The sequence below is a fragment of the Streptomyces sp. NPDC025833 genome, from assembly GCF_055558055.1.
Genome location: NZ_JBVHNF010000001.1, coordinates 112,859 through 168,779 on the forward strand (window position 1 = coordinate 112,859; position 55,921 = coordinate 168,779).

At 75.2% G+C, this 55,921-nt stretch carries 48 protein-coding genes (2 of these 48 cut by a window edge); 28 read left to right on the forward strand and 20 right to left on the reverse strand.

Translation table 11 applies throughout. From position 1 onward, the window contains the following. Both ACZ4K2_RS00530 and ACZ4K2_RS00535 read right to left on the reverse strand, forming a co-directional pair. Positions 1 to 1,875, reverse strand: the 5' portion of a protein-coding gene (locus ACZ4K2_RS00530) for a pyruvate carboxylase (protein ID WP_467477676.1). It extends 1,500 nt beyond the left edge of the window; only the first 1,875 of its 3,375 coding nucleotides appear in the window; its start codon is at positions 1,873 to 1,875; its stop codon lies beyond the left edge, outside the window. 201 nt (positions 1,876 to 2,076) lie between these two features. After that, positions 2,077 to 2,556: a MarR family winged helix-turn-helix transcriptional regulator gene (locus ACZ4K2_RS00535; protein ID WP_467477679.1), complete on the reverse strand. Its 480-nt coding sequence runs from the start codon at positions 2,554 to 2,556 to the stop codon at positions 2,077 to 2,079. A 94-nt stretch (positions 2,557 to 2,650) separates the two neighbouring features. Between ACZ4K2_RS00535 and ACZ4K2_RS00540 the strand changes: the two genes are divergently transcribed. Continuing rightward, on the forward strand, positions 2,651 to 4,771 hold the full coding sequence (locus ACZ4K2_RS00540; RefSeq protein ID WP_467477681.1) for an MMPL family transporter: 2,121 nt from the start codon (positions 2,651 to 2,653) through the stop codon (positions 4,769 to 4,771). 649 nt (positions 4,772 to 5,420) lie between these two features. Here the strand turns inward: ACZ4K2_RS00540 and ACZ4K2_RS00545 are convergent. Next, complete coding sequence (locus ACZ4K2_RS00545) at positions 5,421 to 6,290, reverse strand: hypothetical protein (RefSeq protein ID WP_467477684.1); 870 nt, start codon at positions 6,288 to 6,290, stop codon at positions 5,421 to 5,423. Positions 6,291 to 6,697: 407 nt separating this feature from the next. On the opposite strand from ACZ4K2_RS00545, the gene ACZ4K2_RS00550 reads away from it, so the two are divergent. The 8 genes from ACZ4K2_RS00550 to ACZ4K2_RS00585 all read left to right on the forward strand — a co-directional run bounded on the left by ACZ4K2_RS00550 (position 6,698) and on the right by ACZ4K2_RS00585 (position 15,207). After that, entirely contained in the window at positions 6,698 to 8,491 is a 1,794-nt protein-coding gene (locus ACZ4K2_RS00550; RefSeq protein WP_467477687.1) for a sensor histidine kinase, read from the forward strand. Then, on the forward strand, positions 8,488 to 8,895 hold the full coding sequence (locus ACZ4K2_RS00555; protein WP_467477690.1) for a roadblock/LC7 domain-containing protein: 408 nt from the start codon (positions 8,488 to 8,490) through the stop codon (positions 8,893 to 8,895). Before ACZ4K2_RS00550 ends, ACZ4K2_RS00555 begins: the two co-directional genes overlap by 4 nt. An 11-nt stretch (positions 8,896 to 8,906) precedes the next feature. After that, positions 8,907 to 9,254 carry a DUF742 domain-containing protein gene (locus ACZ4K2_RS00560; protein WP_467477693.1) on the forward strand — a complete coding sequence of 116 codons (348 nt, stop codon included), beginning with the start codon at positions 8,907 to 8,909 and terminating at the stop codon, positions 9,252 to 9,254. Then, complete coding sequence (locus ACZ4K2_RS00565; RefSeq protein ID WP_467477695.1) at positions 9,235 to 9,861, forward strand: GTP-binding protein; 627 nt, start codon at positions 9,235 to 9,237, stop codon at positions 9,859 to 9,861. Before ACZ4K2_RS00560 ends, ACZ4K2_RS00565 begins: the two co-directional genes overlap by 20 nt. Beyond that, entirely contained in the window at positions 9,858 to 11,069 is a 1,212-nt protein-coding gene (locus ACZ4K2_RS00570) for a cytochrome P450 (RefSeq protein ID WP_467477697.1), read from the forward strand. The genes ACZ4K2_RS00565 and ACZ4K2_RS00570 overlap by 4 nt, the downstream gene beginning before the upstream one ends. Before the next feature lie 100 nt (positions 11,070 to 11,169). After that, positions 11,170 to 12,396, forward strand: a complete 1,227-nt coding sequence (locus ACZ4K2_RS00575; RefSeq protein WP_467477699.1) for a cytochrome P450 family protein — start codon at positions 11,170 to 11,172, stop codon at positions 12,394 to 12,396. Between the two features lie 185 nt (positions 12,397 to 12,581). Then, complete coding sequence (locus ACZ4K2_RS00580; protein ID WP_467477700.1) at positions 12,582 to 13,571, forward strand: aldo/keto reductase; 990 nt, start codon at positions 12,582 to 12,584, stop codon at positions 13,569 to 13,571. Between the two features lie 391 nt (positions 13,572 to 13,962). Further along, the gene (locus ACZ4K2_RS00585; protein ID WP_467477839.1) at positions 13,963 to 15,207 is read left to right on the forward strand and encodes an MFS transporter; all 1,245 of its coding nucleotides are present in this window, start codon (positions 13,963 to 13,965) and stop codon (positions 15,205 to 15,207) included. A gap of 145 nt (positions 15,208 to 15,352) precedes the next feature. Here ACZ4K2_RS00585 and ACZ4K2_RS00590 read toward each other — a convergent pair whose 3' ends face one another. From ACZ4K2_RS00590 to ACZ4K2_RS00605, 4 genes are all read right to left on the reverse strand, one after another. Next, entirely contained in the window at positions 15,353 to 16,084 is a 732-nt protein-coding gene (locus ACZ4K2_RS00590) for a metallophosphoesterase family protein (RefSeq protein ID WP_467477703.1), read from the reverse strand. Beyond that, on the reverse strand, positions 16,081 to 16,359 hold the full coding sequence (locus tag ACZ4K2_RS00595; RefSeq protein ID WP_467477705.1) for a BON domain-containing protein: 279 nt from the start codon (positions 16,357 to 16,359) through the stop codon (positions 16,081 to 16,083). Before ACZ4K2_RS00595 ends, ACZ4K2_RS00590 begins: the two co-directional genes overlap by 4 nt. Beyond that, positions 16,356 to 17,045 (reverse strand): hypothetical protein, encoded by a 690-nt coding sequence (locus tag ACZ4K2_RS00600; protein WP_467477707.1) that lies wholly within the window; start codon positions 17,043 to 17,045, stop codon positions 16,356 to 16,358. Before ACZ4K2_RS00600 ends, ACZ4K2_RS00595 begins: the two co-directional genes overlap by 4 nt. A gap of 123 nt (positions 17,046 to 17,168) precedes the next feature. Further along, a complete protein-coding gene (locus tag ACZ4K2_RS00605; RefSeq protein ID WP_467477710.1) occupies positions 17,169 to 18,719 on the reverse strand; it encodes an APC family permease in 1,551 nt (516 codons plus the stop codon). Between the two features lie 282 nt (positions 18,720 to 19,001). Here ACZ4K2_RS00605 and ACZ4K2_RS00610 point away from each other — a divergent pair, with 282 nt between their 5' ends. Next, positions 19,002 to 20,162, forward strand: a complete 1,161-nt coding sequence (locus tag ACZ4K2_RS00610; RefSeq protein WP_467477712.1) for a PP2C family protein-serine/threonine phosphatase — start codon at positions 19,002 to 19,004, stop codon at positions 20,160 to 20,162. 244 nt (positions 20,163 to 20,406) lie between these two features. Here ACZ4K2_RS00610 and ACZ4K2_RS00615 read toward each other — a convergent pair whose 3' ends face one another. After that, positions 20,407 to 21,282 (reverse strand): helix-turn-helix domain-containing protein, encoded by an 876-nt coding sequence (locus ACZ4K2_RS00615; protein WP_467477714.1) that lies wholly within the window; start codon positions 21,280 to 21,282, stop codon positions 20,407 to 20,409. A gap of 984 nt (positions 21,283 to 22,266) precedes the next feature. Here ACZ4K2_RS00615 and ACZ4K2_RS00620 point away from each other — a divergent pair. Together ACZ4K2_RS00620 and ACZ4K2_RS00625 are read left to right on the forward strand one after the other, a co-directional pair. Further along, positions 22,267 to 22,923, forward strand: coding sequence for a GNAT family N-acetyltransferase (locus tag ACZ4K2_RS00620; RefSeq protein ID WP_467477718.1), 657 nt, complete (start codon positions 22,267 to 22,269; stop codon positions 22,921 to 22,923). A gap of 204 nt (positions 22,924 to 23,127) precedes the next feature. Next, positions 23,128 to 23,682 (forward strand): GNAT family N-acetyltransferase, encoded by a 555-nt coding sequence (locus tag ACZ4K2_RS00625; protein ID WP_467477721.1) that lies wholly within the window; start codon positions 23,128 to 23,130, stop codon positions 23,680 to 23,682. A 181-nt stretch (positions 23,683 to 23,863) separates the two neighbouring features. Here ACZ4K2_RS00625 and ACZ4K2_RS00630 read toward each other — a convergent pair whose 3' ends face one another. Beyond that, positions 23,864 to 24,322, reverse strand: a complete 459-nt coding sequence (locus ACZ4K2_RS00630) for a flavodoxin family protein (protein ID WP_467477724.1) — start codon at positions 24,320 to 24,322, stop codon at positions 23,864 to 23,866. Positions 24,323 to 24,432: 110 nt separating this feature from the next. Between ACZ4K2_RS00630 and ACZ4K2_RS00635 the strand changes: the two genes are divergently transcribed. The 5 genes from ACZ4K2_RS00635 to ACZ4K2_RS00655 all read left to right on the forward strand — a co-directional run bounded on the left by ACZ4K2_RS00635 (position 24,433) and on the right by ACZ4K2_RS00655 (position 29,940). Then, the gene (locus tag ACZ4K2_RS00635) at positions 24,433 to 25,074 is read left to right on the forward strand and encodes a class I SAM-dependent methyltransferase (RefSeq protein WP_467477726.1); all 642 of its coding nucleotides are present in this window, start codon (positions 24,433 to 24,435) and stop codon (positions 25,072 to 25,074) included. 129 nt (positions 25,075 to 25,203) lie between these two features. After that, on the forward strand, positions 25,204 to 25,938 hold the full coding sequence (locus ACZ4K2_RS00640) for a lipoprotein (RefSeq protein WP_467477728.1): 735 nt from the start codon (positions 25,204 to 25,206) through the stop codon (positions 25,936 to 25,938). Positions 25,939 to 26,142: 204 nt separating this feature from the next. Beyond that, the gene (locus ACZ4K2_RS00645) at positions 26,143 to 27,507 is read left to right on the forward strand and encodes an FAD-dependent oxidoreductase (protein ID WP_467477731.1); all 1,365 of its coding nucleotides are present in this window, start codon (positions 26,143 to 26,145) and stop codon (positions 27,505 to 27,507) included. 802 nt (positions 27,508 to 28,309) lie between these two features. Then, positions 28,310 to 29,620 (forward strand): hypothetical protein, encoded by a 1,311-nt coding sequence (locus ACZ4K2_RS00650; protein ID WP_467477733.1) that lies wholly within the window; start codon positions 28,310 to 28,312, stop codon positions 29,618 to 29,620. Positions 29,621 to 29,652: 32 nt separating this feature from the next. Then, positions 29,653 to 29,940 carry a DUF1232 domain-containing protein gene (locus tag ACZ4K2_RS00655; RefSeq protein WP_467477736.1) on the forward strand — a complete coding sequence of 96 codons (288 nt, stop codon included), beginning with the start codon at positions 29,653 to 29,655 and terminating at the stop codon, positions 29,938 to 29,940. A gap of 132 nt (positions 29,941 to 30,072) precedes the next feature. Here ACZ4K2_RS00655 and ACZ4K2_RS00660 read toward each other — a convergent pair whose 3' ends face one another. Beyond that, entirely contained in the window at positions 30,073 to 31,248 is a 1,176-nt protein-coding gene (locus ACZ4K2_RS00660) for a hypothetical protein (protein WP_467477739.1), read from the reverse strand. A gap of 379 nt (positions 31,249 to 31,627) precedes the next feature. Between ACZ4K2_RS00660 and ACZ4K2_RS00665 the strand changes: the two genes are divergently transcribed. Then, positions 31,628 to 34,366 carry a SpoIIE family protein phosphatase gene (locus tag ACZ4K2_RS00665; RefSeq protein WP_467477741.1) on the forward strand — a complete coding sequence of 913 codons (2,739 nt, stop codon included), beginning with the start codon at positions 31,628 to 31,630 and terminating at the stop codon, positions 34,364 to 34,366. 157 nt (positions 34,367 to 34,523) lie between these two features. Here the strand turns inward: ACZ4K2_RS00665 and ACZ4K2_RS00670 are convergent, their stop codons facing one another. After that, a complete protein-coding gene (locus tag ACZ4K2_RS00670; protein WP_467477744.1) occupies positions 34,524 to 34,760 on the reverse strand; it encodes a hypothetical protein in 237 nt (78 codons plus the stop codon). Positions 34,761 to 34,886: 126 nt separating this feature from the next. Further along, entirely contained in the window at positions 34,887 to 36,722 is a 1,836-nt protein-coding gene (locus tag ACZ4K2_RS00675; RefSeq protein ID WP_467477746.1) for a glycoside hydrolase family 15 protein, read from the reverse strand. Positions 36,723 to 37,017: 295 nt separating this feature from the next. Here ACZ4K2_RS00675 and ACZ4K2_RS00680 point away from each other — a divergent pair, with 295 nt between their 5' ends. Further along, positions 37,018 to 37,218 (forward strand): hypothetical protein, encoded by a 201-nt coding sequence (locus ACZ4K2_RS00680; RefSeq protein ID WP_467477750.1) that lies wholly within the window; start codon positions 37,018 to 37,020, stop codon positions 37,216 to 37,218. Between the two features lie 152 nt (positions 37,219 to 37,370). Here the strand turns inward: ACZ4K2_RS00680 and ACZ4K2_RS00685 are convergent, their stop codons facing one another. The 3 genes from ACZ4K2_RS00685 to ACZ4K2_RS00695 form a co-directional block, all read right to left on the reverse strand. Further along, the gene (locus ACZ4K2_RS00685; protein WP_467477754.1) at positions 37,371 to 37,844 is read right to left on the reverse strand and encodes a DUF5709 domain-containing protein; all 474 of its coding nucleotides are present in this window, start codon (positions 37,842 to 37,844) and stop codon (positions 37,371 to 37,373) included. 274 nt (positions 37,845 to 38,118) lie between these two features. Next, positions 38,119 to 38,466, reverse strand: a complete 348-nt coding sequence (locus ACZ4K2_RS00690; protein ID WP_467477841.1) for a DUF1330 domain-containing protein — start codon at positions 38,464 to 38,466, stop codon at positions 38,119 to 38,121. 99 nt (positions 38,467 to 38,565) lie between these two features. Next, a complete protein-coding gene (locus tag ACZ4K2_RS00695) occupies positions 38,566 to 39,513 on the reverse strand; it encodes a lysylphosphatidylglycerol synthase domain-containing protein (protein WP_467477757.1) in 948 nt (315 codons plus the stop codon). Between the two features lie 561 nt (positions 39,514 to 40,074). On the opposite strand from ACZ4K2_RS00695, the gene ACZ4K2_RS00700 reads away from it, so the two are divergent. Next, the gene (locus tag ACZ4K2_RS00700; protein WP_467477759.1) at positions 40,075 to 40,458 is read left to right on the forward strand and encodes a BlaI/MecI/CopY family transcriptional regulator; all 384 of its coding nucleotides are present in this window, start codon (positions 40,075 to 40,077) and stop codon (positions 40,456 to 40,458) included. 54 nt (positions 40,459 to 40,512) lie between these two features. On the opposite strand, the gene ACZ4K2_RS00705 is transcribed toward ACZ4K2_RS00700, so the two are convergent. Further along, the gene (locus tag ACZ4K2_RS00705) at positions 40,513 to 42,867 is read right to left on the reverse strand and encodes a glycoside hydrolase family 65 protein (protein ID WP_467477761.1); all 2,355 of its coding nucleotides are present in this window, start codon (positions 42,865 to 42,867) and stop codon (positions 40,513 to 40,515) included. Beyond that, a complete protein-coding gene (locus tag ACZ4K2_RS00710; protein ID WP_467477764.1) occupies positions 42,864 to 43,601 on the reverse strand; it encodes an HAD family hydrolase in 738 nt (245 codons plus the stop codon). Before ACZ4K2_RS00710 ends, ACZ4K2_RS00705 begins: the two co-directional genes overlap by 4 nt. Before the next feature lie 105 nt (positions 43,602 to 43,706). On the opposite strand from ACZ4K2_RS00710, the gene ACZ4K2_RS00715 reads away from it, so the two are divergent. The 4 genes from ACZ4K2_RS00715 to ACZ4K2_RS00730 all read left to right on the forward strand — a co-directional run bounded on the left by ACZ4K2_RS00715 (position 43,707) and on the right by ACZ4K2_RS00730 (position 49,018). Then, on the forward strand, positions 43,707 to 44,354 hold the full coding sequence (locus tag ACZ4K2_RS00715; RefSeq protein ID WP_467477768.1) for a nucleoside/nucleotide kinase family protein: 648 nt from the start codon (positions 43,707 to 43,709) through the stop codon (positions 44,352 to 44,354). Positions 44,355 to 44,659: 305 nt separating this feature from the next. After that, complete coding sequence (locus ACZ4K2_RS00720; RefSeq protein ID WP_467477770.1) at positions 44,660 to 45,577, forward strand: MurR/RpiR family transcriptional regulator; 918 nt, start codon at positions 44,660 to 44,662, stop codon at positions 45,575 to 45,577. A 438-nt stretch (positions 45,578 to 46,015) separates the two neighbouring features. Continuing rightward, positions 46,016 to 46,396, forward strand: a complete 381-nt coding sequence (locus tag ACZ4K2_RS00725) for a hypothetical protein (protein ID WP_467477773.1) — start codon at positions 46,016 to 46,018, stop codon at positions 46,394 to 46,396. 237 nt (positions 46,397 to 46,633) lie between these two features. Continuing rightward, positions 46,634 to 49,018, forward strand: coding sequence for a SpoIIE family protein phosphatase (locus tag ACZ4K2_RS00730; RefSeq protein ID WP_467477844.1), 2,385 nt, complete (start codon positions 46,634 to 46,636; stop codon positions 49,016 to 49,018). Between the two features lie 88 nt (positions 49,019 to 49,106). On the opposite strand, the gene ACZ4K2_RS00735 is transcribed toward ACZ4K2_RS00730, so the two are convergent. Both ACZ4K2_RS00735 and ACZ4K2_RS00740 read right to left on the reverse strand, forming a co-directional pair. Beyond that, entirely contained in the window at positions 49,107 to 49,556 is a 450-nt protein-coding gene (locus tag ACZ4K2_RS00735; protein WP_467477846.1) for a flavin reductase family protein, read from the reverse strand. Between the two features lie 314 nt (positions 49,557 to 49,870). After that, a complete protein-coding gene (locus ACZ4K2_RS00740) occupies positions 49,871 to 50,719 on the reverse strand; it encodes an ATP-grasp domain-containing protein (protein ID WP_467477774.1) in 849 nt (282 codons plus the stop codon). A 232-nt stretch (positions 50,720 to 50,951) separates the two neighbouring features. Here ACZ4K2_RS00740 and ACZ4K2_RS00745 point away from each other — a divergent pair, with 232 nt between their 5' ends. From ACZ4K2_RS00745 to ACZ4K2_RS00755, 3 genes are all read left to right on the forward strand, one after another. Then, a complete protein-coding gene (locus ACZ4K2_RS00745; protein WP_467477776.1) occupies positions 50,952 to 51,692 on the forward strand; it encodes a TetR family transcriptional regulator in 741 nt (246 codons plus the stop codon). A 230-nt stretch (positions 51,693 to 51,922) separates the two neighbouring features. Next, positions 51,923 to 52,315 carry a Zn-ribbon domain-containing OB-fold protein gene (locus ACZ4K2_RS00750; RefSeq protein WP_467477849.1) on the forward strand — a complete coding sequence of 131 codons (393 nt, stop codon included), beginning with the start codon at positions 51,923 to 51,925 and terminating at the stop codon, positions 52,313 to 52,315. 388 nt (positions 52,316 to 52,703) lie between these two features. Continuing rightward, the gene (locus tag ACZ4K2_RS00755; RefSeq protein WP_467477778.1) at positions 52,704 to 55,259 is read left to right on the forward strand and encodes a hypothetical protein; all 2,556 of its coding nucleotides are present in this window, start codon (positions 52,704 to 52,706) and stop codon (positions 55,257 to 55,259) included. 21 nt (positions 55,260 to 55,280) lie between these two features. On the opposite strand, the gene ACZ4K2_RS00760 is transcribed toward ACZ4K2_RS00755, so the two are convergent. After that, a complete protein-coding gene (locus ACZ4K2_RS00760; protein WP_467477781.1) occupies positions 55,281 to 55,667 on the reverse strand; it encodes a PPOX class F420-dependent oxidoreductase in 387 nt (128 codons plus the stop codon). A 194-nt stretch (positions 55,668 to 55,861) separates the two neighbouring features. On the opposite strand from ACZ4K2_RS00760, the gene ACZ4K2_RS00765 reads away from it, so the two are divergent. Next, positions 55,862 to 55,921 carry the start of an SAM-dependent methyltransferase gene (locus ACZ4K2_RS00765; RefSeq protein ID WP_467477782.1) on the forward strand. It continues 771 nt past the right edge of the window, so only the first 60 of its 831 coding nucleotides appear in the window; it begins with the start codon at positions 55,862 to 55,864; the stop codon falls past the right edge of the window.

Genomic DNA, 55,921 nt, shown 5'->3' on the forward strand with positions numbered 1-55,921 from the left:
CTGCACGAACGCGTCGGTGACCTCGGTGGGGTACGGCGTGTAGCCGACGGTGTTGCGGCCGCGCAGCAGCATCTGGAGGCAGATGTTGGGCACCGCCTCGCGCAGGGCTGCCAGCCGCTCCCAGGGGTCCTCGGCGAGGAAGCGCAGCGCGACGTCGTAGGTGGCGCCGCCCCAGCACTCCAGGGACAGCAGCTCGGGCAGGGTGCGGGCGACGACCGGGGCGACGGCCAGCAGGTCCTTGGTGCGCACCCGGGTGGCGAGCAGGGACTGGTGCGCGTCGCGGAAGGTGGTGTCGGTGACGCCGATGGTGGGCGAGCGGCGCAGGTGATGGGCGAAGCCCTCGGGGCCGAGGTCGACCAGGAGCCGGCGGGACCCGGCGGGCGGCTCGCCCGCGGGCAGCGGCGGCAGCTTGGTCAGCGGGTCCAGCAGCCCGGGCCGTTCGCCGTGCGGCTTGTTGACGGTGACGTCGGCGAGGTAGGTGAGCAGCTTGGTGCCGCGGTCGGCGGAGTGGCGGGCGGTGAGCAGGTGCGGGCGCTGCTCGATGAAGGAGGTGGTGACCCGGCCCGCCTGGAAGTCGGGGTCGTCCAGGACGGCCTGGAGGAACGGGATGTTGGTGGCGACGCCGCGGATGCGGAACTCGGCGACCGCGCGCCGGGCCCGGCCGATCGCGGCCTGGAAGTCGCGGCCCCGGCAGGTGAGCTTGACCAGCATGGAGTCGAAGTGGGCGCTGATCTCCGTACCGGCGTGGGTGGTGCCGCCGTCGAGCCGGATGCCCGAGCCGCCCGGGGAGCGGTAGGCGCTGATCCGGCCGGTGTCCGGGCGGAAGCCGTTGGCGGGGTCCTCGGTGGTGATGCGGCACTGGAGGGCGGCGCCGCGCAGGGTGATCGTCTCCTGGGCGAGGCCGAGGTCGGCGAGGGTCTCGCCGGAGGCGATCCGCAGCTGGGCCTGGACCAGGTCGACGTCGGTGACCTCCTCGGTCACGGTGTGCTCGACCTGGATGCGCGGGTTCATCTCGATGAAGACGTGGTTGCCTTCGCGGTCGAGCAGGAACTCGACGGTGCCGGCGTTGCGGTAACCGATCTCGCGGGCGAAGCGGACGGCGTCGGCGCAGATCCGGTCGCGCAGGGCCGGGTCCAGGTTGGGCGCCGGGGCCATCTCGACGACCTTCTGGTGGCGGCGCTGGAGCGAGCAGTCCCGCTCGAAGAGGTGGATGACGCCGCCCGCGCCGTCGGCGAGGATCTGCACCTCGATGTGGCGGGGCTCCACCACGGCCTTCTCCAGGAAGACGGTCGGGTCGCCGAACGCGGCGTCGGCCTCGCGGGAGGCGGCCTCGATGGACTCGCGGAGCTGGGCCGGCTCCTCCACCCGGCGCATGCCGCGCCCGCCGCCGCCCGCGACCGCCTTGACGAAGACGGGGAAGCCGATCTCCTCCGCGGCGCGCAGCAGTTCCTCGACGTCGGTGGAGGGTGCGGAGGAGCCGAGGACCGGTACGCCGGCCGCGCGGGCGGCGGCGACCGCGCGGGCCTTGTTGCCGGTCAGCTCCAGGGTGGCCGCGCTGGGGCCGACGAAGGTGATGCCGGCGTCCTCGCAGGCGCGGGCCAGTTCGGGGTTCTCGGACAGGAAGCCGTACCCCGGGTAGACGGCGTCGGCGCCCGCCCGGCGGGCGGCGCCCACGATCTCCTCGACGGAGAGGTAGGCCCGCACCGGATGCCCCGGCTGCCCGATCTCGTACGCCTCGTCGGCCTTCAGCCGGTGCAGTGAGTTGCGGTCCTCGTGCGGGAACACGGCGACGGTGCGCGCGCCGAGTTCGTAGCCCGCCCGGAACGCGCGAATGGCGATCTCTCCACGGTTGGCGACCAGCACCTTGCGGAACATCCTTGATTCCCTCCAGCTGCCTGCCGGTGACGAACACCCGGGTGTGAGCCACGTCCTGCCGTATCTCGCGGCCACCCTAGGGGGTGGGCGCGCGGGTCGACGTGCGAAAACCATCACACCGACGGGGTGTGCGACGCCACAGTGGCGCGCCGGTGCGCGCGGTCGCGCCGCCGGGTCCGGGGCCGCGGCCGGGCCGCGGTCTCAGCGTTCCTGTGCCAGTTCGCGGTTGAGCGCGCGGAGGAACTCCGCAACCGTTTCGAGCTGCTCGGGGGTGAACTGCCCGCGGGCGGCCTCGGTGCTGCGGGCGAGCGGGCGGAAGTAGCTGCGTGCGAGCGCGCGGGCCGCGGGGTTGTAGTGCAGGTGCACCACCCGGCGGTCCGCGGCGTCCCGGGTGCGGGTGATGTGGCCCGCGCGCTCCAGCCGGTCGAGGCAGGCCGTGACGGCCCCCGAGGTGAGGTCGAGGCGCTCCCGCAGCCGCGAGGGGGTCATGGGCCGTCCGTCGGTCGCCGAGGCGTCCATGATGGCGGCCAGCGCGTGGACGTCCGTGGCGTGCAGCCGGTTGGCCTGGGCAAACGTATGGGCGATGCGGTTGAACTCGCTGTTCAGCGTGCGCAGGAGGACGGCGTAGGCGTGGAGGTCGCTCGCGGCGCCCTCCGGACTCTGCGTGCTGTGGTGCTGCATGCCCCAAGGATATTACCTCTCGATCATTGAGATACTTTATTTTCAAGGTAATGGCCTCCGTCCGCCCGTGCTCGACGAGGAGTGAACGATCACCATGCGACGACGACCCGTCCGATGGCTGCTCCCCCTTGCCCTCCTGATCGTCTGGCTCGGCCTCGGCGGGGCGTTCGGCCCCTACGCGGGCAAGCTGGGCGAGGTCTCCACCAACGACCAGGCCGCCTTCCTGCCGCGCAGCGCCGAGTCGACCCGGGTCATCGAGCAGCAGAAGGCCTTCGACCAGCGCGAGACCCTGCCCGCCGTCGTCGTCTGGACGGCGGCGTCGGGCGGCCGGGTCACCGGGGCGCAGCAGGCCGACGCGACCCGGGCGCTGCGGTCCCTCGCGGGCACCGAGGGCGTGGTGGGCAGCCCCTCGCCGGCGCTGCGTTCGCCGGACGGGGAGGCACTGGAGGGCGTGGTGCCCCTGCGCCCCGACCTCGGGGAGCGGCTGTCCGAGGTGCTGGCCGCGGTGGAGCGCGCCGGCGGCGAGGTGGCCGGCACCCGCGTGTGGCTCGCCGGCCCCGCGGCCAGCCGGGGAGATCTGGCGGACGCGTTCGCGGGCATCGACGGGATCCTGCTGGGCGCGGCCCTGGCCACGGTGCTGGTCATCCTGCTGCTGGTCTACCGCAGCGTGCTGCTGCCGCTCGTGATCATCCTCGGGGCCGTGCTCGCGCTCGGCGTCGCCTGCGCCGTCGTCTACGTGCTGGCCGGCCACGACATCGTGCGTGTCGACGGCCAGGTGCAGGGCATCCTCTCCATCCTCGTGATCGGCGCGGCCACGGACTACGCCCTGCTGCTGACCGCCCGCTTCCGCGAGGAGCTCGCCCGCGGCGCCGACCGCTTCGGCGCGTCCCGGGCGGCGCTGCGCGGTTCCCTGGGCGCGATCACGGCCAGCGCCGCGACCGTCGCCCTGGGGCTGCTCGCCCTGCTGCTCAGCGACCTCACCAACAACCGGGCGCTGGGACCGGTCGGCGCGATCGGCATCGCCTGCGCCGTGCTGACGACGCTCACCTTCCTGCCCGCCGTGCTCGCCCTGCTGGGCCGGGCGGCCTTCTGGCCGGCCAGGCCCCGGCCGGCCGACGCGGCCGCGGGGGGACAGGGGATCTGGCGGCACGTCGCCCGCCGGGTCGGCGCGCGCCCCCGGCGGCTGTGGCTGGGCGCCCTCGTACCGCTGCTGGCGGGCGCGGCCCTCTTCCCCGCCCTGCGCTCCGAGGGCGTGCCCCTGGACGAGCTGTTCGTCGGCGGCGCCCCGTCCGTCGCCGCGCAGCGCACCCTCGGCGAGCACTTCCCCGGCGGCTCCGGACAGCCGGTGGTGATCATCGCGGACGCGGGTGCGCGGGCCCGGGTGACGAAGGCGGCGGCCGCGACAGCGGGCGTGGCGGACGCGCGGGCGGTGGGCGCCTCGGGCCGGCCGGGCGGCCCGGCGCTGGTCGTGCGGGACCGGGTGCGCATCGACGCCGTCCTCACCGACGCACCGGACAGCGACCGGGCGAAGCGGACGGTGCAGCGGCTGCGCGACCGGCTCCGCGCGGCCGACCCGGGCGTGCTGGTGGGCGGCTACACCGCGCAGCAGTACGACACCCAGCGGACGGCGGAGCACGACCGGGCGCTGATCGAGCCCGTCGTCCTGGTGATCATCCTGGCCGTCCTGGTCGTGCTGCTGCGCTCCCTGCTGCTGCCCGTCCTGCTGGTCGCGACCGTCGCGCTCAACTATCTGGCGACCCTGGGCGTCGCCGGGCTGGTCTTCCGGCACGGCTTCGGGTTCTCCGGCACGGACGCCTCGGTCCCGCTGTACGGGTTCGTGTTCCTGGTCGCGCTGGGCGTCGACTACAACATCTTCCTGATGTCCCGCGTCCGCGAGGAGACTCTGCGGGTCGGCACCCGGGAGGGCGTGCTGCGCGGGCTGACCGCCACCGGCGGTGTCATCACCTCGGCGGGCGTCGTCCTGGCGGCGACCTTCGCGGCGCTCGTCGTCATCCCCCTGGCGTTCCTCGCCCAGATCGCGTTCATCGTCGCCTTCGGCGTGCTGCTCGACACGATCGTCGTCCGGTCCCTGCTGGTGCCCGCCCTGGTGCACGACATCGGCCCGGCCGTCTGGTGGCCCGGCCGCCCGGGCCGCGCGGCCGGGGACGACCGACCGGCACCGGGACGACCGCCGGCCCGGGAGCCCGTCGGGTAGGGGGCGCGGGGCCTGTCCACCGGTGCGGGAGCACGGGCACCGGCGCGCGTTCCGCGCGGGGTGCGGAGGGCGCCGGTGCCGGGGTTGCGCGGCACCCTCGCGGACACGGCCGAGGCGCGCGCGGCGCCGGGAAAGCGGGGAACGGTGCACACGCGGGTGCCATACGTTCCCCTCCCCGGCGGGTCGGCGGGTCGGGAGTCAGTCGCGTAGGAGCGCGGGCCCTGTCCGCCTGCGGGCCCTGTCCGCCTGCGGGCACGGGCACCGGCGCGCGTTCCGCGCGGGGTGCGGAGGGCGCCGGTGCGGGGGCCACATGCGGCACGCCCGGAGCCACGGCAGAAGCGCGCCCGAGAGGCGCGCAGCGGTGCACACGCGGGGAGCCGCGCCTCCCCGCCTCGGGAGCCCGGTACGTAGGAGCGCGGCCCCTTTTTCCCAAGGGCCCGCGGCCCGGGCGCGGCACGCCGCCACGGCAGAAGCGCGCGGCGCCCGGGGAGCGGGCAAGGGTGAAGACGCGGGCGCCGCGCCTCCTCCGGCCCGGTGGGGCCCCGGGGGTGGGCGCCGGTCGTGGCTGGCGGGGTGATCGCCGGGCCCGCGCCGGCGGTGGCCGCCGCCGTGCCGTCCGGCTCCGGGCGGGTGTCTCCGGGGGCGGGGTTCAGCCTTCGCGGGAGGCCGTCATGACCCGGGGCTCGACGGCGCCTCCGAGGGCGCAGGGGGGCACCGCCCTGGCCGGGGCGGCGCACACCGGCGGGGGAAGCGGTACGGGGGACACGGGCGCGCGCCCGGCGGTCGGTACGGGCAGCCGGCGCCGCAGGAAGGCGCGTACCCGCCCCCCGCGCCCGTGCAGCAGCCCGAGGACGATCGCCGTGCCCACCGCGACGAGGTGCTCGCGGCCGGCCAGGTTGGGCACGGCGATCGACTCCCACACCATCGAGCCGCCGGTCAGCAGGAACACCACGGGCGCGCGCCGGATCACCGCGAGGTAGGTGAAGAGTCCCACGACGGCCGCGGAGGGCCCGGTGTCGAGCACCCCCGCGGCCTCGGCCGGCAGTCCGAGGCCCCACCAGCCGGGCCCGAGCGCGATCATCAGGCGGGCGGTGAGGGTGCCGGCCAGGGTGGCCGCGTAGGCGACCACCAGGGTGCGGGCCCGGCCCAGGGCCAGGTCGGCCAGGGCGAAGGCGAGGAACACCTGGGTGATGCCGGCCCACACCGGCAGGTCCAGCGCGGGGACGTACAGCGACACGGGGGTGCGCAGCAGGGAGAGCCACAGCGGCAGGTCCGCCTGGACGCCGCCGAGCCGCCGTACCCACGTCGCCCCGGTGGGGTGCTGGGCGATGTCGTGGAAGAAGACGACAGCGGCCGCGGCGAGGAGCCCCAGCAGCAGCCCGGGCAGCCCGCGCCGGACGAGGCGCCGCACGGGCACGAGGACGACGGCGTGCCACTCGGCCCGCAGCGTGCGCCAGGTGAAGCGGGCGAGCCGCGCGAGGAGCGACCGGACGCGTCCGGCCCGGCCGTCGGCGGTCATGGGGCGACGCGGCCCGTCGGCTCCCCCGTCACGCACGTCTCCCCCAGTCCTCGCTGCCCGCGCCCGCTCCGGCGATCCCGTACCCGAGGACGCGGCCGGGTGGGCGCGGGTTGCCTCCCGGGTCCGTCCGCCGGGCGGGGAGCCGATGGGTCCTCGCGGTCGGCACCGCCCCCGGGCCCGCGCCCGCCTCCACGTCCGGAACAACCGGATCACCCCTTTCACGAGGAACGCGGTGAACACTCCGATATGGACTGCCCGTTGCAGAAAGCGGCACGGAACCTTTCGGTTTTGATCACGAACTCTCGTATAGTGACCGCCAGTTCCCCACCGAGTGTCACGACTCACTACCCGAACGTTTCCGTGCGTACCACCCTGCCCGTCTCTGCCGCGAGGACCAGACCGGACCGATGACCGCGCCCACGCATCCCGGCGACCGACCTTCCCCCCGTACGTTCGTCTCCGTCTTCGCCGTCACCGGTGTGCTGTCGGCGCTCGCGGTCTTCGCGGCCGTGGCGGCGGCACCGGGCACGGCACGCACCGCGCTCGCCTGGGACGGTGCCGCCGCGGCGGTCGTGCTCAGCGCGGCGGTGGCCACGGCCGCCCACGCCCGGCGCACCGCGCGCGACACCCGGCGCCGGCTGGAGGCGGCCACCCAGGACGTCGGACGACTACTCCAGCAGCAGTCCCGTGCGGCCGAGGGGGCGCGCCAGGAGCAGCAGCGGCTGATCGACGAACTCGCCCGGCAGCGGCGCGAGTCCGCGGAGGCGTCGGCCGCCGAGCGGGCCCGCGTGGTGCAGGAGGGCGCGTGGGAGCTGGACCGGCTCCGGCAGGAGAACGCGCGCCTGTCGCGCGAGATGGAGACGGCCCGGCGCGAGCGGGCCGCGGCCATCTCCGCCACGTCCAACGCCGCCGCCCGGATGCAGGCCCTCGCCACGGCCACGCTCGCCGACCTGCGGGCGATGGAGGACCGGCACACCGACGAGGACGTGCTGGCCGACCTGCTCCACCTCGACCACCGCACCGCCCAGGCCGGCCGGCTCGCGGACTCCATCGCCGTGCTCACCGGGGCGCGTTCGGGACGCCGCTGGGCCCGCCCGATCGCGATGGAGTCGATCCTGCGCGGCGCCATGGGCCGGATCGCCGGCTACCGGCGGGTGCGGGTGCACTCGGTCAGCGAGACCGCCGTCGCCGGGCACGCGGCCGAGGGCGTGATGCACGCGCTGGCCGAACTCCTCGACAACGCGGCGAACTTCTCGCCGCCGACCGCCGAGGTCCACGTCTACGTGGAGGAGGTCCCGGCCGGGGTCATCGTCTCGGTGGAGGACAGCGGCCTGGTCATGGGCGAGGTGCAGCTTCGCCGCGCCGAGCGGGCGGTCGCCGGTGACATCACCGAGCTGGGCGGCCTGACCGGCACCCGGCTCGGGCTCCCCGTGGTCGGCCGGCTGGCCCGCAAGCACGGACTCAAGGTGTCGTTCCGGCCGTCGGCGCGCGGGGGTACGGGCGTGCTGATGCTCATCCCGCAGGACATCCTGTCCGGTTCGGCCCCGGCCGGGCCCGCCGTCGCGGCGCCGCGCCCGGCGGACGCCCCGCCCGCCCCGGTGCCGGCCGCCGTCGGCCCCGCGCCGGCGCACGAGCCCGCCGCGCAGCCCGAGCCGGACCCGGCCGAGCGGGGCGCGGCCGAGGAGGGCCCGGCCGGGCTGCCCAAGCGGCGCCGGGGCCGTACGCTCGCCGAGGCCGAGCGCGGCCGGTCCGCACCGGGTACCGCGCCGCGCACCGCGTCGGCCGCCGACGAGGGCAGGACCCGCGCCGCCCGCTTCAGCAGCTTCCGCCAGGCCGTCCGCCCCTCCACCCGGCAGCACGCCCCGGGCCCGGACGACCCGGCACCGGCCCGCACGGCCGGCACCCCGGACCCCGCGGCGGCCGGCACCGCGCACCCGGCGGACGCCTCCCCCGGCAGCCGCGCCGGCGCCGCCCACGGGTCCGTCCCGGACGGACCCGGCCCGGACGGGCGGAGCGGCACCGGCCCGCGGCACACCGCGACCGGCGACCGCACCGCCGTACCCCCGCCGGACGGCGCGGCACCGCACACCGCGCCGGACGACCGGCCGGCCGGCCACCCCGCGTCCGGCGCCGGCGAGCACGACTCCCCCACCGCTTCCTCTCACCCGTACGCGCACCCGGAAGGCGACACCACTCCATGACCGGCCCGACCACCGCCGACGACAAGCTCACCTGGCTCCTGGAGGGCCTGCTGGAGAGGACCCCGGGCGCCCGGCACGCGCTCGTGCTGTCCCGGGACGGGCTGAAGCTGTGCCGGACACCGGAGCTGAGCGTCGACCAGGCCGACCAGCTGGCCGCCATCGCGGCCGGCATCCAGTCGCTGTCCCACGGGGCGTCCGTGGAGTTCGGCGACGGGAGCGGCGGCGTGCGCTCGGCCATGGCGGAGTTCTACGGCGGTGTGCTGTTCATCGTGGAGGCGGGCGCCGGCGCCCACCTCGCCGTGATCACCACCGAGGACGCGGACGCGGGCGTCGTCGGGCACAACATGAGCGAACTGGTCGAGCAGCTCGGCACGTACCTGACCGCTCCGCCCCGCACGTCATGAGCGGGCCGGGCATGCATCGTCCCGGCCGGGACGACGCCCCGCACCGGCTGTACACCATCACCCAGGGCCGTAGCCGCACCGACCCCGACCACCCCTTCGACCTGGTCACGCTCGTCGTCGCCGAGTCGGGGCCGGCGTCCGGCATGCAGTCGGAGCACGTGGCGATCCTGGAACTGACCCGGTTCCCCGCCTCGGTGGCGGAGATCGCCGCCGAACTGCGGCTGCCCGTCAGCATCACCAAGGTGCTGCTGTGCGACCTGCTGGCGACGGGCCGCGTCAGCGCCCGCCACCCGAGCCGGCCGGCCATAACCGATCCCGACATCCTGGAGCAGGTGCTCGTTGGACTCCGCAACCTCTGACGCGCGCACCCCGTTGGGTGCCTCCGCCGACCAAGGTTTCAAGATCGTGGTCGTGGGCGGCTTCGGCGTCGGCAAGACCACGCTGGTCCGCTCGGTCAGCGAGATCCGTCCCCTCAACACCGAGGAGACGATGACGCAGGCCGGTGAGACGGTCGACGACATCCGCCAGGTGCGCGGCAAGGAAGCCACCACGGTCGCCTTCGACTTCGGCCGGATCAGCCTGGACGCGCGCAACGTGCTGTACCTGTTCGGCGCGCCGGGCCAGGAGCGGTTCTGGTTCCTGTGGGACCGGCTGTTCTCCGGCACGCTCGGCGCGGTCGTGCTGGTCGACACCCGGCGGATCGACGACTCCTGGTACGCCATCGACCGGCTGGAGCACCACGGCACCCCGTTCATCGTGGTCTGCAACGACTTCGGCGGCCCGGTGCACGCCGGCACGGACGTCCGCGAGGCCCTCGACCTGGACTCGCACGTGCCGCTGCTCGACTGCGACGCCCGCTCCCGGGAGTCCGCCAAGCAGGTGCTCATCACCCTGGTGCAGCACGTGAAGAACCGGTACGCCGACCCGTCCGCGCGGGCGGTCCTGCCCCGACAGGAGTACGTGTGACCACCCCCGACGCCGTCCCGCTCGGCGGCCCCCGGTTCCAGACCGATCCCGCCCGGCTGTACCGGGAGATGCGGCGCGACCACGGCTCCGTGGTGCCGGTGCTGCTCGACGGCGACGTACCCGCCTGGCTGGTGCTCGGCTACCGGGAACTGCACCAGGTCACCGGCGATCCCGCGCTGTTCAGCCGGGACTCCGAGCTGTGGAACCAGTGGCCGGACATCCCCGCGGACTGGCCGCTGCTGCCGATGATCGGGCACCGCCAGCCGTCGATCCTCTACACCGTCGGCGAGCGGCACCGGCAGCGCGCGACGATGGTCAGCAACGCGCTGGAGTCGGTGGACCCCTTCGAACTGCGGGGGCACGCCGAGCGGTTCGCCGACGAACTGATCGACGCGCTGTGCTCGGCGGGCGAGGCCGATCTGGTCGCCCAGTACGCGATGCTGCTCCCGGTGCGGGTCCTGGCCCGGCTCTTCGGCGTCGCGGACGAGGACGGCCCGGCACTGGTCACCGCCCTGAACGACATGATCGACGGCCGGGAGCGCGCCCTGGCCGGGCAGGCCCATCTGGCCGGTTCCACGGAGCGGTTGGTCGCGGACCGCCGCAAGGAGCCCGCGGACGACGTGGTCTCCCGGATGCTCGCCGACGACAGCGGGTTCAGCGACGAGGAGATCGCCCAGGACCTGATGGTGATGATGGCGGCCGGGCACCAGCCGACCGCCGACTGGATCGGCAACTCGCTGCGGCTGATGCTGACCGACGACCGGTTCGCCGCCTCCCTGTTCGGTGGCCGCAACAGTGTCGCGGAGGCGATGAACGAGGTGCTGTGGGAGGACACCCCCACACAGAACGTCGCGGGCCGCTGGGCCGCCCGCGACACGCACCTCGGCGGCCGCCGGATCCGGGCCGGCGACCTGCTGCTGCTCGGCCTCCAGGGCGCCAACTCCGATCCGCAGGTGCGCACCGACGGCTCCGCGCTGACCGGCGGCAACAACGCGCACTTCTCCTTCGGCCACGGCGAGCACCGCTGCCCGTTCCCCGCGCAGGAGATCGCCGAGGTGATCGCGCGGACCGGTATCGAGGTGGTGCTGGACCGGCTGCCGGACATCGACCTGGCCGTGCCCGCCGGGTCCCTCGCCCGGCGGCCCTCGCCGTGGCTGCGGGGGCTGACCCGGCTGCCCGTCCGGTTCACCCCCGTACCCGCCCGCTGACCGCACCGCCTCGGCCGACCGCTCTTCCGCCGGGATCCGGGGGCGTCCCCGTGTCCCCCGGGCATGCCCAGTACTCCGACCACCTTGGAGGCACGTCACCATGACGACCGGTACCGAAGCTCCCCGCATCGCCCTGGACCCCTTCGTCGGCGACCTGGACGCCGAGAGCGCGGCGCTGCGCGCGGCCGGCCCGCTCGCCGCCGTCGAACTGCCGGGCGGGGTCCCGGTGTGGGCGGTGACCCGTCACGCGGAGGCCAAGGCGCTGCTCACCGACCCCCGGCTGGTGAAGGACATCGAGGCGTGGGGCGCCTGGCGGCGCGGTGAGATCCCGGCGGACTGGCCGCTGATCGGCCTGGCCAACCCCGGCCGCTCCATGCTGACGGTGGACGGCGCCGACCACCGCCGGCTGCGCACCCTGGTCGCGCAGGCGCTCACCCCGCGCCGGGTGGAGCGGATGCGGGAGCGGATCGAGGAGCTGACCCGGGGCCTGCTGGACGCGCTGCCGGCGGACGGCGGGACCGTGGACCTGAAGGCGGCCTTCGCCTATCCGCTGCCCATGTACGTCGTGGCCGACCTCATGGGCATCGAGGAGGCCCGGCTGCCCCGGCTGAAGGTGCTGTTCGAGAAGTTCTTCTCCACGCAGACCCCGCCCGCGGAGGTGGTGGCCACCCTCACCGAACTCGCGCAGATCATGGCCGAGACGGTGGCGGCGAAGCGGGCCGAGCCGGGCGACGACCTGACCAGTGCGCTGGTCCTCGCCTCCGCGGACGGCGACCACCTCACCGACCAGGAGATCGTCTCCACGCTCCAGCTCATGGTGGCGGCGGGCCACGAGACGACGATCTCCCTGATCGTCAACGCCGTCGTCAATCTCTCCACCCACCCCGAGCAGCGCGCCCTGGTGCTGTCGGGCGAGGCCGACTGGTCGGCGGTGATCGAGGAGACGCTGCGCTTCTCCACCCCGACCTCGCACGTGCTGATCCGGTTCGCCACCGAGGACGTGCCGGTCGGCGACAAGGTGATCCCGGCCGGGGACGCGCTCATCGTGTCGTACGGGGCGATCGGCCGGGACGAGTACGCGCACGGGCCGACCGCCGGGGAGTTCGACATCACGCGCGAGAGCGGCAACCGGCACATCTCCTTCGGTCACGGTCCGCACGTCTGCCCGGGCGCCGCCCTGTCCCGCCTGGAGGCGGGCGTCGCCCTGCCCGCGCTGTACGCCCGCTTCCCCGGCCTCGACCTCGCGGTGCCGGCCGCGGAACTGCGCAACAAGCCGGTGGTCACGCAGAACGACCTGTTCGAGCTGCCGGTGCGGCTGAACCCGTAGGGTCCCTCGTCCGGGTGCGCGGCTTGACTTCGAGCGCGCTCCAACTCGTAGCGTCGTCGACAGCACGCGGGGCCCTCGCGCCCGGCCTTCCGCACGGGATGCCGGGCGCCGTGATCCGTCGCTGAACGGAAGAAGGCCCTCGCGTCCCGGAGAACGACGAACGAGCGTGTACGAAAGGACCTGCCATGCAGCAGCGCAGCCTGCGGGATCTCCAGGTGTCGGCCATCGGCCTCGGATGCATGGGGATGTCCGCCTTCTACGGCTCCGCCGACCGGGACGAGGGCATCTCGACGATCCGCCGCGCCCTCGACCTCGGCGTCGACTTCCTCGACACCGCGCAGATGTACGGCCCGCTCACCAACGAGTCGCTGGTCGGCGAGGCGATCCGGGGGCACCGCGACGAGTACGTCATCGCCACCAAGTTCAACTACCGCATGGACGACGCGGTCCCCGGCGACATGAGCACGATCGGCCGGCAGGACGGCTCGGCGGAGCACGTGCGCGGTTCCGTGCACGGCTCGCTGGAGCGCCTGGGCACCGACCACATCGACCTGTACTACCAGCACCGCGTCGACCCGGAGGTGCCCATCGAGGAGACGGTGGGTGCGCTGGGCGAGCTGGTCGCCGAGGGCAAGGTGCGGTACATCGGGCTGAGCGAGGCGAGCGCGGACACCATCCGGCGCGCCCACGCCGTCCACCCGATCACCGCGGTGCAGAGCGAGTACTCGCTGTGGACGCGGGACGTGGAGGCCGAGGTGCTGCCCGCCTGCCGGGAACTCGGCATCGGCTTCGTGCCGTACTCGCCGCTCGGCCGCGGTTTCCTCGCGGGGCGCTTCAGCTCGCCCGACGAGCTGGACGAGAACGACTTCCGCCGCGGCAACCCCCGTTTCGCCGAGGCCAACCTGCGGGCGAACCGGCGGCTGGCGGAGAAGGTGAAGGAGATCGCCGCCGAGAAGGACGTGACCCCGGCGCAGCTGGCCATCGCCTGGGTGCTGGCCCAGGGCGAGGACGTGGTGCCGATCCCGGGCACCAAGCGGCGCTCCTACCTGGAGCAGAACGCCGCCGCGGTCGGCATCGAGCTGACCGCGGACGACCTGGCCCGCATCGACGCCGAACTCCCCGAGGCGGCGGGCGAGCGGTACGACGAGGCGGGGATGCGGTCGGTCAACCGGTAACCGGTCGCGGGGACCGGCCGGCGGCGGGGGCGCGGCCCGGAGAGCCTGTGCCTGTCCTCTGCCTATGCCTGTCCTCTGCCTGTGCCTGTGCCTGTGAGGAAGCACACGGCGACCGGCAAGGACCGGGCGCGCGGCGGGCGTTGGCACCGGGTGCGGCGGCGCGGCCGGGCGGCCGGCGGCGGCCCCGCCGTCCCGTCTGCCACCATGGTCGGCGCCCTGACCAGGCGGCCCGGCCGTGCGACGCAGCCGGACCGACGGGACCCGCCGGTCTGTCCCGTCTCTCCCGGTTGTCGAGTGTTCCGCCGTGCCCTCTTCCTCCCCCCTGCCCTCGTCCGTGCCCACCAGCGGCCCGGCCGCACGATCGCCGTGGCGGTCCCTGCGGCACCGGAGCATGCGCTGGTGGTCGGCCGCGAACTTCGTCTCCAACGCCGGTACGTGGATGCAGCTCACCGTGCAGAACCTGCTCGTGCTGCACATCACGGGCTCGGCGGCGGCGACCGGCCTGTCCATGTCGGTCCAGGCGGCTCCCGCGCTGTTCGTGAGCCTCCTCGGCGGCGCGGCCGTGGACCGCTGGCCCCGCAGGGCGACGGTCGCCGTCAGCCAGGTCCTGCTCGGCGCGGTGGCCTTCACGACGGCACTGCTCGTGGCACTGGACCGGGTCGACATGACCGCGCTCCTGGTGCTGGCCGCCGTGACCGGCGTCATCGCCACCGTCGACGGCCCGGCCTGCGCCCTGCTCGGCAACGACCTCGTGCCCGTGACCGACGTGCCGTCCGCGATCGGGGTGGGCGCCCTCGTGCACAGCTCGGGCCGGCTCGCCGGGACGGCCCTGGCCGGCGTGACCGTCGGCTTCCTCGGCACATCGGCCGCCTACGCCGCCAACGGCCTGTCGTTCCTGTTCGTGGCGTCGGTGGTGCCGTTCCTGCGGCCCGCGCCCGGGGCCGGGCGGGAACCCGCGGCCCCCCGCCCGGTCCCGGTGCGCGCGACGACGAGCATGCGGGAGGGCCTGTCCTTCTTCGCGCGCAGGCCGCGCCTGGTCGCCCTCGCGGGCATCACCGGGATCAGCTCCGTCTTCGGCCGCAACTACGGCCTGACCCTCGCCGTCCTCGTCACCGGGCCGCTGGCCGGGGGCGCCGGGGCGTTCGGCACGGTCTCCACCGTGCTGGCCGTCGGCGGCATCCTCGGCGCGGTGCTCGGGGCCCGGCTGCGCAGGCCGTCGGTGCGGACCGTGGGACTGCTCGCGGCGGCCGGCGCCCTGCTCCAGGCGGTGGCGGGCCTGTCGCCGTCGCCGGCCGTGCTGCTGGTGCTGGTGCTGCCGATGGCGATCGTGGAGTCCGCCTCCGACACCGCCGGCACGGCCGTCCTCCAGACCGACCCGCCGCCACACCTGCGGGGCCGGGTGCTCGGCGTGTGGAGCAGCGTCGGCACGGTCTGGGGCCTGGGCGGCCCGCCCGCGCTGGGTCTGCTCATGGAGTGGGCGGGGGCCCGTGGTGCCCTGGTCGCGGGCGGGCTGCTCATCGCCGGGTCGATCGGCGCGGGCCTGCTGGTGCGCCGCCGCCGCGGCCCGGTACCGCTGGCGCTGGCCCGGAGGGACGGCGACGTGGCGGGCCGCGAGGCCCTGGGCACGGCGGCCTGACACTCCCTCCCCCGGCGGCCTGGCATCGCGACATCGCGCCGTACGCCGGACGGCCGGGAGCCGTTCCGCGTCGGGTCAGGCTTCCCGGCCGCACCGGCGGCGCGCCGGGATCCGCCCGTACCCGTCCGGCACCGGCCGCCGTGCGTCAGTCGCGGCGGTCCGGCAGGTGGTAGACGTGGAACGCCTGTCCGATGACCGGCTGGGCCACGTTGCGCACGCGGACCCCGCCGCTGGTCATGCCGTGCTCCGTGCCGGCGTGCGCGTGGCCGTGCACCGCCAGGTCCGCGCCGCCCGTGTCGATCGCCTCCGCGAGCAGGTAGCTGCCGAGGAACGGATAGATCTCCGGCGGCTCACCGGCCAGCGTGTCGGGCACGGGCGAGAAGTGCGTCAGCGCGATCCGGGCGCCGCAGTCCTGCTCCGCCAGCTCCTCCAGGGCGCTGTGCAGGCCGTCGGCGCACCGCCGGGAGTAGCGGACGAACTCCTTCATCAGCGGTTCGCCGAACTCCCCGGCGCAGCGTCCGACGAAGCCGCCGCCGAAGCCCTTGGTCCCGGCGACACCGATCCGGGTGCCGTCGGCGTCGACCACGGTGGCCTGCCCTTCGAGGACGTGCGCCCCCGCGTCCCGGAGGATGGCGGAGACCTCCTCGGGGCGTTCGCCGTGGTGGTCGTGGTTGCCCAGCACGGCGACGACGGGCACCCCGATGTCCTTGATCTCCCGGGCGACGACCGCGGCCTCCTCCGGCGTCCCGTGCCGGGTCAGGTCGCCGGCGAGCAGCAGCACGTCGGCGCACCGCGGCAGCGTCTCGAAGGAGGGGCGGAGCGTGCCCTGGCTCTCGGGTCCCATGTGGATGTCCCCGACGGCCGCGACGCGGATCATGTCAGGTCCTCTCCGTGATCGGGCGAGGAGGTCCCGGCGATGAGCAGGTCACTGTGGACCGAGTGCCCCGCCAGTCCCTCACGGGCCATGTGCAGGATGTCGTCGCGGCACTGCGTGGACGGCACGGTGCCGGTGAGCAGGACGGCGTCGCCGCGCATCTCGAGTCGTACGCCGAGTTCTCCGAGGTCCCCGGCGGCGAGGCGTTCGGCGAGGTGGGCGACGAGGTAGTCCAGGTTCCCCGCCGCCTGCCGGGGCGGTGGGCCGGTGTCGGTCATGAGTGTTCCTCCTGGGCGTCGATCACGTTCAGCCGTTCGAGGAGGAAGAGGAAGGCGGCGGGCATGGGCTGGTCGCCGCAGGCCGCGCGGACCACGTCCCAGTCGACCTTCTCGCGGACGGCGCGTGCCACCGGCAGGACCGATCCGAAGTCGCAGTAGTGCTCGGAGAAGGCACTGATCAGGCTGTGGATCAGATCGGTCGGGCACAGGACGGGCATCAGCACCGAGTCGACGGGCAGGACGTGGGCCCGCTCCAGCATCTCCCGGGTGACCGGCTGGTGTGCCAGGGCGAAGATGATGTCGACGTTCTGCCCGTGGCAGGTGGTCTTCAGCAGCCAGTCCTCCGGCGGGACGCGCACGTCGAGCCCTGCCTCGCGCAGGGTGGCCGCCACCGCCTCGGCGTCTTCGGGCAGGATGGCGAAGTCGGCGTCGTGCTGGAGGTAGCGGCTGCCGCCGTGGGAGTAGACGGCCACGCTTCCGGCCAGCGCGAACGGGTGGTCCGCGCGTTTGAGGATGGCCCCGATGCGTTTGGCGGCCTCCAGAATGGCCTGGCTGCGGTCCTGCGGCAGTTCCGCCGGTTCCGCGCCGGGCGCGGACGGCAGACAGCACGGCCCCTCCGAGGCGAGGTGGAGTCCGGTGGTCTCCGGTCGCCGGAGGGGCGTGGTTTCCTCCCCGTTCTGCGTCATGACCTCTCCATTCGGCACCCTGAACCTCCCGTCGGCCGCCGGTCGGCCGCGGGAGTCGTACGGGTACCCGGCGCGTCGCCCCCGACACAGCGCGCACGGAGGGGTTCGGTCGCGCGGAGGGGGTCAGTCCTCCACGACGAGCGCCGGGGTGCCGGCGGTGAGGATCTCCCCGCGGAAGAAGGCGGGGCTGCGGCGCCGCATCACCAGCATGATCACCAGGCCGAGGAGCAGCAGGCCGACGCCGATCACGAACACGGAGCCGACGCCGAGGACGGCGGAACCGCTGCCGTAGGCCGGGTTCCACATGTCGTAGAGCGTCTTGCCGAACACGGCGGTGAGCAGCAGGCCGCCGAGGACCGGGAAGACGCCCTTGAAGAGGGCCTCGCGGGGGGAGCGGGTGAGGTCGCGGCGGAAGAACCAGGCGCAGGCGAACGCGGTGAGCGCGTAGTAGAAGCAGATCATCAGGCCGAGGGCGTAGATGGTGTCGACCAGGACGTGCTCGCTGAGCAGGGACATGACCGTGTAGAAGACGCCGGTGGCGACTCCGGCGGTGACGGTGGCCCGGCCGGGGGTGCGGAACCGCTCGTGCACGCGGGCGTAGGAAGCGGGCAGGGCCTGGTACGTCGACATGGCGAGCACCGTGCGGGCGACCGGGATGAAGGTGGTCTGGAGGCTGGCGGCGGCCGACGCGAGGACCGCGGCGAACAGCAGGATGCCGAGGCCGTGGCCCATGACCGGGCCGGCCAGGGCGGCGAAGACGTTGTCGGAGGTCGCCGGGTTGGCGAGGCCGAGGCCCGAGGTGCCGGAGCCGACGGCCAGCTGCGCGGCGACGGCGGTGGTGAGGTAGGAGCCGACCAGGACGACCATGGCGATCAGCGCGGCCCGGCCGGGCGTCTTCTCGCTGCCCACGGTCTCCTCGTTGGCGGTCAGGCAGGTGTCCCAGCCCCAGTACATGAAGATCGACAGGGAGAGGCCGGCGCTGAAGGACGCGAAGGACTTCACCGCGAAGGGGTTCATCCAGGACCAGGAGAAGTCGGCGTGGCCGGGGAAGGCGCCGATGCGCGCCTTGTGCAGGGCGAGGGCGACGAAAAGGGCGAGCACCACGAGCTGGAGTCCGACCAGCGCGTACTGCACGCCCTTCGTGGTGGTCATGCCGCGGTAGCTGATCGCGGTGGCGGCCGCGATCAGCGCCAGACACGTGAGGATGTGGACGGCCTTGTTCCCGTCGAGGCCGGCGACCGCGTCGCTGCCGGTGATCTCGCCGGCCAGCAGCCACAGGTAGGAGGTGGCGACCCCGGCGAGATTGGACAGCACGATCACGGTGGCGATGACCAGGCCCCAGCCGCACATCCAGCCGACGTGCGGGCCGAACGCCTTGACGGTCCAGGTGAAGGACGTGCCGCAGTCGGGCACGGCCTTGTTGAGCTCCCGGTAGGCGAAGGCGACCAGCAGCATCGGCAGGAAGCCGGCGAGGAACACGGCCGGCATGTGGAGGCCGACCTCGCCCGCGGTGGAACCGAGCGTGGAGGTGAGGCAGTAGACGGGCGCGACGGTGGAGACGCCTATGACCGCACTGCCCAGCAGGCCGATGGAATCGCCGCCGAGGCCCTTGCCCCGCACTCCCTCGCCGGATACCGCCTCGGGGGCGTCCGGCCTCATCGCCGTCTGTGTCATGACACAACACGCTAAATGCTGCGAATTCGGTTGAGGCCGCCACAGAAGGCCCACCCAGGACCTTAATTTCACAGGCCACGGACCGAACTTCTCCTGCATATGAACGGGAGATTACGTTAATCCATGCACGGAACGAAGGCAACGTGACGGATGTCCGATATCCGGGAACCGAAGTGCCGCCCGGAATGCCCGATTCCAATTCTTCCGTGTGACGTACGCCGCTTCCACCGCTCCTCCGTCGGCGAGTGGCCGCCCCGGCTGCCCGATAGCACGCTGGTAGGCATGGCACCCCGGCTCCGGCACCCGGACCGGCGGCATCCGTGGCGGTCGGCCCACGCGCTGCCGCTCCTCCCGGTCGCGCTCGTCGTGCTGATCACCACGGTGGACCTGCGCGTGCCCGAGGACGTCCACCTGGGACCGGCCCTCGTGATCGCCCCCGCGCTCACCCCGTCCTTCGCCGGGCCCCGGACGACGGCCGGCATCGGCGTGCTGGCGATCGCCGCCCAGTGCCTCATCGGCGTCCACCACGGCGGGATCGGCACCTCGAACCACATCGTGCAGATCATCACCCTCTCGGTCCTCGTGGTGCTCACGGTCCTCTACAGCGCGCTGCGCGAGCGCCGGCAGGCCCAGCTCGCGCAGGTCCGCACGGTTGCCGAGGCCGCGCAGCACGTCCTGATGCGGCCACTGCCCGAACGGATCGGCACCCTGCGGATCGCCTCGCTGTACCTGGCCGCGGAGGACGAGGCCCAGATCGGCGGGGACCTGTACGCCACGGCCCTGGGCGACGGCTCGGTCCGCGTCCTGATCGGCGACGTCCGCGGCAAGGGCCTGCCCGCCATCGGCGAGGCGGCCCTGCTGCTCGGGGCGTTCCGGGAGAACGCGCACCGGCCCGTTCCGCTCGGGGAACTGGCCACCGCGCTGGACGACAGCATCACCCGCCACACGGCCGAGCTGGCCGCCGGGGACGAGGAGGGCGAGCGGTTCGCCACCGCGCTGCTCGTGGAGATCCCGGACCACGCCCCGGTCGGCCGGATGACGAGCTGCGGCCACCCGCCGCCGCTGCTGCTGAGCCCCGGGCACGTCGTCACGGTGCCGGCCCTGCGCCCGTCGCCGCCGCTGGGGGTGCACGACGGCACCGAGCACCCGCTGGACGTGGTCCCCTTCGAGCCGGGTGACACCCTGCTGCTGTACACGGACGGGGTGGTGGAGGCCCGGGACGAGCGGGGACGGTTCTATCCGCTCTCGGAGCGGGTGGCGCGGTGGACCGGCGACGGCCCCGAGGCCCTGATGCACCACCTGCGGCGCGATCTGCTCGCCCACGCGGGCGGCCGGCTCGGCGACGACGCCGCACTGATCGCGCTGCACCGCACCCCCGCCGACCACCCCCGCCACCACCGCGTCCGCGCCGGCACGAGCGGCCGGGAGGACGCGGCACGCTGAGCGTGCCGTGCGGGAGGGCGTGCGGGCCGGCGGGCAGACGTGCGCATGGGCGGGCGGGCGTCCCCCGTACGGACTCACGCGCGGCGCCGGGATCCGGCCGGGCAGGGGAAAACCGGACCGGGTCCGGCCGGGTCCGGCAGCGGGAGCCCCGCGGTCTTCCCGTCGCCGGGGGCGAGGGCGGGGCCGAGGTCCGGGAGGTGGGTCGGACCTCGACCCCGGGTCTGTCACGCCCCGCGGGCGGTTCTCACCACTGCTCGCGCAGCGCGGTGAGCAGGGACTCGGTCGTCCGCCCCGACGCCGCCTGGGCGCTCAGCCGGTCCAGCGCCTCGCGGTAGACCACGACCTCGTCGGGCTTGTCGAGGTAGTCCGCGCCGGCGAGACCGTTCAGGTAGGCGATGTCGGGCAGTTCGCGGGCCCGGAACCGGAAGAGCTGGAACGCGCAGGCCCACAGGGCGGGGTGCGGACCGTGGGCGAACGGCATGAGCTGCACGGTGACATGGGGCAGCCGGGCGGTCTCCACGAGGTGGTCGATCTGCGCGCGCATCACCTCCGGCCCGCCGACCGGCCGGCGCAGGACGGTCTCGTCCATCACCACCCACAGCCGCGGCGGCGCCTGGCCGGCCAGCAGCTCCCGGCGGCGCATGCGCAGCGCGACACGGCGCTCGGTCGCCTCGGCGGACGCCTGGGGGTGTGCCGCGGCGAGCAGGGCCCGGGCGTAGTCCTCGGTCTGCAGCAGCCCGTGCACGAACTGGTTCTCGTACGCCCGGATCTGCAGGGCCGCCTGTTCCAGGCTGAGGTAGGCGGCGAACCAGTCCGGCATCACGTCGCGGTAGGCGTGCCACCAGCCGCGCTTGTTGGCCTCGCGCACGGAATGGAGGAAGGTGTCGATCTCCTCCTGGTCGGTGACGCCGTACACCTGGAGGAGCTTCTCGGTGTCCGCGAGCCGCAGCCGGGCCACCTTGGCGGCCTCCATGCGGCGGATGGTGGAGTGGCTGACCCCGATGGCCGTGCCCGCCTCCGTGTAGCTGAGGCCGGCCCGGGAACGGAGTTCCTCCAGCTGTCTGCCGAGGATCATGCGCAGTACGGACGGAGCGCCGCCCCAGTCGGTCTCCGCGGTCACACCCACCCCCCTCGCACATCCCCGACCCACCCTCGCACGCGGATCGTCCGTCCCGCTCATTCGATCACGATCCGGCCGATGCAGCATGCACTTGGCCAAATGAAATTTTCAACTTGCCGGTTGCGGGGCCGGGTTGCCGGGTGCCAGAGTGGACCCACCGCTCCGGCCGGCCCGCGGAGCGGACGGCGCGGCCGGTCCAGGAGGATCAGGCTGCCATCACGGCCCGGATCAGGTCGTGGGCGCTCGCCGTCCGAGCGGCCGGTCCGGCACGTACACCGCTCACGAGGCCGGACGAAAGGCACACGGCGATGGCTCGGCCCTCCCACCCCCGACGGCTACCCCGGCCGTACGACGGGCAGTAACCGTACCGGCTGCCGTACTCGACCCCCGTCCCCTGACCACCCGGAGGCGAGCACCCTGGTCGACTCCCTGGGCCTCACGGCCCCGACCGGCTCGCCTCCGGGGTCCCATCGCCCGGCTCCACCGGCCCTCCGAGTGCCCCCGGCCCCACCGCCGGCGGCGCCGTCCCCCACGGCGCGGCCGGCCCGCGCACCACCGGCCGGCCACCACCGGCCGACCACCGCCGGCCCCACGCCGGCCGGCAGGGCCCCCTCCTTCCGTGCCACGCACCGAGGCCCGGCCGCGCACCTCGCGCGCCCACCGCTTCGGGACACCCCCCACTCGTCCGAAGGACAGTCATGCACCGCACCTTCCCCCACGCATTCCCCCACCCCGTGCCCGCCCCGGCCGCCGACCCGTCCTGGACCCGGACCCGCCCCAAGCCCGGCTCACAGGAGCAGGCCGGCTGAGCCGCCTCGGCGGCGCGCCCGCCGGCCGGTGCCGGGCCTTGCTCTGCCGTGCTTTACGGCATCCGGCCCGCGACCCGCTAGATTCACCGCCGGTGCGGATCGCCCGCACCCCCCGGCGGGCCGGTTCCGGTCAGGGCCCCGCGTCCGCCGGGCTGCCGTCCCGCCGAGGGGTGCCATGGTCTGGTCGCTGCTCCGCCGCCGCCGACCCGGCTCCGGGCTTCCCGAGCCGGGCAGTTGCGCGTCCGGCCGGCACGCGCTGGCCACCCCTCGGCTGCTGCTGTTCACACCGCGGACCCGCATGGACGTGGTGGCGGGACTCGCGGCGAGCGCGGACGCGCAGGCACAGCGGTGGCTCGGCACCCAGGCGGACGAGGTGCTGCCCGACCCCGGCACCCGCCGGGCCCTGCTGGCCTGGCGGCCCGCCGGCGACGACGGCCGCCCCGTCCCGCCCGTCCTGGCCGAGCCGTACACGCCCGGCCCGGACGCCCCTCTCTTCCTGGTCTGCGTCCGCCGAGCCGACCTCAGCTACGCCGGCGGTCTGGAACTCCAGCACCGGACGGGCGAGATGGGCGGCTGGCTGGCACCCGGCTGCCGCGGCCAGGGGCTGGGCACCGAGTTGTTCCACGCGGGCGTGCGACTGGCCCACTCCCACCTCGGGCTGACCACGGTCCGGGCCGGTGCCGAGGTCGGGAACCTCGCGAGCCGGCGAGCCCTGGCCCGCGCGGGCTTCGTCCCCGACCGGGGCCCGGACCGGCACACGCTGCCCGACGGCCGCGTGATCGACGCCCTCTGGCACCGGCACGACAGCCCGACGGCCCACCGGTGCCAGTGACCCGCGGCGCCCTGCCTCGTCGCGCGGCGGTCAACCGGGCCGCGCCACGCCGTGGACCCCGCGCTCTGCCAGCCCACCGTGAACACCGCGCCGCGATCACCCGTGGTGAACCCTGCCTCGACACCACCACTCGCCGCCCCACCGGCCGCGCCCGGCAGACATATCCGGCTTATGCTGCCCAAGACCGTCCAGAGGGGAGTGCCCATGGCCGACACGCCCGCCGAACCCGCCGCCGAGCTGTCGCTCCGGCCGCTCGGCTTCGAGCACCTGGCCGCCGTACTGGACCTGGGCCACCGGGTGTACGACACCGACGCGATGCCCTACACCGGCTGGTCGCTGACGGCCGTCGCGGGGCACCTGGACGCCGCGGACCCGGCCTGTCTGGTGCTGCTCGACGGGGAGCGGGTCGCCGGGTTCGTGCTCGGTTCCCTGACCTTCGAGCAGCGTGCCGACTGGGGGTACCTGGAGTGGATCGCCGTCGACCCGGACTACCAGGGGCGCGGGGTGGCCTCCCGGCTGGTCCGCGAGTGCTGTGCGCGGCTGGAGGCGGCCGGTGCGGTGTGCGTCGTCACGGACGTCGAGCGCCGCAACACCGCATCCGCCGCGCTGATGCGCCGTAACGGCTTCGCGGAGGAGGCGACCGTCAGCCTCTTCGTACGGCCGTCGCCCGACGCGTCCGCGACCGGCGCGGGCCGGGGCCGGGAATCCGCCACCCCGCGCCGCCACCTCACCCGCGCGGCGGCCGAACGGGTCCGCTGAACCGGCGCCGGACCGATGCCGGTCCGACGTTGCACCAACGCCGGACCGATGCCCAACGGCAGCCGGACCGGCGCTGAACCGCGGACCGGCCGCGCCGGCCGGCACCCGGGTCATCTCAGCGGCCGGCTCCCCGGGGCCGCCCGCCCGCATCCGCACCCCGCCGCAGGCGACGCCCGGTCGCTCAGGCGCCGGGCATCAGGCCCGCCGCGACGGTCGCGCCCAGTTCCCAGCACGCCTGGGTGTCGATCTTGCCCGGCTCCCCGGTGACGGTCACCGGTTCGGCCGCCCGGCGCCAGCCCAGGCCGGTCGTGACGGTCTCGACGGCGCGGACCGCGCCGGTGACGTCGTTGCCGCCGTGGACGTAGAAGCCGAAGGGGCGGCCCCGGGTCGCGTCGAGGCAGGGGTAGTAGATCTGGTCGAAGAAGTGCTTGAGGGCGCCGGACATGTAGCCCAGGTTGGCGGGCGTGCCGAGCAGGAACCCGTCGGCCGCGAGCACGTCGGAGGCGGTCGCGGCGAGGGCCGCCCGCCGTACGACGCGGACGTCCTCGATCTCCGGGGTGGTGGCGCCGGAGACGACGGCCTCGAACAGCGCCTGGCAGTTGGGCGAGGGTGTGTGATGGACGATCAGCAGGGTAGGCACACCCGGCACCCTGCCGTGCGTCCGCCGTCCCTCGCAAACGGTGGGCCGCGGCGGACGCCGTGACGGAGGCGCGCCGGAGGCGGGCCGCAGGGGGAACGGGAGGAACAGTCGTGGCCGAAGAGGACCGCCGGGCACCGGCCGCCGTGGTGTTCGACGCGCTGGGGCCGGCCTACGAGCGGGCGTTCGCCGGCTCCGCGCCGCACCGGGCGTCGCTTGACCGGCTGCTGGAACTGCTGGCACCGGGCAGCAGGGTGCTGGACGTGGGCTGCGGCACGGGACGGCCCACCGCGCAGACCCTCGCCGAGGCGGGACACCGGGTGGTGGGCATCGACGTCTCCCCCGTCATGGTCGACCTGGCCGCCCGGCAGGTGCCCGGGGCGGAGTTCCGGCTCGCCGATATCCGCGAGACGCCGTTGGCCGAGGACTCGTTCGACGCGGTATGCGGATACTTCTCGCTGCTCCAGATGACGCGCGCCGAACAGGCGGCGGTCGTGGCGAAGCTGGCCCGGGCGGTGCGGCCGGGCGGCCCGGTCGTGCTGGCCACCGTGCCGCTGGACGTGGAGGATGTCCAGGGCGTCTTCATGGGGCAGCCGGTGCGGGTCACGAGCTTCGACGCCGGGGCGTTCACCCGGCTGGTGACCGACGCGGGCCTGACCGTGCTGTCCGAGGAGCAGGCGGTGTTCACCCCGGACCACCCCGAGGCCGTACCCGAACCCCACCTGTTCCTGCTGGCCCGGCGCCCCGCGGAGTGATCCCGGGCCCGCCGGGCGCGGGCCGCGGCGTACCGGGACGCGCCGTCCGGTGCTGCCGGCTGCTGCTCCGTTCGGCGGCGCGCCGCCCTCGGTTACAGTGACGGCCACTCAACCGGAGGGGAGACGTCGGTGCGGGTCAGGGTGGGGGCGGTCGGGGTCCGCATGGTCGCCGCGGCGGCGCTGGCGGCAGTGCTCGGCGGTTGTGCCGAGCCGGCGGCCGGGGACGCGGACGGGAAGACGTCCGCGGGCGCGTCGGCGAGCGCCCACGGGGCGGCCGCCGAGGAGACCGCGGCCGCGGACACGGCGGCGGGGAACGGGGCCGTGGTCCGCGGCGGCACGGTCGGCCCGGCCGGTTCGGCCTGTGAGCTGCCCGTCAGGTTCGGCATCGCCGCGCACTGGAAGGCGAAGCCGGTCGACGCCGGCAAGGAACTGTCCCAGGCCGCGGACGGCGCGGACGGCGGCCTCGGCGGGGCGCTCGCCGACGCCTTCCTCCGGCAGGGGCCGGTCACCGCGGCCTGCGAGATCGACGCCAAGCCGGCCGGCGCCATCGGGTTCCTGCGCGTGTGGACCGGCAAGCCGGGCGGCGCGGACGCGGGGAGCGTGCTGCGCCGGTTTGTCGCCGCCGAGGACAACGTCAGCGGGCCGCGGTACCGCTCCTTCAGGACCGGTGGCGGCCTCGCCGCCGTGGAGGTGGAGTACCTCCGCACGAGCAAGGTCCTGGACGAGACGAAGAAGGAGAGCGCCTTCGCCGTCGGCACGCCCGACGGCCCGGTCGTCCTGCACCTCGGCGGCCTGGACACCGGGGAGCACGAGGCGATGCGCCCCGCCTACGAGCTGGCCAAGCGGACCCTCGCGCTCTCCTGAGGCCCGGCCCGCGCCGTTCAGCCGTCGTCCAGCACGAAGGCGAGGTCCGGGGCGCTCTCGGAGCATCGGGGGTCATAAGCCAGACCTGGAAAACCCATAAGATCGACTTATGACGTCATAGACCGGACCCCCGTACCAGGTTAGGTCTGCCTTAGTTTAGGCTTCCGGACACGTCGCCCGTTCACGTTCGAAGGGAACCTGATCATGCCGCGCCCCCTGCGGGTAGCCATCGTCGGAGCCGGCCCCGCCGGGATCTACGCCGCCGACGCCCTGCTCAAGTCCGAGGTGGCCGCCGACCCCGGCGTGTCCATCGACCTCTTCGAGCGGATGCCCGCCCCGTTCGGCCTGATCCGGTACGGCGTCGCGCCGGACCACCCGCGCATCAAGGGCATCATCACCGCCCTCCACCAGGTGCTGGACAAGCCGCAGATCCGGCTGTTCGGCAACGTCGACTACCCGTCGGACCTGAACCTGGACGACCTCCGCGCCTTCTACGACGCGGTGATCTTCTCCACCGGCGCGACGGCCGACCGGGACCTGTCCATACCCGGCATCGACCTGGACGGCTCCTACGGTGCCGCCGACTTCGTCTCCTGGTACGACGGCCACCCGGACGTGCCGCGCACGTGGCCGCTGGAGGCCGAGAAGGTCGCCGTGCTCGGCGTCGGCAACGTGGCCCTCGACGTGGCCCGCGTCCTGGCCAAGACCGCCGACGAGCTGCTGCCGACCGAGATCCCGCCGAACGTGTACGACGGCCTGAAGGCCAACAAGGCCGTGGAGATCCACGTCTTCGGCCGCCGCGGCCCGGCGCAGGCCAAGTTCAGCCCGATGGAACTGCGCGAGCTGGACCACTCGCCGAACATCGAGGTCATCGTCGACCCCGAGGACATCGACTACGACGCGGGCTCGATCGAGACCCGGCGCGGCAACAAGCAGGCCGACATGGTCGCCAAGACGCTGGAGAACTGGGCGATCCGCGACGTCGGCGACCGCCCCCACAAGCTGTTCCTGCACTTCTTCGAGTCGCCGGCCGAGATCCTCGGTGCGGACGGCAAGGTCGTCGGCCTGCGCACCGAGCGCACCGAGCTGGACGGCACCGGCAACGTCAAGGGCACCGGCGAGTTCAAGGACTGGGACGTCACGGCCGTCTACCGCGCCGTCGGCTACCTCTCCGAGAAGCTGCCCAAGCTGCCCTGGGACATCGACTCCGGGACCGTCCCGGACAAGGGCGGCCGGGTCATCGAGGAGGGCGGCACCCCGTTGCAGTCCACCTACGTGACCGGCTGGATCCGGCGCGGCCCCGTCGGCCTCATCGGCCACACCAAGGGCGACGCCAACGAGACCGTGGCCAACCTGCTGGACGACTACGCCCAGGGCCGGCTGCACGCTCCCACCGCGCCGGAGCCGGAGGCCGTGGACGCCTTCCTCGCCGAGCGGAACGTCCGCTTCACCACCTGGGAGGGCTGGTACCGGCTGGACGCCGCCGAGCGCGCCCTGGGCGAGCCGCAGGGCCGCGAGCGGGTCAAGCTCGTCGAGCGCGAGGACATGCTGCGGGAGAGCGGGGCGTAGGCCCCGGCTCCTTCGGGCCCCGGGGGCCGGCGCCTACCGCGCCGGCCCCTTCCGCGTTCCGCCCCCGGCTCGCCGGGGCCGGGAGCAGGGCAGGGGCGGGGTGGACGGCCCCCGACCGTCAGGCTCCGCAGGCCACCGGCTCCGCAGGCCACCGGCTCCGCCCGGACCCGCGTCGCGCCAGGCGGCCGTCCAGCCGTTCGAACGGCGCGCGTCACCGCCTGCGGGCCGGGCAGGCCCGGCGCGTACGCCGGAGCGAGCCGGCGCAGGCCACGGGCGGCGGGCCGGGCCGGCGGGTGAGGCCGGCGGGTGCGGCCGGAGCCGGACGGGGCGGCGGGCCACCGGCGGCACCGCGCGGCGACGTCCCGCCGCACACGGCCGCGCTCGCCGGCCCGGCCCGGACCCGGCGGCCGCCGGAGCTGCGCGACCGGCTGGACCCGCCCGCGCTGCGGCGGGAGGCCGGACCCGGCCGGGGACGTTCGACGGCCGGGCCGTGACGGCCCGCGCGGCCAGGACACCGGAGCCCGTCGGCGGTCGGCGGTCCGCGGTCGGCACCGGGCACCCCGTGCCCCCGAGGCATGCCAGGGCGTCCCTGAGGAGGGATGCCGGGGGCGCCCCGGGCGGATGGGTGGGAGCGGGCCGGGAAGCTCCGCCGCGCGCCGCGCACACTCCGGGCGCGCGGTGGGCACCCGGTGCGCCCGTCGCACTCCCGGCCGACGCGCGGGGCCGGGCCCCGGCGGCCGGATCGCGGCCCCTTGCGGTGATACTGGGGAGCCGCACCCCGTCCCCATCAGCAGATTGGCCCATGTCGAACTCCGCCGCCACCGGCCACGCCACCGTCCCGCAGACCCTCTGGGCGGCCCGCGGCCGCCACACCGGTCCCGATCCCGAGGACGTCGTCCGCCGCACCCTTGCCCGGCGCAAGGAGAGCGGTGACATCGACGACTTCGCCGAACCGCCCGAGGCCGAGCCACCCGCCGACGAGGCGCTCACGCCCGGAGAGCCCGCCCGGCGGGTCTTCGAGGCGCGCTGGCGGGCCGGTGGCACGGTGACCGTGCGGGCCCGGCTCACCCTCGTACCGCGCCAGGGCCGGCCGCAGGGCCACGAGTGGCGGCTGGTGGCGGAGGCGGAGCGGCCGTGGGACGACGCGTGGCCGTCGCCCGCGACCCTGTTCTGGCCCGCGGGCGACGAGGGCGGTGGCGACGACGGCTCCTGGGACCACCACCTCACGGTGGCCGGTCTGCGCCTGCGGCAGGTCAACGCGCTGCCCGAGGACGACAAGGAGATGCGGCGCCGGCTGCGGGACGCGGCCCGCCAGGCGTGGTGCGTCCACGTCGTGGTGCACGAGGCGATGACGCCCGACGAGCGGGGCCGGCTGCCGCTGGCCGGGCTGCTGCCGCCGGGGCTGCGGCACCGTGTGGTCGAGCACCGGGCCGCGCCGCAGCAACTGCGCGGCGTCAACTGGGCGCTGAAGGACCTCGGTGTCGAGGTGCCGCGCGGCGGTGCGGTGCTGCTCCCGCCGGATCCGGCGCCGGAGGGGTACGACGGCCGGGAGTACAGCGTGCGCAGCGTCTTCCTGGACGGTTCGGAACCGGCCGAACTGGTCGCGGCACTGCGCCGTTTCGTCGCCGCGCCCCGGCCGCTGCCGCGGGACGCCGCGGAGGCGCTGACGGACCTGCGGGAGAACTGGACCCTGCTGACCGTCCAGGAGGAACTGGAACGCGAGCGGCGGCTGGTGGCCATGTACGCCGAGGCGCTGGAGGCGATGACGAAGTCCCGGGACCTGTACAAGCAGGCCGCCGAGCAGGCCCTCCAGGCGCTGGCCGCCTACCGGGACGTGCCGGGGCCCGTCGTGCCGGAGCAGCGTCCCGGTCCCCGCACGCCGGGGGCGCTCCAGCAGCTGACGCGTACGTTCGAGCGGCTGAAGATCTCCGCCAAGGGCCGTCAGCAACCGGAACCCGCGGGGGAGACGGGCCCTGGCACCCGCACGGACGGCCCGGACATCCATCCGGGCACCGGCGCCGGCACCGCACCGCACGCGACGCCCGCGGGCGGCACACGGGTGGACGGCGGCGGCGGGGGCACCCGCGAGGGCGTGGCCGACGGCTCCTCGTAGCCGTCCCCGCCCGGCCCGGAGAAGGAGTCTGCATGGACACGACCACGACCCTGCTGGTGATCGCGGCCTGCGCCGCGGCGGTGCTGCTCGCCGTCGCCGTCGGTCTGCTGGTGCGGCTGGTGCGGACCCGGCGGTCCCTCCAGCGGGCCGGACTGCCGACGGGCCCGCGCTGGGTCTTCTGGGGTGCGGTCGCGTATCTGCTGCTGCCCGCCGACCTGCTGCCGGACCCGATCTACCTGGACGACGTCGGCGTCCTGCTCCTCGCCCTGCGCTCCCTGCGCGCCGACCGGTCGCTGTCGCGCGGGACGCCCGACCTCTGACCGGCCGCGCACCCGGTGCGCCGCAGACGTCCACGGGCCGTCCCCCCGACCCGGTCGGGAAGAGGGGACGGCCCACGGACGTACCCGGACGTCCTCCGGCACCACGCACCCCGACGGTGCGCCCCGAACCGCTCAGTGCACGCCGTCGCGGCGGGCGCCGGCCACGGTCAGGCCGGTCAGCAGGACCGACAGCGCCCCGAGCGCGGCCGCGGCGGCCGCCGGGCCGGCCAGCCAGGGCGGGGCCAGCACCGCCGCCTGGAGCCGGGCCGGGTCCGGCAGGCCGAACCGGCCGCCGAGCACGTGCCCCGCGGCCAGGACCACCGCCACGCCGACGGCGGCCGTCGCCGCGACCAGCCGGGCCGCGGCAGCGCGTGCCGTGAGGGCGAGCGCCAGCAGGCCGCACAGCGCCGAGGCGAGGAGGGTGGCCCCGAAGACACCGCGGGACAGCCCGGTCCAGTAGCGCGGTACGTGGGCCACCCCGCACAGGAGCACCAGCAGCGCGGCGCACCGGGCGGCCCACACGGAGGCGGCCGGGGCCCGGCCGTCGGGGTCCGCCTCGCCCGCCGGCGGCCGATCCCCGGGCGGGTGGCCCTCGGCCGGGCCCCCGGCGGGCCGGACATGGGAGCCGAGGGCCGTCACGGCCGCGACCGGTGTGAACCGTGGGACGACCGGGACGGGGGCGGCCTGCTCGGCAGCCATGAGACCGGCGGCGACCGGTTCGCGCACCCCGGCCCCGGGCCGCTCGTGTCCGGCCGCCGTCCGGTCCGCGGCCAGCCGGCCGATCAGCTCGGCCAGTTCCTCGACGGGCCGGTGGACGGCGACCGCCCGCACGGCCTGCTCCCAGCAGTGGGGCTCCACCGGCTTGCGGTGCAGCAGGCGCATCAGCCGGGAGACCTCCTCCAGGGGGCGGCGCTCGGCGGCGGCGCGGATCGCCTCGTCGGCGCTGTCCGTCTTGCGGGGCGCCTGCGTCAGCAGTGTCACCAGCCGGGTGACGTCCTCCACGGACCGGTCGACGCCGACCGCGCGCAGTGCCTCGGCCTTGACGCGGGCGTGCTCGGGCGCGCCCTCCAGCAGCGTGATGAGGCGGACGACGTCCTCCAGCGGGCGGTCGGCGACGGCCGCGTGGACGAGGTTCTGCAAGGGGTCGTCGTCGGCGCCGTCGTCCTCCGGCCGGGCGGCGGGAGGTTCCTCGGGGGGCCGCAGGGGCCACTTCAGGAGCTGGGGGGACGGGGTGGCAAGGCCGGTGGCGGCCGGTGCCGGCGATATCAGCGAGTCGTCGGGACGGGGGGACGAAGAGCGGGTCGTCATCTCGGCTCCAGGAGAGGGGTGCGACCGCACCCGCGCCCCCGCACACGGTCGCGGCGTTACGCAGTCCATTACTAGGAGCGGTCCCGATCCCCCGCCACCGGAACGGGGCACTGGTGTGAGCCGCCCGCACCTGCCCCTGGGGGACCGCCGGCGCCCCCGGACGACGCGCCCCCCTCCCGCCGGACCGGCACCGCCCGTCCCGACGGCCCCGCACGGCCGCGGGCGCGACCGCCCGGCCCGGAGCGCACCCCTCCCACGACGGCCGGAACCGGGCAGAGCGCCCGCCCACGGCCGTACCCGCCATGGGCCGGCCGGCCGACGGCCGCCGCCTCGGGGCACGGTCTCGCCTGACGGCGCCGGGCAGTGTAGACATGGGCTCATGGTGCGTCTGCCCGGCCGGACCCGGTCCCGGCCGTCCCGATCCCCCGGGCGACCGCGCACACCGCAGGGGCCGCCGCCGGCGGGGGGCGGCACGGACGGCGGCCGGCCCGGGGCGCTCCGGGCGGCGGTCGCCGGGCGCAGCGTCGCCGGACAGGTTTTCCTGCTGCAAGTGGCGATCGTGCTGCTGCTGGTCGTCTCGGCGGTGGTGGCCCAGGTGCTCCAGGTACGGCACGACAGCGAGGTGGAGGCGGCCAACCGGTCCCTCGCCGTGGCCCAGACGTTCGCCTCCGCGCCCGGCACGGCCGAGGCCCTGCGCTCCCCGGACCCCACGGCCGTCCTCCAGCCGCGCGCCGAGGCCGCCCGCGAGGCGACCGGGGTGGACTTCGTCGTCGTGCTGAGCACCGCGGGCGTGCGCTACACGCACCCGAGCCCCGGCCGTATCGGCGGGAAGTTCGTCGGCGACATCGCCCCGGCCGTGGCGGGGCGGACGGTCACCGAGCACGTCAACGGCACCATCGGGCCGCTGGTGCAGGTCGTGGTGCCGGTGAGGGACGCGACCGGCCGGGTGGCCGGCCTGGTGGCCGCCGGGATCACCACCGAGCACGTGGGCGGCACCGCAGACCAGCAGCTCCCGCTGCTGCTCGGCGCGGCGGCCGCCGCGCTGGTGCTGGCCACCGCGGGCACCGCCCTGGTCAGCAGGCGGCTGCTGCGCCAGACCCACGGCCTCGGGCCGTACGAGATGACGCGGATGTACGAGCACCACGACGCGGTGCTGCACGCGGTCCGCGAGGGGGTGCTGATCGTCGCCGGTGACGGCCGGCTGCTGCTCGCCAACGACGAGGCGCACCGGCTGTTGGACCTGCCCCGGGAGGCGGAGCGGCGGCACGTGCTGGAGCTGGGCCTGGACGACGACACGGCGGGGCTGCTGGCCTCGGGCCGGGTCGCCACGGACGAGGTGCACCTGGTCAAGGACCGCCTGCTGGCCGTCAACCAGCGGCCCACGGACCTGCGCGGCGGCCCGCCCGGCAGCGTCACCACACTGCGCGACTCGACCGAGCTGCGTGCCCTGTCGGGCCGGGCGGAGGTGGCCCGGGAACGGCTGAACATGCTGTACGACGCCGGGGTGGGCATCGGCACCAGCCTGGACGTGACCCGGACCGCGGAGGAGCTGGCCGGGCTGGCGGTGCCACGGTTCTGCGACTTCGCGACGGTGGACCTGTTCGACACGGTGCTGGACGGGGAGGAGCCCCGGCCGGGGGCGGCGCTGCTCCGCACGGCCCGCGCCGGTGTCCGCGACGACGCCCCGCTGTACCCGGTGGGCGAGCGGATCCGGTGGGTGGCCGCGTCCCCGCAGGCCCGCTCGCTGACGACCGGGCAGTCGGTGGCCGTACCGCGACTGCGGGAGGAGGCCGGCTGGCGGGCGCAGGACCCGGAGCGCACCGAGCGGGTGCTGGCGTACGGCGTCCACTCGCTGATCACCGTGCCGCTGCGGGCGGGCAGCCTGGTGCTGGGCGTGGTGGACTTCTGGCGCGCGGAGCGGCCGCAGCCGTTCGACCCGGAGGAGGTGGCGCTGGCCGAGGAGCTGGTGGCGCGGGCCGCGGTGTCGATCGACAACGCCCGCCGGTACACCCGTGAGCACGGCATGGCGGTCACCCTCCAGCGCAGCCTGCTGCCGCGCACCCTGCCCGAGCAGGGCGCCCTGGAGATCGCCTACCGCTACCTGCCGGCCCAGTCCGGGGTCGGCGGGGACTGGTTCGACGTGCTGCCGCTGTCCGGTGCGCGGGTGGCCCTCGTGGTCGGGGACGTGGTGGGGCACGGGCTGCACGCGGCGGCGACGATGGGCCGGCTGCGGACGGCCGTGCACAACTTCTCCTCGCTGGACCTGCCGCCGGACGAGCTCCTCGCGCTGCTGGACGAGCTGGTGGGCCGGCTCGACCAGGACGAGACCCCGGCGGACGGGGTGGCCGTGGTGACGGGCGCGACCTGCCTGTACGCGATCTACGACCCGGTGTCCCGGCTGTGCACCCTCGCCCGGGCGGGCCATTCGCCGCCCGCGGTGGCGCGGCCGGACGGCAGCGTGGACTTCGCGGACGTGCCCGCCGGCCCGCCGCTGGGCCTGGGCGGGCTGCCCTTCGAGACGGCGGAGCTGGAACTGCCGGAGGGCAGCCGGCTCGTGCTGTACACCGACGGCCTGGTGGAGGACCGGCGGCGGGACATCGACGAGGGGCTCGGGCTGCTGCGGGACGCCCTGCTGGAGGCGCCCGGCGCCTCTTCCGAGGACACCTGCCGCGTGGTGCTGGAGCGGCTGCCCGCGCGGCCGGACGACGACGTGGCGCTGATCGTCGCCCGTACCCGGGTGCTGGGTCCGGACGGGGTCGCGCGGTGGCAGGTGCCGCCCGACCCCGCGGCCGTGTCGGAGGTGCGGTCCGCGGTGTCCCGGACGCTGTCCGGCTGGGGGCTGGACGAGCTGGCGTTCACGACCGAGCTGGTCCTGAGCGAGCTGGTCACCAACGCGATCCGGTACGGCCGTGCGCCGATCGGCGTACGGCTGCTGCGGGAGCGCACGCTGATCTGCGAGGTCTCCGACAGCAGCACGACCTCGCCGCACCTGCGGTACGCGGCGAGCACCGACGAGGGCGGCCGGGGCCTGTTCCTGGTGGCGCAGCTCGCCGAACGCTGGGGCACCCGGTACACCCGGCACGGCAAGGTGATCTGGGCGGAGCAGCCGCTGCCCTGACGTCCGGGACGCGGGGACGGCGCGGGCCCGGCGGACGGCGGCGCGCGGTCCGCCGCCGGTGCCGCGGCCGCGCGGGCGCGCGGCCGCGGGGCGGCCGGGTGCGCGTGGGGTCCGCCGGGCCCGTGCCCGGTTCCCGGTAGGCCGGGGACGGGGGCGGTCAGCCGCCGCCCAGCCGCGAGCGCAGCAGTTCCTTGCCCAGCTCGGCGCCCTTGCGGCTGTCGGCCTGGGCCTTGCGGAACAGGTCCGCGACCTCTTGGTCCTCGTCGCGCTCGGCGTCCTGGACGTACTGCTCCAGCCGCAGGGCGTTGTTCAGGCACGCCTCGACGTACCAGATCAGGTTGTAGTCCTTGTCGCGCGTACCGGTGACGTCGCCGGTCTCGTCGGTGCTGGTCATCCGGGGCCTCCTCCTTCTGCCGACCCTGTTTCCGCTGCGGGGCCCGCCGGGTACCCCGGTGGCCGTACGGGCACACGGGCCGGGCGGGCCGGGACCGGCGGCCGGGGCCCCCGCGGGACGGCCGGCTCAGCCGAGGGCGCGGTCCAGGTTGAACGCGGCGCTGATCAGCGACAGATGGGTGAACGCCTGCGGGAAGTTGCCCTGTTGCTCGCCGGTGCGGCCGATCTCCTCGGCGTACAGGCCGAGATGGTTGGCGTAGGTCAGCATCTTCTCGAAGGCCAGCCGGGCCTCGTCGACCCGGCCGGCCCGCACCAGCGCCTCGACGTACCAGAACGAGCAGATGGAGAAGGTGCCCTCGTCGCCCCGCAGGCCGTCGGGGCTGGCCTGCGGGTCGTAGCGGTAGACGAGGGAGTCGGATACGAGGTCCTCGGTGAGGGCGTCCAGGGTGGACAGCCACTTGGGGTCGGTGGGGGCGATGAACTTGGCGAGCGGCATCATCAGCACCGAGGCGTCGAGGACGTCGGCGTCCTCGTACTGCACGAAGGCGCTCCGGCGCGGTGACCAGCCGTGGTCCATGATCCGCCGGTAGATGGTGTCCCGGGCCTGGCGCCAGCGCCGGTGGTCGGCGGGCAGGCCGCGGTGGGTGGCGAGGCGGATGGCGCGTTCGATCGCGACCCAGCACATCAGCCGGGAGTACAGGAAGTTCTTGCGGCCGCCGCGGGTCTCCCACACCCCCTCGTCGGGCTGGTCCCAGTGGTCGCACACCCAGTCGACCAGGTGGCACACGCCGTCCCACTGGCCGCTGGAGATCGGCTGCGCCCACTTGTCGTAGAGGTAGACGGAGTCGATCAGGGCGCCGTAGATGTCGAGTTGGAGCTGGCCGGCCGCGGCGTTGCCGACCCGTACCGGCGCCGAGCCCAGGTAGCCCTCCAGGTGGGGCAGTACGCGTTCCGGCAGGTCGCAGCGGCCGTCGATGCCGTACATGATCTGCAGCGGGCCGGAGGCGGTGCCGTCCCCGGGGCCGAGGTGCGTGGTCAGGAAGTTCATGAAGGCGGCGGCCTCTTCGCTGAAGCCGAGGCGGAGGAGCGCGTAGACGGCGAAGGCGGCGTCGCGCACCCACACGTAGCGGTAGTCCCAGTTGCGCTCGCCGCCGAGCTGTTCGGGCAGGCTGGTGGTGGGCGCGGCGACGATGGCGCCGGTGGGGGCGTAGGTGAGCAGCTTCAGGGTGAGGGCGGAGCGGTGCACCATCTCGCGCCAGCGGCCCCGGTAGCGGGACTGGTGCAGCCACTTGCGCCAGTAGTCGACGGTGGCGTTGAACTCGTGCTCGGCCTCGGCGTGGGCGCAGCCGCGGGGCATCACCTGGTCGCCGAACCGGTCGAGGGCGAACACCGCCGTCTCGCCCTCGCTCAGCTTGAAGTCGGCCCGCGCGTCGCGGCCGTCGTTCTCCATGACGACGGTGGAGGTGAGCGCCAGCGACCACGCGGGGCTCTCGAAGACGAGCATGCCGTCGACGGGGTGCAGGGTGTGCGGGTCGCAGCCGTAGCCGAAGCGCGGGGCGATCAGGGCCCGGAACGGCACGGTGCCGCGGACGCACACCACGCGCCGGATCAGCCGGTGCCGGCTCGCCTCGTGCGAGCGGTCGCGGCGGACGGGCATGAAGTCCTGCACCTCGCCGACGCCGTCCTCCGTGAAGAACCGGGTGATCAGCACGTTGGTGTCGGGGAAGTAGAACTGCTTGGTCCGGGCCGGTACGGCGGCCGCCAGTTCGAAGCGGCCGCCGCGCTCGGCGTCGAGGATCGCCGCGAAGACGCTCGGCGAGTCGAAGGAGGGGCAGCAGTACCAGTCGATCGTGCCGTCGGTGCCGACCAGGGCCACGCTGCGCAGGTCCCCGATGAGGCCGTGGTCGGCGATGGGCAGGTAGCGGGTGCCGGGGGCGCCCCCGGCGAACGGCGTCGCGGCCATCGGCTGCCTCCCGGTGAGCGGTACGGAGCACATGCCCACTTGCGGTGCGATTTACCCACTGATATCAGGTTCTCGGTGTGTCTCGCACGCTCTGGGGCGGTGGATGGCGTTTTTCGGTGTGCCGCGTGTTTCCCGGGAGGACGCGAGTGGTTCCGCCGGGGGTGGGCAGGCGCTTCACACCCGCTCCCGCTCCACCTCCGGATGCAGGGTGCGGCGGGGCGGGCAATGGTGAGAGTGTGCCCCGTTCGAAAGGCACCGGCACGGATGCGGTCATCCGGACCGAGGAGGAGGCATCATGGCAACACCCGAAGAGTCCCGTTCGTCGGACGACGTCCGCACCCCGGACGCCCTGCTCCACACCGCCCCGTCGAAGGACATCACCCCCGAAGACCTGGTGATGGCGGCGGGCAGGGACGTCACACCGAAGACTCTCGACTGGGCACGCCGCAAGCTGGAGTCGGAGGGCCCGGCGGCCATCGAGAAGCTGCTGCCTTAGGGCGCCCGGGGAACCGGCGCGAACGGACAGCGAACGGGGAGGCGGGCCGGGCCCGGCGCCCGGCCCGTCCGGCATGCCGGGGCCCGGCACGACGCACCTGCCGTGCCGGGCCCCGGCATGTCCGAGGGGGTCCGCCAGGGTGGCGCGGACCCTCAGTCCTCCTCCACCACGTGGACGGCGGCCTCCTCCGCGCCCGCCGCTCCCCCGTCGATGCCGACGTCCTCGGCGACCTCCTCCTTCACCCGGTCCGGGTGAGCGCCCTCGTCGGGGGCGACCAGGCGGCCCGCGCGGGCCGCGCCCGCCTCGGGGTCGACCGGTTCGCCCGCGCCGCCGGGCAGGTCGCCGATGTCGTCACCGGGCGGCGGGGTCACGTCCGGGACCTCCTGGCCGAGCCGCTCGTCCAGGGTCTCCCCCTCGCGCTGCTCCTCGGCGGTGGTGCCGTGCTTGGTGACGCCGAGGGGGCGTTCGGGCGGGGAGTAGCCCTCGTCGAGCAGGTCGTCGTACGTCCGCTCGCCGACCGCGTCCTGGAGGTCCAGGGGGGCGGCGTCCTCCTGTTCCTCGTTGGATCCGGTGGGCTGGTAGGCGTCGTCCGCCATGGGGGTCTGCTCGGCCTGCTGGTCGCTCATGGTCGCCTCCTCGGGGGTTCGCGGGCGGTCCGGTCCCGGTCCGCGTTTCCCGCGACCGGATCATTAATCCCGCCGGCACCCGGGCAGGTGGTGGGCGCCTCGCCGTGCCGCCGCCCCCTGGTCCGCGCCACCCGGCCGCGCCGTGGGGCCGAGGACGCGTCACCGGGCCCGGGCGGAGGCCGGGCCCGTACGGCGAGGCGGGGGGCGTGTCGGCGGCGGCGGCCGGCACGCGGAGGTGTCCCGGGGCCGCCCCCGAGGCGACGGCGCGGCCGTGCTAGCCGGCCGGCAGGTGCTCCCGCATCGCCCGCGCCGTGCCGGTCGGGTCGTAGCCGTCGGGGACGCCCGGCACGAGGATGATGTCGCCCTCGATGTGCCGCGACCGCAGCGGGGCGATCTCCCGGTACGCGGGCGAGTCCCACCAGGCCCGCGCCTCGTCCGTGGACGGGAAGGAGATCACCACGACGTGTCCGGGCCAGCCGCCCTCCAGGATCTCGTGCTGCGCGGCGTGCACGAGGAAGCGGCCGCCGAACGGCTCGAAGGTGGTGGTGATCCGCTCGATGTACTCGGCGATCTCCGGGCGCGGGGCGGCCTCCCGCAGGTGCCCTATGACGTAGGCGGCCATGATGTCCTTCCGCTCGAACTGCCTGGCGTACGCGGATGATCGTGGCACGGGACCGGCCCGTGGGCGATTACTCCCCGGGTAAGGGCCCGCGGGGGCCCGTCACAGGGCCTTGCGGCGCACGAGCAGGGCGAGGACCAGCAGGCCGGGCAGGAGCGGCAGCCAGACGGTGAGCAGCCGGTAGCCGAGCACCGCGGACGCGGCCCCGGCGCCGGGGGTGCCGGCGGCGGTGAGGGCGAGGGCCAGCGCGGCGTCCAGCGAACCGAGGCCGCCCGGCGAGGGCAGCAGGGCGGCGGCGCTGCTGGCCGCGAGGTACAGCAGGGTCACCTGGAGCGGGGCGAGCGACAGGCCGACGGCCCGGGTGACGGCGACGAGGACCAGGGCGTGCAGCACGGCGAAGGCCAGGGAGCCGCCCCACAGGGCCGCCGCGCGGGCCGGGCAGGCGTGCAGCGTCCGCACGTCGGCCAGGACGACGGCGAGCACCCGCCGGCAGCGCGACCACAGCGGGGTGGCCAGCAGGACAGCCGCCAGGGCGGCCGCGCCCAGGACGGCGGCGACCGCCCCCGCGGGGACCCGGGGCAGGCGCAGCAGCCCCGGGCAGGCCGGGGCGAGCAGCGCGAGCAGCGCCAGGCGGACCGCGGCGCCCGCGGTGGCCTTGACCGCGAGCGCGCCCGCGGCGCGCGCGCCCGGCAGTCCGCAGCGCGTCAGGAAGCGGAGGTTGACCGCGCCCGCGCCGAGCCCGGCGGGCAGCAGGTGGTTGGCGGCGGACGCGGCGAACTGCGCGGCCACCAGCAGGCCGCCGGGCAGCCGCCGGACGACGGCGCCCTGCTGGGCGAGCGCGGAGGCCGCCCACGTGCCGACGGCCGCCGCCGCGCCGGTCAGCAGCCAGCCGTGGTCGGCGGCCGCCAGCCGCCCGGCCCCGCTCTCCAGCGCGGGCCAGTGCCGGCGGGCCAGGTACAGGCCGCCGAGCAGGACGGCGAGGCAGACACCGGCGTGCCAGTAGCCGCGGCGACGCCCGAGGGACGCGACGAGGCCGACCGGAGACATCATGAGCCAGCGCCCGGGGCGGGCGAGCCGGTCACGGTGGACGCGGGCCGCGGGGTGTGCCCGGGCGGCGGCGCGGTGACACCCCGGACGGGGCCCGGGAACAGCTGCCGGACGCCCGCGAGAGCCATCGGTCCGGCAGGCGGCGGCACGACGGCGCCCCGCACCCGGCCGGGAGCGAGCGCGCCGGCCGCCGTGGACCCACGCCGCCGGTCGTCCACGGGAGGCACCGGCCCGACGGGCAGCGGCATGACCGCGCCCCGCGCCCGCCCCGGGGCGGGCGAGCCGGTCACGATGGGCGCGGGCTGCCGGGCGTCCCCGCCCTCCGCCGGGTCCACGGGTGCGTGGTGCGAGCGTTCGTGGCTCGCCGCGTCGAGTGTCGCGGGCGCGCTGCCGGCCATCATCACCCCTCGGTCCCCACAGGTCGTAGGGCCCACTGTCGCCCCACGACCCGCGAAGCCGGGGCGCGAACAGTAAAAAACACAGTCAAACCAATCCGTATCACTCGGCCGTGTCCGGCGGGCAGGGCCAACCGGCCGACGGCCCTACGCGCTGTAAGGTTGGAGCATGGCTGGCACAGGGTCCCGGAGCAGGGCGGAGCGGCGCAGCGCCGGGGAGCTGGAGGGCGAGGTGCTGGCCGCCCTCTGGGCCACGGAACGGCCGCTGACCCCGGCGGAGATCCAGCACGCGATCGGCGGCGGACTCGCGTACAACACCGTGCACACGATCCTCAAACGCCTGTACGACAAGAGGCTGGTGCTGCGGGACGCCGACGGCCGGCGCGGCGCGTACCGGCCGGTCAAGAACGCGGCGGAGCTGACCGCCCAGGCGATGCGCGCGGCCCTGGACCGAGGACCGGACCCGATCGCCGCGCTCCGGCACTTCGTGACGGGTCTGAGCGCCGAGGAGGAGCGGGCCCTGCGCGCGCTGCTGGCCGAGGAGGGGCTGTGAGGACCGCGCCGTAGCGGTGCGGGCGCGGCCCTCGGGCCCGACGTCCCGCCGGGCTCAGCCGCCGTTCGGCGCGCGGTGCGGCGGCTGTTCGGGCGCGGAACGGCGGGCGGCCGCCGGTACGGTCCGCACGGCCGGCTCGTCGGTGCTCACCGTCAGCGCCTCGCCGTGGTGGCTGAGCGTCAGCGGCTCCCCGTCGAGGAGCGCGTACGTCACCTTGTCCGCGCCGATGTCGACCCGCAGCCGGCGGCCGCGGAACTGGACGTGGAAGGCCAGCCGGCGCAGCCGCTCCGGCAGCCGGGGCGCGAACCGCAGCAGGTCGGTGCCCCGGCGCAGGCCGCCGAAGCCCGCGACCAGCGCCATCCAGGTGCCCGCCAGCGACGCGATGTGCAGCCCGTCCCGGGTGTTGTGCTCCAGGTCGTGCAGGTCCATCAGCGCGGCCTCGGAGGTGTACGCGTGGGCGAGTTCCAGATGCCCGGTCCGGGCGGCCATGACGGCCTGGCAGCAGGCGGAGAGCGAGGAGTCGCGGACCGTCAGCGGCTCGTAGTAGGCGAAGTTCCGGGCGATCTGCTCCTCGTCGTGCTCCCGCTCGAAGTGGTCGGCGCACGTGTACATGGCCAGGACCAGGTCGGCCTGCTTGACGACCTGCTTGCGGTAGAGGTCGAAGTAGGGGAAGTGCAGCAGCAGCGGGTACTGGTCGGCGCGGGTGCCGGCGAAGTCCCAGCGCTGGTAGCGGGTGAACCCGGCGTGCTGCTCGTGCACGCGCAGTTCGGTGTTGTACGGGACGTGCATGGCGTCGGCGGCGTCGCGCCAGGCCGCGCTCTCCTCCTCGTCCACGCCGAGCCGCCGCGCCTCCCGCGGGTGGCGTTCCACCGCGTCCGCCGCGGCCCGCAGGTTCTGCCGGGCCATCAGGTTGGTGTACGTGTTGTCGTCGGCGACCGCGCTGTACTCGTCGGGGCCGGTGACCCCGTCGAGGTGGAAGACGCCGTGGCTGTCGTGGTGTCCGAGCGACCGCCACAACCGGGCCGTCTCCACCAGCAGTTCCACGCCGGTCTCGCGCTCGAAGACGGTGTCGCCGGTGGCCTCGACGTACCGGAGGACGGCGTCGGCTATGCCGGCGTTCACGTGGAAGGCGGCGGTGCCGGCCGGCCAGTACGCGGAACCCTCCGGGCCAGCGATGGTCCGCCAGGGGAACGCGGCCCCGGCGAGCCCCAGTTGGGCCGCGCGCTCCCGGGCCTCGTCCAGGGTGGACTGCCGCCAGCGCAGTGCCTCGGCGACGGCCCGGGGCGCGGTGTGGGTGAGCACGGGCAGGACGAACATCTCGGTGTCCCAGAAGGCGTGGCCGTCGTAGCCGGAGCCCGTCAGGCCCTTGGCCGGGATCGCCCGCCGCTCGGCCCGGGCCCCCGCCTGGAAGACGTGGAACAGCGCGAACCGGACGGCCTGCTGGATCTCCTCGTCGCCCTCGACCTCGACGTCGGCGCGGGCCCAGAAGTCGTCCAGAGTGGTGCGCTGGGCGGCGAGCAGCCCCTCCCAGCCGTCGTGCGCGGCGGCGGCGAGCGCGGCGTCGACCTGGTCGGCCATCGCGGGCAGCGACCGGGCGCCGGACCAGCCGTGGGCGACCAGCTTCTCCACCCGCAGGGTCTGTCCGGGCTCCAGCACGGAGGTGACGGTGAGCCGGGCGACGTCGATGTCGCTCTCGCTGCGGCAGGTGGTGTGCTCGGGCCCGCTGACGACGTGGTCGGCGGCGACCGCGACGCGCAGGCCGCTGCGCCGGGTGCGGTGCACCAGCCGCAGCCGCTCGCCCGCGGCGAAGCCGTCCTCCTGCTCCAGCGGCGACTTCAGGGCCTTCGCCGCGCGCGGGTCGCCGTCGGACTGCGGCAGGCTCTCGTTGGCGACCAGTTCCGACTGGATGACCACCCGGCTGCGGCTGCCGACGGCCTCGACCTCGTACGCCACCGCGGCCACCGCCCGCTGGGTCAGCGACACCAGCCGGGTGGAGCGCACCCGCACCGTGGTGCCCGCCGGGGAGGTCCACTCGCAGGTCCGCTCCAGCACCCCGCGGCGCAGGTCCAGGACGCGTTCGTGGGCGACGAGCCGGCCGTACCGCAGGTCGAACGGCTCGTCGTCGACCAGCAGCCGGAGCACCTTGCCGTTGGTGACGTTGATGACCGTCTGCCCGGACTCCGGGTAGCCGTAGCCGGCCTCCGCGTACGGCAGCGGGTGCACCTCGTGCACGCCGTTGAGGTAGCTGCCGGGCAGCCCGTGCGGTTCGCCCTCGTCGAGGTTGCCGCGCCAGCCGACGTGCCCGTTGGACAGCGCGAACACCGACTCGCTCTGGGCGAGGACGTCGAGGTCGAGGGAGGTCTCGCGGACCGTCCAGGGCTCGACCGCGTAGGCGCGCTCGGTGATCACCGGTCACCTCCCAGCTCGGCGAGGTCCCGGACGACCGTGTCGGCGCCGTGCGCGTAGAGCGCGTCGGTCTGTCCCACCCGGTCCACACCGACGACGAACCCGAAGCCGCCCGCGCGGCCCGCGTCCATGCCGGCCAGCGCGTCCTCGAACACGGCCGCGCCGGACGCCTCGACGCCCAGTTCGCGGGCGGCGGCCAGGAAGGTGTCGGGGTGCGGCTTGCCCGGCAGGTCGCGTTCGGCGGCCACCACGCCGTCGATGCGCACGTCGAAGAAGTGCTCGGCGTCCACGGAGCGCAGCACGTCCCGGCAGTTGGCGCTGGAGGAGACGATCGCGGTCCGCAGGCCCCGGGCGCGGACGGCCTCCAGGTAGCGCAGGGTGCCCTCGTACGCCTCCACCCCGCCGGTGCGGATCCGCTCCAGCAGCAGCTCGTTCTTGCGGTTGCCGAGGCCGTGCACCGTGCGGGCGTCCGGCGGATCGTCGGGTGCGCCCTCCGGGAGCCGGATGCCGCGTGAGTCGAGGAAGGCCCGGACACCGTCGGCGCGGGGGCGTCCGTCGACGTACTCGTCGTAGTCGTCGGAGCCGAACGGCCGCCCCTGCTCGCCCGGACAATCGCGCAGGAAGGCGTCGAACATCTCCTTCCAGGCCGCCGCGTGCACGACGGCCGTCTTGGTGACGACCCCGTCGAGGTCGAACAGGCAGGCCTGGATGGTGTCGGGCAGACCGAGCTGTGTCATACCCCGACTCTTCCCCGCCAGACGGCTTCCAGTGGGTGGCGCACGCCACATGTTCGCGCACGCCCGGCGGACGGACGGCGGACGCCCGGTGCCACACTGGGTCGTGTGCCGCCGACCTTCGACGACCTCCTCGCCCGCGCCCGTGCCCTGCCCCGCGACGGCCGCCGTGCCCTGCTCGGGATCGCGGGCGGCCCCGGCGCGGGCAAGACGACGCTGGCCGAGCGCCTGGTGCGCGCGCTGAACGGCGACGGGCCGCCGCGGGCCGCGCACGTGCCCATGGACGGCTTCCACCTCGCCGACGCCGAACTGGACCGGCTGGGCCGCCGGGACCGCAAGGGCGCGCCGGACACGTTCGACCCGGCCGGGTACGCGGCGCTGCTGCGGCGGCTGCGCGAGGAGACCGGCGAGGTGGTGTACGCGCCGGGGTTCGAACGGGTGCTGGAGCAGCCGCTCGCCGGGGCCGTCCCGGTGCCGCCGACGGCCCGGCTGGTGGTGACGGAGGGGAACTACCTGCTGCTGGCGGACGAGCCGTGGGCGCGGGTGCGGGCGTGCCTGGACGAGGTGTGGTTCTGCGAGATCGCCGAGGAGGAGCGGGTGCGCCGACTGGTCGCCCGGCACGAGGAGTTCGGCAAGGACCACGCGGCGGCCGTGGCCTGGGTGCGGGACAGGGACCAGCGCAACGCCGACCTGGTCGCACCGACCCGGGAGCGGGCGGACCTGGTCGTGCCGGCCACGGTGCTGGGCGATATCTGACGGCTCGTCGGTGCGTGGCGGCCCCCTTGCGGCCTGCCGATGTGGTCCGCGTACGGGCCCCGGTGCCGCGCGTACTTCGGTGCGCGGCCGCCGCCCCCTCGGCCGCCGGTCCGCGACCCGGGGCGTACGGGGCCGGACCCCGCGGTCGCCGGGGCGCGCGGGAGGGCCGCCGGGGCGGTCGCGAGGGGCGGGGCGGGGTGTCCGGGCGGCCTCCCGCCCGCGGTGCGCTCCCCCGCCGAAACCCCCTGGTCACGACGGCCGGTGGACTATGTTGAGTGCTCGTGGCAGACAAAGGAGGCAGGCCCGTGCCCTCGCCGCAGCAGGCACGTGCGCAGGCATCAGCGATCACGTCGGGCAGGACGGCGCCCACGGCCGAGGCCGCCCCGGCCTCCCGGCTCAGGGAACTCTTCGACGGCCCCCGCCTGTCACCGGGGCAGCGGCGCATCGCCCAGTACCTGATCGAGCACCTCACCGAGGCCGCGTTCCTGCCGATCACCGAGCTGGCCGACCGGGTCGGGGTCAGCCAGCCGTCCGTCACCCGCTTCGCCGCCGCCGTCGGCTTCAGCGGGTACCCCGCGCTGCGCGAACGGCTCCAGTCCATCGCCCTGAGCACGCTGGCCGGCGCGCCCGGCGACGAGAACCGGGCCAACGAGCTCCAGGCGGCCGTGGACGCCGAGATCCAGAACCTGGAGAACCTGCGGCGCGACTTCGCCGATCCCGACCGGGTCATCCGCGTCGGCCGCGAGCTGTCCCGCTCCTCCCCGCTGACCGTGCTGGGCCTGCGCATCTCGGTGTCGCTCGCCGAGTACTTCGGCTACGCCGCCCGCCGCGTCCACCCGGACGTGCGGCTGGTGACCCTCGGCGGCAGCGTGGCCTACGACGCGCTGCTGCAGGCCCGTGAGGCAGGCGGCGGCTGGGTCCTGGCCTTCGCCATGCCCCGGCACTCCCAGGAGACGCTGGACGCCGTGCGGGTGGCACGCGCCGCGGGCCTGAAGGTCGCCCTGGTGACCGACCTGGCGCTCGGCCCGCTGGCCGACGAGGCCGACGTCACCTTCGCCACCGGCACCGGCGCACGGCTGGTGTTCGACTCCTACGCCGCGCCGGGCGTGCTGGCCGCGGCGCTGCTCCAGGCCATGACGGACGCCGATCCGGAGCGCACCCAGGCCCGGCTGGAGAAGTACGAGCAGCTCTCCGAGCAGCACCGGTTCTTCCTCGGGGACTGACCCCGCCCGGCCGCCACCGGGGGCCGTCCGAGGGCCGGTGGGACGATCCTTCCGCCGAGGCCCGCCGCTCGTGAAGATCTTGCGGTCCCCCGCCCCCGGTACGGGGATGATCCACCTCAAATTCCATATGAATGTTTTCATGCGTCTTGCAAACGTAGCGGCATATATAAATACTGCTCGGCGGAATCACCGCACGCACACCACCCCGTGAAGGCCGACGGACCGCCCCTGCGCACGCACCCACCGCACTCGGAGCCGGTCCCCCGTCCCCGGGGTTCCCGAACGGACGCTCCCCGCCGCCGTCCCCTACCCAGGCCGGCGGCCGGAGCGTTCCGGGGCGCATCGTCTGCGCGACGCGCCCGTGGCGGCCCCGGCCATCCCCTGGGCCGGGGCCGCCCCGCACCCGCCGACCGCCCCCAGGACGCCCATACCGGAGCGATGATCATGCCCCTGACCAGTACGCGCATCAGCCCCGACTGGCCCTGCCAGGTCAAGGCCCCGGGCAGCTACGACTGGGAGCGCTCGGCGGCCAGGTGGCTGCGCGAGCTGATCCCGGCGCGCTACGCCAGCTACCCGGCGCTCATCCGGCACCCGGTGCTGCTCGCCCGGCACGCCCAGCTCCAGGTGCAGCAGGAGATCCGGGTCGCCCGGACCGCCCTGCAGACCGCGCGGGCCGAGCTGCCGGTGCTCGGACTGCCGGAAGCCGTGATCGAACACACCATCAAGCTCTACGCGGCGGAGATCCTCCAGCTCCAGCACATCGCGCGCAGCGTCCGCGCGGTCAGCGAGGCCCTGGCCGTCCGCGGCACCGGCCGCTGACCCGCCCCTTCCGCCCCCGCGCTCCCCGCGTCCGCGCCCGCCTCCCGGGCCCCGCACCACCCCCCCGCCGCGTCCCGCGCCGCCCCGGACCGGAACCGGGGGAACGCGCCCGCGCGCTCCCTCCACACACCCGGGAGCCGCTGCGCGGAACGTTCGCATCCCCGACCCGGCAGACGAGTGATCGAACGGCTTCCGGTGTGCCATGCTCGACGGGTGACGAGCGAGCCCCTGCCTCCGGTGGACCGTGGCACCAGCGCCGAGCTGGCGGCGCTGGCCAAGGTCGTGGCCCGGCAGCGCACCGAGATGGAACGGCTGCGGGACGTGGCCGCCACCTCGGCGGTCCTGGAGCGGGCCAAAGGCGTACTGATGGCCGTCACCGGCTGCACGCCGGACCACGCGCACGAGAAGCTGCTCCAGCGCGCCAAGGACGGCAACCGCACCCTCCTCGAACAGTGCTGGCTCACCCTCGGCGCCCTGCCCCCGCGCGAACCGTCCGCCGCACCGCCCCCGGCCGCGCCCCCCACCACCGGCGCCTGGACCGGCACGCCCGCCGGCACCCTGGACCCGGCGGACGTGCTGGGACACATCGGCCGCGACCTGGTCCGGGTCGGCTCGCCGCACGAACTGGCCGGCCGCCTGCTGCACCACCTGGCGCCCGAGGCGGACGCCGACGCGGTCCTGCTCTACGAGCGGGTGCCCGGGGGCGGACTCGCCCTGCGCGGCTACGCGGGCCTCGAACCCACCCTCGCCGCCCAGTGGCGGCACGTGCCCCCGGTGAGCGGCGTACCCGCGCTGGAGGCCCTGCGGTGCGGGGAACCGCGCTGGCTGGAGGACGCCACCGCGGACCGCGCGCGCTACGTGCTGATCGGCGCCCCGGCGCAGCGGTGGCTCAGCCGGGCCTGGCTGCCCGTGCCGGCCGGGGACAGCCCGAGCGTCGCCCTCGGCGTGCTGCGCCGCAGCGGCAGGCCGTTCGCACCGCGCGAGCGGGAGCTGCTGCGGGCCGTGTCCCGGCTGTGCGCGGGCCGGCTGCGCGCCTTCGACGAGGCGCGCGGCGGCACGGACGGGGACGTCCCGCAGACCGTGCAGGCGGTGTTCGACGCGCTGCCGGGTGCGGTGATCCTGCTGTCGCCGCTTCGCTCGGCCACCGGCGAGGTGGAGGACTACCGCATCGAGGCCGCCACCCGGGAGGCGGTCGACGTGTTCGGCCGGACGGGCCGGGACATGGTCGGCAGTCACATCCTGGAGAGCTACCCGTCGGTCGCGGGCGAGCCGCTGTGGCGGGGCTACCTGCGGGCCCTGGAGACCGGGGAGCCCTTCGAGGGCGAGCCGTTCGCCTACGAGGACGTGGTCGGCGAGGTACCCGTCACCGCCACCTACACGGTCCGGGCGGCCCGGCTCGGCGACGGCCTGCTGGTGACCTGGCTGCGGCACGACCCGGCGGTGCGCCAGGAGCAGCGGCTGTCCGACGTGCAGCGGCTCGGCAACCTCGGCTGGGCGAACTGGAACCTGGTGACCCAGGAGATCTCCTGGTCCGCGCAGACGTACGCCGTGCTCGGACTGCACCCCGGGCAGCGGCCGGTGCGGCTGGAACGGCTGCCCGACCTGGCCCTGCCGGACGACCGGGGGCCGCTCGCCCACGCGATCGCCGAACTCGTCGCCCGCGGCCGCCCCTTCGACGTGCCGTTCCGCACCGGGACGCCCCCGGCCTTCCGGCACCTGCGGGTGGTCGCGGAAGCGGTCACGGCGCCCGACGGTTCCCCCGTCGAGGTGCACGGCTTCGTGCAGGACCTCACCGCGCAGCGCAGCGCGGAACTCGCGCTGGTGGAGAGCGAACGGGCCATGCTGCTGCAACGCGGCATCCTGGAGGCGGAACGCGCGCTGGCGGCCCGGCTCCAGCACGCCCTGCTGCCGCTGCCCGACAAGCCCCGGCAGCTCGCCGGGCTGCGCGTCGAGGTCTCCTACCTGCCCTCGCAGACCGGCATCCACGTCGGCGGCGACTGGTTCAGCGCCGTCGAACTGCCCGACAGCGACGCGCTGTTCGTGGTGGGCGACGTGGCGGGCCACGGCATCGACGCCGTGGCCACCATGGCCCAGCTCAGGTTCACCGCCAAGGGCATGGTCAGCACCGGTTCCTCGCTCACCGGGGCGCTGGCCCGGCTGAACCAGCTCCTGCTGCACTCCCGCGACGGCCAGATCACCGCCACCATGGTCCTGGCCCGCTACGACCCCGGCCGGCAGGTGCTGTCCTGGGCGCACGCCGGGCACCCGCCGCCGCTCCTGGTCCGCCGGGGCGAGGTGCGCTTCCTCGACCGGCCCGGCGGCATGCTGCTCGGCGCGGCGGGCGCCCCCGTCTACGAGTCACGGGACCTGCGGCTGGAGCCCGGGGACCGGCTGCTGCTCTACACCGACGGCCTGGTCGAGCGCCCCGGCGAGGGCCTCGACGCGGGGTTCGCCCGGCTCGCCGATGCGGTGCGCACCCACGACGAGTCCGTCGGTCTGGACGCCCTGCTCGTGTCGATGCTGGCGGACGAGCGGCGCGACGACGTGTGCGTGCTGGACATCCGGGTGCCGCTGGAGCGGGTGCAGGACGTGGACACGACCGTCGCGGAGACGGAGTTCTAGGAAACCCCCCTAGCTGCGGGGTACCGATTCCGGCCCGCCGGCGACCGGGCGTGCGGACCGGTCCACCGGGCGGTCCGGACGGCCGCGCTCAGTCCGCGGGGTGGCCGGCCTCGATGGTGACGGCGGCCGAGAGCCGGAGCAGCGGCCCGTCGGGCCCCTCCCCCCACCGCACCGGGTCGAGGACGTGACCGACGTGGTCGCCGCCGTCGACCCGGTCCACGACGGCTCCCACGAACCAGGCCGCCGCGCCGTCGAGGACGACGGCGACCCCGTCTTCCTCGTGCTCCTCGTGCCAGGCGGTGCGTGCGAACTTGTCGGTCTCGTCGCCCGTCTCGCCGCCGAACAGCTCCGCCAGGTCCCGCCGGTCGCGGGTGAGCAGGTGGACGGCGAGGTACCGCGCGGTCCCGGCGACCCGGTAGGTGCGGTTGGCCTTCGACAGCCACACGGCGAACCTCGGCGGCCGGATGGAGCACTGCGAGGCGAAGCCGACCAGGCAGCCGGCGCGCTCGCCGTCCGCCACGGCGGTGACCACGCACATGTCCGGGTCCAGCCGGGAGAGGAAGGCTTCGTGGCCCGCCGCCCGGCCGCCGCCGGTCCGCGCCGCCCCGGCCGCCGCGCCGCTGCCGCTGCGCCCGCCGTCACCGTCCGCCATGCCGTCCACTCCCCTTCGCCGCCACCGGTCCGGCCACCGGTCCCGGCCGGCGGCCGGGACCGTGCGCCGCGGTCCTCACCTCCGAAGTGCCCGCGGCGCGGCTCACGAACCGTCGCCGGGGCCGGGGCGGGTGGCCACCGCGCGGCCCCCGGCCGTGCCGGTCCCGCCGTGCCGGCCGCCGGTTCACCTCGCTCGGCGGTTCACGCCCGGGCCGGGCCGGACTCCCCCCGCACGAACCGGCTCAGGGACGCGGTGAACGCGGCGACGAAGGCGTCCGCGGCCTCGTCCGGCAGCGCGTCCAGGGACAGGTAGGGATTGAGGTCCTCCAGCTCGACCAGGAGCAGGCTTCCGTCGGGGGCGCGGCAGGCGTCGACGCGCTGGACGCCGTACCCGAGGTCGTTCCAGTCGACGAACCGGCGGGCGAACTCCAGGTCGGCGGCGGTGGCCGCGTAGGGCCGCAGCTCCCAGCGGTGCTCGGGGTCGGGGGCGTACAAAGCGTACTGGAAGTCGTCGTCGACGAAGTAGAAGGACACCTCGTAGGCGAAGTCGACGCGGGGCTGGATCAGGACGTCGCCGTCGGCGAGCCCGTCGAGCCGGCCGGCGGGCAGGACCCGCAGGCCGAGGGAGTCGGCGCCGAGCTTCGGCTTGACGACGTACCGCTCGGCGGCGGGCAGCAGGGGCAGGTCCGCGGCGCGGTCGACGGTCGGGATCACGGGATGGCCCGCGGCGGTCAGGTCGAGCAGGTACTGCTTGCCCGCCATGTCCGCCTTCCCGGTGAGCGGGTTGTAGACGCGGGCGCCGGTGGCCAGCGCCCGCGCGCGGAAGGCCGCCCACGCGTCCCGGTGGCCGAGGACGGGTCCGCTGTTGCGGACGACGACGGCGTCGAAGCCGTCCATCAGGGCCTCGGCGGCCGTCGGGTGACACAGGGCCAGGTCGAAGTGGGCGCGCAGCCGGGAGGCGAGGTCGATGTCCTCGTCGCAGTAGCGGCGCCCGCGGGCCCGGTACGCCAGGTCGGTGACGTAGAGCAGACGGGGACGGGCGGCGGGCATGGCGTGCTCCTCGGGGCGGGGTGGTTCCGGAGGGTGGTGCGTGGCCGTCGGCACGGGGCACCGCCGCGGCGGAGGAGAAAGGTTACGCCGCAGCGTGCGCACGGCTTCCGCCGCCCCCTGACGGCGCGGGAAGCGAGTGGGACGGTGAGCCCCGGAAGCACTCGGTTCCCCGGCGGGGCGCTCGGGCTGCACCGAGTGCCAGGGGATCGGCCCGGGTGCTACGTTCCCGTCCATGAGTTCCAGCAGCGCGGCGCCCGCCGCCAAGCCGCCGATCCGGGACGCCCTGGTGGCGGCGGCCTTCCGGCTGTTCCTGGAACGCGGGTTCGAGCAGACGACGGTGGACGACATCGTGGCCCTGGCCGGGGTCGGGCGGCGCTCCTTCTTCCGCTACTTCCCCTCCAAGGAGGACGTGGTCTTCCCGGACCACGAGGGCTGCCTGGCCGGGATGACCGCCTTCCTCGCGGCGGGCGGCGCGGAGCACGAGCCGGTGCGGCGGGTGTGCGACGCGGCCCGGCTGGTGCTGCGGATGTACGCCGAGAACCCGGGCTTCTCCGTGCAACGCTACCGGCTCACCCGTCAGGTGCCCGGGCTGCGCGCGTACGAGCTGTCGGTGGTGTGGCGCTACGAGCGCGCCCTCGCCGCGTACCTGCGCGACCGGTTCGGCGGGCGCCCGGACGGGACGCTGCGCGCCGACGTGATCGCCGCGGCGGTCGTCGCCGCGCACAACAACGCCCTGCGCGCCTGGCTGCGGTCGGACGGCGAGGAGGACGCGGAGGCGGCCGTCGACGGCGCGCTGCGGTACGTGCAGACGACGTACGCCCGGCCCGCGGACGATCCGGCGCCGCCCGCCGTCCCGGGCGGCGCGGCCTGCGGCGCGGACCGGCCCGGCGACGTGGTGGTGCTGGTCGCCCGGCGGGACGCCCCGCTGTGGCGGGTGGTGCGGGAACTGGAGACGGCGCTCGGCCGCGCCTGAGCGCGCGGGCGGAGCCCGGCCGCGCGGACCGGCGATCCTCCAGCCGTGATCCAGGGGCCGGACCCGCACTTCAGGGGTACGGAGTGCCTTTACGAGTGACACTGAGTGCCATACCCTGTCGGCGTGCACGGTGGCACGGCGACCGCGCGCACGCGTGCGCGGTCCCCCCGGCACGCGGGATTCCGGGCGAGCGCAGGGAGTTGACAGGCGTGCACGACGACTTGGCAGGCATCTCGCAGCCGGCGGCCGGTTCCGCGACGGGTGTTCTGAACCCCGCCGCGGACGCCAAGGACGCCATCCTCTTCCAGCGCTGCGGCTGGTGCGGCACCGCGACCTACCACCGGTTGCTGTGCCCGGTGTGCCAGGGCAGCGAACTGCGCACCGAGCGCAGCGAGGGCGTCGGCACGGTCCGCCACTCCACCGTGGTGCACCGCAACACACCGGCGGCGCGCAACGTGTCGCTGATAGAGATGGCCGAGGGCTTCGTCGTGCGGGGCCGGGTCATGGGTCCGCCGGTCGGGATCCACAGCGGTGACCGGGTCCGGCTGTCCACCGCGCGGGACCTGGTGCGCGGGGAGCCGGTCTTCCAGTTGGCCGACGAGCCGTACCGCGCCTGGACCTGACCGCGCCGCGCCGCCGGCGCCCGGGGCGGTGGCCCGCGCCGCGCCCGCGCGGTACGCCGCGGATGTGATCGATCACCTCCCGCCGACAGGCAACCCACGGACTCCGCTTGCCGTCCTCGAGGAGCGAGGGACGCCCGGGACGACCGGGGCGTCCGAGATCGGTGTTCGAGGAGGAACAGTGGTCCGTGCCCGGCACACATGGGCGGCCGCCGCCGCGTTACTCGCGGTGGCGGGGGCATCCCCGGGGGTGGTGGTGGCCCAGCCCCACGAGTTGAGCGCCAGAGCGGAGTCGGCGGCCCGGGACGGCATACCCTTGCCGCCGGGATGGCGGCTGGACGGAGGGGACGGGGCACCGCGGCTGGTGTGGCGGTCGGACCGGACGGTGCCGATGGGGGACGCGCGGGTCGAATTCCGCGCCGGCGGGAGGCTGCTGGGCGTGCCGCGGCCGGGTGCGGACGGACGCACCTTCCGGTTGCCGCTCGACGGGCGGCGGGCCGCAGATTTGGGTGAGCTGCAGGTGTGGTCCGGCGGACGGCGGTTGGACGCCTCCACGCCGGCCGGCGCCACGTCGGCCGCCGCCCTGCCGGCCAAGCCGCTGGCGAACGCCGTGGACCCGGGCAAGCCCGGCGCGTACCGCACCACGACCGGCGAGTACGCGCTGAAGTCGGTCCGGCTGCCGGGCTTCCCGGCCCCGGTGGAGATGCGCGCGGTGGTCGTCGCCCCGGTACGCGCGTCCGGCGCGCGTCCGCTCGCGCTCTTCCTGCACGGCCGCCACTACACCTGCTACAAGGGGCGCGCCGACGTCACCGGTGACTGGCCCTGCAAGGGCGGCACCAAGGCGGTGCCCAGCCACCGCGGTTACCTGCGGGACCAGCGACTGCTGGCCTCCCAGGGCTATGTGACGGTGTCCGTCGCGGCCAACGGCGTCAACGGGCAGGACTTCGCGGCCGAGGACGGCGGCGCGCAGGCGCGGTCCTCGTTGGTGCGGCTGCACCTGGCCCGCTGGGCCGGCTGGGCCGAACACCCCGAGACCGCGCCGAAGGTGGTGCGGGAGGCACCCCGCGCCGATCTGTCCCGGGTCCTGCTGGTCGGGCACTCGCGGGGCGGCGAGGGCGTCAGCCGGGCCGCGCTGGACAGTCTCGCCCCGCCGCCCGCCGACCAGGACGGCTACCACGGTCCGGTCCGCTGGCGCATCCGGGGCACGGTCCTCATCGGCCCGACCGTCTTCGGGCAGAACCCGCAGCCCGACGTCCCGTCGGTGAGCATCCTGCCGGGCTGCGACGGCGACGTCTCCGACCTCCAGGGCCAGGTGTACGTCGACGGGACCCGCGCGGTCGGCAACGGCACCGCACTGCACAGCGCGGTCTACGTGGTCGGCGCCAACCACAACTACTTCAACTCGCAGTGGACGCCCGGCCAGGCCGCGGCACCCGCCGAGGACGACTTCTACGAGGACTCCGGGCACCGCGACCCGGTGTGCGGCACCCGGGCCGCGACCCGGCTGACCGCCGACCAGCAGCACCGGGCCGGTGCCACGTACATCGCCGCCGCCGCGCGGCTGTTCCTCGCCGGGGACGACCGGGTACGGCCGCTGCTGGACGGTTCCCGGCGGCGGGCGCCGTCGGCGGACCCGGCCCGGGTGCTGACCCACGCGGTCGGCGCCGGCCGCGGCGGCGGGTTCCTGCCGGACGGCGGGGTCTCGGTCACCGGCGGCAGGCTGTGCGCCGCGGTGGACCCGAGCCCGGCCAAGTCCTGCCTCGGCGTGGGCGACAAGGGCTACTCGCCGCACTTCGCGCTGTGGGAGACGGACCGGGAGACCGGCCGGCGGGCCGTCGCGGTGCGCTGGACGCGCGCCGGCACCCCGGCCCGGGTGACCGCCGGGGCACCGGTGCGGCTGTCCGGGTCCACGGCCCTGGCGCTGCGGCTGTTCGTGCCGCCGAACTCCCGCGGCACCCAGCTCGACGTGACCCTGACCGACGCCGCCGGCAAGCGGGCCGGGCTGGGCCGGGTCACGGTGGACGGACTGCCGGGCAGCGACCGGACCGCCTCCTACTGGGCGCAGGAGGTCCGGCTGCCGCTGACCGCGGCGACCCGCGCCGGGCTCGACCTGGGATCGGTCAAGTCCCTTGAGCTGACCCCGCGTTCGGCCTCGGGGCGGGCCTGGCTCATGGACGCCTGGGGCTGGCGGCCCGGGACTCCCGCGGTGCGGGCCGACGCGCTGCCGCGCGTGGACATCGGCCGCCGGACCGTCACCGAGGGCGACGCGGGTGTGCGCACCTACCGGGTTCCGGTGCGGGTGACGGGCACGGGCGGCAGCGGCCAGGTCCGGGTGTACGTCGTCGACCCGGTCACCCGCAAGACCACCGACCGGCTGGTGACGGTCCGGCCGGGCGGCGACGACATCGACGTGCCGGTCCCGGTGCAGGGCAACACGCGGTACGGCCCCGACGTGTGGCACGACGTCCTGGTCAAGGCGGTGCACGGCGCGGTCGTGGGCTCGTACCGGGGCGGGATCACCGTCCGCGACGACGACCCCGCGCCGAAGATGACCGTCAAGCCCGTCGCCGGCAAGGTGACCGAGGGCCAGACGCTGAAGTGGCGGCTGTCGCTGTCCACGGCGGTGGACGTGGACATGAACGCCCTGTTCCAGGTCACCGCGGCCACCGCGCCGGAGCTGTCCACCAAGGACGTCCCGGCGAACTGGCTGCGGGACACGAGCGGGGAGCGGCCCGACCCCGAGCGGCCGCTGTCCAAGGTGAAGGGGCTCTACCTCTGGGTGAGCGTCCCCGCCGGCCGGACGAGCGTGGACATCACGGTGCCGACGGTCAGGGACCGGGTCCGGGAGTCCACGGAGTCGGTGCGGTTCCGGCAGATCAACCTGGAGAACGGGCAGCCGCAGACCGGCGGCCTCCGGCTGTCGGGTTCGGTGCGCGACGCGGCGTAGGGCCCGCGTGCCGGGTGGCCCTCACGTGCCGAGGGTCACCCGGATGCCGACGGTGCCGTCCGTCCCGCGCCGGAGCCGGCTGCCCAGCAGCGTGAGGCGGCCGAGGATGCCGTACTTGCGCGCTATGAGCCCGCGGTAGCGGGCGGTGGTGGCCGCGTCCGTGAGCACGGCGGTGGCCGGCGACAGGTCGCCGGTGGGGTTGCCGCGCACGTCGCAGGGGCCGACCAGGACGTCCGGACGGTGCCGGATCCGCTTTACCTTTCCGCTGTCGGCCGCCGTCCACACGCCCAGGGCGCCGTCGTCCGGTACCACCCACACCGGGGTGGCGACGGGGGTGCCGTTCTTACGGTAGGTGGTCACCAGCAGGTACTTGCCGGAGCCGAGCCTGCGCAGCCGTGTGTCGTCCATATTCGCAGTGTAGGAGCCCGGCCCGCGGTCCGAGGAGGGCCGCGGGCCGGGCTCCGGCGGGGGCGCGGTCGGGCCGGCCCGCCGCGGCGGATATCCCGGGCCGGGCCGCGCGGACGGGACCGGGCGTCTAGATTGCGTCGTGCACGGAGTACCTCTCGTCAGGCATCTCATCAGGCACCCAGGAGCTGACCCACGTGACCGACAACCCGGCCGCCACGAACGACGTGGCCGTGTCGCTGCGCGCCCGCATCAAC

What these genes read in the sequence shown, in the direction of transcription:
- ACZ4K2_RS00760 (WP_467477781.1), bottom strand. Translation starts at nt 55,667, where the DNA reads ATGGACGACACACGGCTGCGCAGGCTCGGCTCCGGCAAGTACCTGCTG.
- ACZ4K2_RS00555 (WP_467477690.1), top strand. Translation starts at nt 8,488, where the DNA reads ATGACCGGCCCGACCACCGCCGACGACAAGCTCACCTGGCTCCTGGAG.
- ACZ4K2_RS00680 (WP_467477750.1), top strand. Translation starts at nt 37,018, where the DNA reads ATGGCAACACCCGAAGAGTCCCGTTCGTCGGACGACGTCCGCACCCCG.
- ACZ4K2_RS00685 (WP_467477754.1), bottom strand. Translation starts at nt 37,844, where the DNA reads ATGAGCGACCAGCAGGCCGAGCAGACCCCCATGGCGGACGACGCCTAC.
- ACZ4K2_RS00575 (WP_467477699.1), top strand. Translation starts at nt 11,170, where the DNA reads ATGACGACCGGTACCGAAGCTCCCCGCATCGCCCTGGACCCCTTCGTC.
- ACZ4K2_RS00600 (WP_467477707.1), bottom strand. Translation starts at nt 17,045, where the DNA reads ATGACGCAGAACGGGGAGGAAACCACGCCCCTCCGGCGACCGGAGACC.
- ACZ4K2_RS00740 (WP_467477774.1), bottom strand. Translation starts at nt 50,719, where the DNA reads ATGCCCGCCGCCCGTCCCCGTCTGCTCTACGTCACCGACCTGGCGTAC.
- ACZ4K2_RS00595 (WP_467477705.1), bottom strand. Translation starts at nt 16,359, where the DNA reads ATGACCGACACCGGCCCACCGCCCCGGCAGGCGGCGGGGAACCTGGAC.
- ACZ4K2_RS00535 (WP_467477679.1), bottom strand. Translation starts at nt 2,556, where the DNA reads ATGCAGCACCACAGCACGCAGAGTCCGGAGGGCGCCGCGAGCGACCTC.
- ACZ4K2_RS00735 (WP_467477846.1), bottom strand. Translation starts at nt 49,556, where the DNA reads ATGTGCGTGGTCACCGCCGTGGCGGACGGCGAGCGCGCCGGCTGCCTG.
- ACZ4K2_RS00710 (WP_467477764.1), bottom strand. Translation starts at nt 43,601, where the DNA reads ATGACACAGCTCGGTCTGCCCGACACCATCCAGGCCTGCCTGTTCGAC.
- ACZ4K2_RS00670 (WP_467477744.1), bottom strand. Translation starts at nt 34,760, where the DNA reads ATGACCAGCACCGACGAGACCGGCGACGTCACCGGTACGCGCGACAAG.
- ACZ4K2_RS00590 (WP_467477703.1), bottom strand. Translation starts at nt 16,084, where the DNA reads ATGATCCGCGTCGCGGCCGTCGGGGACATCCACATGGGACCCGAGAGC.
- ACZ4K2_RS00560 (WP_467477693.1), top strand. Translation starts at nt 8,907, where the DNA reads ATGCATCGTCCCGGCCGGGACGACGCCCCGCACCGGCTGTACACCATC.
- ACZ4K2_RS00665 (WP_467477741.1), top strand. Translation starts at nt 31,628, where the DNA reads ATGGTGCGTCTGCCCGGCCGGACCCGGTCCCGGCCGTCCCGATCCCCC.
- ACZ4K2_RS00675 (WP_467477746.1), bottom strand. Translation starts at nt 36,722, where the DNA reads ATGGCCGCGACGCCGTTCGCCGGGGGCGCCCCCGGCACCCGCTACCTG.
- ACZ4K2_RS00745 (WP_467477776.1), top strand. Translation starts at nt 50,952, where the DNA reads ATGAGTTCCAGCAGCGCGGCGCCCGCCGCCAAGCCGCCGATCCGGGAC.
- ACZ4K2_RS00610 (WP_467477712.1), top strand. Translation starts at nt 19,002, where the DNA reads ATGGCACCCCGGCTCCGGCACCCGGACCGGCGGCATCCGTGGCGGTCG.
- ACZ4K2_RS00625 (WP_467477721.1), top strand. Translation starts at nt 23,128, where the DNA reads ATGGCCGACACGCCCGCCGAACCCGCCGCCGAGCTGTCGCTCCGGCCG.
- ACZ4K2_RS00540 (WP_467477681.1), top strand. Translation starts at nt 2,651, where the DNA reads ATGCGACGACGACCCGTCCGATGGCTGCTCCCCCTTGCCCTCCTGATC.
- ACZ4K2_RS00725 (WP_467477773.1), top strand. Translation starts at nt 46,016, where the DNA reads ATGATCATGCCCCTGACCAGTACGCGCATCAGCCCCGACTGGCCCTGC.
- ACZ4K2_RS00645 (WP_467477731.1), top strand. Translation starts at nt 26,143, where the DNA reads ATGCCGCGCCCCCTGCGGGTAGCCATCGTCGGAGCCGGCCCCGCCGGG.
- ACZ4K2_RS00700 (WP_467477759.1), top strand. Translation starts at nt 40,075, where the DNA reads ATGGCTGGCACAGGGTCCCGGAGCAGGGCGGAGCGGCGCAGCGCCGGG.
- ACZ4K2_RS00660 (WP_467477739.1), bottom strand. Translation starts at nt 31,248, where the DNA reads ATGACGACCCGCTCTTCGTCCCCCCGTCCCGACGACTCGCTGATATCG.
- ACZ4K2_RS00580 (WP_467477700.1), top strand. Translation starts at nt 12,582, where the DNA reads ATGCAGCAGCGCAGCCTGCGGGATCTCCAGGTGTCGGCCATCGGCCTC.
- ACZ4K2_RS00650 (WP_467477733.1), top strand. Translation starts at nt 28,310, where the DNA reads ATGTCGAACTCCGCCGCCACCGGCCACGCCACCGTCCCGCAGACCCTC.
- ACZ4K2_RS00620 (WP_467477718.1), top strand. Translation starts at nt 22,267, where the DNA reads ATGGTCTGGTCGCTGCTCCGCCGCCGCCGACCCGGCTCCGGGCTTCCC.
- ACZ4K2_RS00690 (WP_467477841.1), bottom strand. Translation starts at nt 38,466, where the DNA reads ATGGCCGCCTACGTCATAGGGCACCTGCGGGAGGCCGCCCCGCGCCCG.
- ACZ4K2_RS00550 (WP_467477687.1), top strand. Translation starts at nt 6,698, where the DNA reads ATGACCGCGCCCACGCATCCCGGCGACCGACCTTCCCCCCGTACGTTC.
- ACZ4K2_RS00655 (WP_467477736.1), top strand. Translation starts at nt 29,653, where the DNA reads ATGGACACGACCACGACCCTGCTGGTGATCGCGGCCTGCGCCGCGGCG.
- ACZ4K2_RS00585 (WP_467477839.1), top strand. Translation starts at nt 13,963, where the DNA reads ATGCGCTGGTGGTCGGCCGCGAACTTCGTCTCCAACGCCGGTACGTGG.
- ACZ4K2_RS00695 (WP_467477757.1), bottom strand. Translation starts at nt 39,513, where the DNA reads ATGATGTCTCCGGTCGGCCTCGTCGCGTCCCTCGGGCGTCGCCGCGGC.
- ACZ4K2_RS00605 (WP_467477710.1), bottom strand. Translation starts at nt 18,719, where the DNA reads ATGACACAGACGGCGATGAGGCCGGACGCCCCCGAGGCGGTATCCGGC.
- ACZ4K2_RS00755 (WP_467477778.1), top strand. Translation starts at nt 52,704, where the DNA reads ATGGGGGACGCGCGGGTCGAATTCCGCGCCGGCGGGAGGCTGCTGGGC.
- ACZ4K2_RS00545 (WP_467477684.1), bottom strand. Translation starts at nt 6,290, where the DNA reads ATGACCGCCGACGGCCGGGCCGGACGCGTCCGGTCGCTCCTCGCGCGG.